55 protein-coding genes and 2 pseudogenes (1 of these 57 cut by a window edge) are annotated in these 54,868 nt (G+C 65.6%); 43 read left to right on the top strand and 14 right to left on the bottom strand.

The window, feature by feature from the left end:
• The 20 genes and pseudogenes from B7D75_RS28915 to B7D75_RS28820 form a co-directional block, all read left to right on the top strand.
• Positions 1 to 540, top strand: the 3' portion of a protein-coding gene (locus tag B7D75_RS28915; protein ID WP_012078099.1) for a ParB/RepB/Spo0J family partition protein. It extends 333 nt beyond the left edge of the window; 540 of the gene's 873 nt are visible here — the last part of the coding sequence; the start codon falls outside the window, past its left edge; its stop codon occupies positions 538 to 540.
• 163 nt (positions 541 to 703) lie between these two features.
• On the top strand, positions 704 to 1,084 hold the full coding sequence (locus B7D75_RS28910; RefSeq protein WP_012078098.1) for a F0F1 ATP synthase subunit I: 381 nt from the start codon (positions 704 to 706) through the stop codon (positions 1,082 to 1,084).
• A 16-nt stretch (positions 1,085 to 1,100) separates the two neighbouring features.
• Positions 1,101 to 1,970 (top strand): F0F1 ATP synthase subunit A, encoded by an 870-nt coding sequence (gene atpB / locus B7D75_RS28905; RefSeq protein WP_003100237.1) that lies wholly within the window; start codon positions 1,101 to 1,103, stop codon positions 1,968 to 1,970.
• Positions 1,971 to 2,019: 49 nt separating this feature from the next.
• Complete coding sequence (gene atpE, locus B7D75_RS28900; RefSeq protein ID WP_003097235.1) at positions 2,020 to 2,277, top strand: F0F1 ATP synthase subunit C; 258 nt, start codon at positions 2,020 to 2,022, stop codon at positions 2,275 to 2,277.
• Between the two features lie 57 nt (positions 2,278 to 2,334).
• Positions 2,335 to 2,805, top strand: coding sequence for a F0F1 ATP synthase subunit B (locus B7D75_RS28895; RefSeq protein WP_012078097.1), 471 nt, complete (start codon positions 2,335 to 2,337; stop codon positions 2,803 to 2,805).
• Between the two features lie 12 nt (positions 2,806 to 2,817).
• Entirely contained in the window at positions 2,818 to 3,354 is a 537-nt protein-coding gene (locus tag B7D75_RS28890; protein WP_003097135.1) for a F0F1 ATP synthase subunit delta, read from the top strand.
• A gap of 18 nt (positions 3,355 to 3,372) precedes the next feature.
• Complete coding sequence (atpA, locus tag B7D75_RS28885; RefSeq protein ID WP_003097134.1) at positions 3,373 to 4,917, top strand: F0F1 ATP synthase subunit alpha; 1,545 nt, start codon at positions 3,373 to 3,375, stop codon at positions 4,915 to 4,917.
• Between the two features lie 50 nt (positions 4,918 to 4,967).
• Positions 4,968 to 5,828 (top strand): F0F1 ATP synthase subunit gamma, encoded by an 861-nt coding sequence (atpG, locus tag B7D75_RS28880; protein WP_003097132.1) that lies wholly within the window; start codon positions 4,968 to 4,970, stop codon positions 5,826 to 5,828.
• 30 nt (positions 5,829 to 5,858) lie between these two features.
• A complete protein-coding gene (gene atpD, locus B7D75_RS28875; RefSeq protein ID WP_003097130.1) occupies positions 5,859 to 7,235 on the top strand; it encodes a F0F1 ATP synthase subunit beta in 1,377 nt (458 codons plus the stop codon).
• 41 nt (positions 7,236 to 7,276) lie between these two features.
• The gene (locus tag B7D75_RS28870; protein WP_003097128.1) at positions 7,277 to 7,702 is read left to right on the top strand and encodes a F0F1 ATP synthase subunit epsilon; all 426 of its coding nucleotides are present in this window, start codon (positions 7,277 to 7,279) and stop codon (positions 7,700 to 7,702) included.
• Between the two features lie 120 nt (positions 7,703 to 7,822).
• On the top strand, positions 7,823 to 9,187 hold the full coding sequence (gene glmU / locus B7D75_RS28865; protein WP_012078096.1) for a bifunctional UDP-N-acetylglucosamine diphosphorylase/glucosamine-1-phosphate N-acetyltransferase GlmU: 1,365 nt from the start codon (positions 7,823 to 7,825) through the stop codon (positions 9,185 to 9,187).
• A 16-nt stretch (positions 9,188 to 9,203) separates the two neighbouring features.
• Positions 9,204 to 9,638: pseudogene (locus B7D75_RS28860) on the top strand (M23 family metallopeptidase); the annotation flags it as partial.
• 67 nt (positions 9,639 to 9,705) lie between these two features.
• Positions 9,706 to 10,479, top strand: coding sequence for a DeoR/GlpR family DNA-binding transcription regulator (locus B7D75_RS28855; RefSeq protein ID WP_003458389.1), 774 nt, complete (start codon positions 9,706 to 9,708; stop codon positions 10,477 to 10,479).
• Between the two features lie 15 nt (positions 10,480 to 10,494).
• A complete protein-coding gene (glmS, locus tag B7D75_RS28850) occupies positions 10,495 to 12,330 on the top strand; it encodes a glutamine--fructose-6-phosphate transaminase (isomerizing) (protein WP_034080758.1) in 1,836 nt (611 codons plus the stop codon).
• 224 nt (positions 12,331 to 12,554) lie between these two features.
• Entirely contained in the window at positions 12,555 to 13,247 is a 693-nt protein-coding gene (locus B7D75_RS28845) for a Crp/Fnr family transcriptional regulator (protein WP_123809521.1), read from the top strand.
• Between the two features lie 81 nt (positions 13,248 to 13,328).
• Complete coding sequence (locus B7D75_RS28840; protein ID WP_034080757.1) at positions 13,329 to 13,958, top strand: response regulator; 630 nt, start codon at positions 13,329 to 13,331, stop codon at positions 13,956 to 13,958.
• A 142-nt stretch (positions 13,959 to 14,100) separates the two neighbouring features.
• The gene (locus B7D75_RS28835; protein WP_034080756.1) at positions 14,101 to 14,769 is read left to right on the top strand and encodes a hypothetical protein; all 669 of its coding nucleotides are present in this window, start codon (positions 14,101 to 14,103) and stop codon (positions 14,767 to 14,769) included.
• A gap of 64 nt (positions 14,770 to 14,833) precedes the next feature.
• The gene (locus B7D75_RS28830) at positions 14,834 to 15,589 is read left to right on the top strand and encodes a hypothetical protein (RefSeq protein WP_107114644.1); all 756 of its coding nucleotides are present in this window, start codon (positions 14,834 to 14,836) and stop codon (positions 15,587 to 15,589) included.
• Between the two features lie 30 nt (positions 15,590 to 15,619).
• On the top strand, positions 15,620 to 16,210 hold the full coding sequence (locus B7D75_RS28825) for a phage tail protein (protein WP_071537057.1): 591 nt from the start codon (positions 15,620 to 15,622) through the stop codon (positions 16,208 to 16,210).
• 31 nt (positions 16,211 to 16,241) lie between these two features.
• Complete coding sequence (locus B7D75_RS28820; RefSeq protein ID WP_107114643.1) at positions 16,242 to 16,817, top strand: NUDIX hydrolase; 576 nt, start codon at positions 16,242 to 16,244, stop codon at positions 16,815 to 16,817.
• A gap of 23 nt (positions 16,818 to 16,840) precedes the next feature.
• On the opposite strand, the gene B7D75_RS28815 is transcribed toward B7D75_RS28820, so the two are convergent.
• On the bottom strand, positions 16,841 to 17,464 hold the full coding sequence (locus B7D75_RS28815; RefSeq protein ID WP_003151596.1) for an HAD-IB family phosphatase: 624 nt from the start codon (positions 17,462 to 17,464) through the stop codon (positions 16,841 to 16,843).
• A gap of 238 nt (positions 17,465 to 17,702) precedes the next feature.
• Here B7D75_RS28815 and cfaB point away from each other — a divergent pair, with 238 nt between their 5' ends.
• The 5 genes from cfaB to B7D75_RS28790 all read left to right on the top strand — a co-directional run bounded on the left by cfaB (position 17,703) and on the right by B7D75_RS28790 (position 23,849).
• Positions 17,703 to 18,887, top strand: a complete 1,185-nt coding sequence (cfaB, locus tag B7D75_RS28810; protein WP_003151594.1) for a C17 cyclopropane fatty acid synthase CfaB — start codon at positions 17,703 to 17,705, stop codon at positions 18,885 to 18,887.
• 162 nt (positions 18,888 to 19,049) lie between these two features.
• Positions 19,050 to 20,009 carry a TAXI family TRAP transporter solute-binding subunit gene (locus B7D75_RS28805; RefSeq protein ID WP_003151593.1) on the top strand — a complete coding sequence of 320 codons (960 nt, stop codon included), beginning with the start codon at positions 19,050 to 19,052 and terminating at the stop codon, positions 20,007 to 20,009.
• Positions 20,010 to 20,084: 75 nt separating this feature from the next.
• On the top strand, positions 20,085 to 22,109 hold the full coding sequence (locus tag B7D75_RS28800; RefSeq protein ID WP_107114642.1) for a TRAP transporter permease: 2,025 nt from the start codon (positions 20,085 to 20,087) through the stop codon (positions 22,107 to 22,109).
• Positions 22,106 to 22,504, top strand: a complete 399-nt coding sequence (locus tag B7D75_RS28795; RefSeq protein ID WP_033997694.1) for a DUF1850 domain-containing protein — start codon at positions 22,106 to 22,108, stop codon at positions 22,502 to 22,504. Before B7D75_RS28800 ends, B7D75_RS28795 begins: the two co-directional genes overlap by 4 nt.
• Before the next feature lie 100 nt (positions 22,505 to 22,604).
• Positions 22,605 to 23,849 carry a serine hydrolase domain-containing protein gene (locus B7D75_RS28790; RefSeq protein ID WP_058130422.1) on the top strand — a complete coding sequence of 415 codons (1,245 nt, stop codon included), beginning with the start codon at positions 22,605 to 22,607 and terminating at the stop codon, positions 23,847 to 23,849.
• A gap of 61 nt (positions 23,850 to 23,910) precedes the next feature.
• Here B7D75_RS28790 and B7D75_RS28785 read toward each other — a convergent pair whose 3' ends face one another.
• Genes B7D75_RS28785 through folE2 form a run of 3 tightly spaced genes read right to left on the bottom strand, consistent with a single transcriptional unit; the run spans position 23,911 to position 26,704 of the window.
• Complete coding sequence (locus B7D75_RS28785) at positions 23,911 to 25,248, bottom strand: dihydroorotase (RefSeq protein WP_107114641.1); 1,338 nt, start codon at positions 25,246 to 25,248, stop codon at positions 23,911 to 23,913.
• A 2-nt stretch (positions 25,249 to 25,250) separates the two neighbouring features.
• Positions 25,251 to 25,811: a gamma carbonic anhydrase family protein gene (locus B7D75_RS28780; RefSeq protein WP_003151585.1), complete on the bottom strand. Its 561-nt coding sequence runs from the start codon at positions 25,809 to 25,811 to the stop codon at positions 25,251 to 25,253.
• Complete coding sequence (gene folE2 / locus B7D75_RS28775) at positions 25,808 to 26,704, bottom strand: GTP cyclohydrolase FolE2 (protein ID WP_034080748.1); 897 nt, start codon at positions 26,702 to 26,704, stop codon at positions 25,808 to 25,810. Before folE2 ends, B7D75_RS28780 begins: the two co-directional genes overlap by 4 nt.
• A gap of 99 nt (positions 26,705 to 26,803) precedes the next feature.
• Between folE2 and B7D75_RS28770 the strand changes: the two genes are divergently transcribed.
• Positions 26,804 to 27,997, top strand: coding sequence for an N-acetylmuramoyl-L-alanine amidase (locus tag B7D75_RS28770; RefSeq protein WP_034080747.1), 1,194 nt, complete (start codon positions 26,804 to 26,806; stop codon positions 27,995 to 27,997).
• On the opposite strand, the gene B7D75_RS28765 is transcribed toward B7D75_RS28770, so the two are convergent.
• Entirely contained in the window at positions 27,975 to 28,397 is a 423-nt protein-coding gene (locus tag B7D75_RS28765) for a hypothetical protein (protein WP_034080746.1), read from the bottom strand. The two genes, B7D75_RS28770 and B7D75_RS28765, sit on opposite strands and share 23 nt — an antisense overlap.
• Before the next feature lie 115 nt (positions 28,398 to 28,512).
• Here B7D75_RS28765 and dksA point away from each other — a divergent pair, with 115 nt between their 5' ends.
• Genes dksA through B7D75_RS28750 form a run of 3 tightly spaced genes read left to right on the top strand, consistent with a single transcriptional unit; the run spans position 28,513 to position 30,772 of the window.
• Positions 28,513 to 28,917, top strand: a complete 405-nt coding sequence (gene dksA / locus B7D75_RS28760; RefSeq protein WP_003151580.1) for an RNA polymerase-binding protein DksA — start codon at positions 28,513 to 28,515, stop codon at positions 28,915 to 28,917.
• A 14-nt stretch (positions 28,918 to 28,931) separates the two neighbouring features.
• A complete protein-coding gene (gene zigA, locus B7D75_RS28755; protein WP_012078088.1) occupies positions 28,932 to 30,134 on the top strand; it encodes a zinc metallochaperone GTPase ZigA in 1,203 nt (400 codons plus the stop codon).
• Complete coding sequence (locus B7D75_RS28750) at positions 30,131 to 30,772, top strand: DUF1826 domain-containing protein (protein WP_053817970.1); 642 nt, start codon at positions 30,131 to 30,133, stop codon at positions 30,770 to 30,772. The genes zigA and B7D75_RS28750 overlap by 4 nt, the downstream gene beginning before the upstream one ends.
• 149 nt (positions 30,773 to 30,921) lie before the next feature.
• Here B7D75_RS28750 and B7D75_RS28745 read toward each other — a convergent pair whose 3' ends face one another.
• A complete protein-coding gene (locus B7D75_RS28745; protein ID WP_107114640.1) occupies positions 30,922 to 31,290 on the bottom strand; it encodes an NADH:ubiquinone oxidoreductase in 369 nt (122 codons plus the stop codon).
• A 104-nt stretch (positions 31,291 to 31,394) separates the two neighbouring features.
• On the opposite strand from B7D75_RS28745, the gene B7D75_RS28740 reads away from it, so the two are divergent.
• Both B7D75_RS28740 and tonB1 read left to right on the top strand, forming a co-directional pair.
• Entirely contained in the window at positions 31,395 to 32,363 is a 969-nt protein-coding gene (locus B7D75_RS28740; RefSeq protein ID WP_033997690.1) for a CobW family GTP-binding protein, read from the top strand.
• Positions 32,364 to 32,455: 92 nt separating this feature from the next.
• A complete protein-coding gene (tonB1, locus tag B7D75_RS28735) occupies positions 32,456 to 33,478 on the top strand; it encodes an energy transducer TonB1 (RefSeq protein WP_107114639.1) in 1,023 nt (340 codons plus the stop codon).
• Positions 33,479 to 33,847: 369 nt separating this feature from the next.
• On the opposite strand, the gene B7D75_RS28730 is transcribed toward tonB1, so the two are convergent.
• Positions 33,848 to 35,155 (bottom strand): MFS transporter, encoded by a 1,308-nt coding sequence (locus B7D75_RS28730; protein ID WP_107114638.1) that lies wholly within the window; start codon positions 35,153 to 35,155, stop codon positions 33,848 to 33,850.
• A gap of 344 nt (positions 35,156 to 35,499) precedes the next feature.
• A complete protein-coding gene (locus B7D75_RS28725; protein WP_034080743.1) occupies positions 35,500 to 37,257 on the bottom strand; it encodes a cation:proton antiporter in 1,758 nt (585 codons plus the stop codon).
• A 349-nt stretch (positions 37,258 to 37,606) separates the two neighbouring features.
• On the opposite strand from B7D75_RS28725, the gene B7D75_RS28720 reads away from it, so the two are divergent.
• The 3 genes from B7D75_RS28720 (at position 37,607) to B7D75_RS28710 (ending at position 39,486) form a co-directional block, all read left to right on the top strand.
• Entirely contained in the window at positions 37,607 to 38,458 is an 852-nt protein-coding gene (locus tag B7D75_RS28720) for a Tim44 domain-containing protein (protein ID WP_034080741.1), read from the top strand.
• Between the two features lie 197 nt (positions 38,459 to 38,655).
• Positions 38,656 to 39,057 carry an SMI1/KNR4 family protein gene (locus B7D75_RS28715; RefSeq protein WP_003153986.1) on the top strand — a complete coding sequence of 134 codons (402 nt, stop codon included), beginning with the start codon at positions 38,656 to 38,658 and terminating at the stop codon, positions 39,055 to 39,057.
• 216 nt (positions 39,058 to 39,273) lie between these two features.
• Positions 39,274 to 39,486 carry a YgdI/YgdR family lipoprotein gene (locus B7D75_RS28710; protein ID WP_003097061.1) on the top strand — a complete coding sequence of 71 codons (213 nt, stop codon included), beginning with the start codon at positions 39,274 to 39,276 and terminating at the stop codon, positions 39,484 to 39,486.
• Positions 39,487 to 39,506: 20 nt separating this feature from the next.
• Here the strand turns inward: B7D75_RS28710 and B7D75_RS28705 are convergent, their stop codons facing one another.
• Together B7D75_RS28705 and B7D75_RS28700 are read right to left on the bottom strand one after the other, a co-directional pair.
• Complete coding sequence (locus B7D75_RS28705; RefSeq protein WP_034080740.1) at positions 39,507 to 40,187, bottom strand: GntR family transcriptional regulator; 681 nt, start codon at positions 40,185 to 40,187, stop codon at positions 39,507 to 39,509.
• 66 nt (positions 40,188 to 40,253) lie between these two features.
• A complete protein-coding gene (locus tag B7D75_RS28700; protein ID WP_034080739.1) occupies positions 40,254 to 41,036 on the bottom strand; it encodes an SDR family NAD(P)-dependent oxidoreductase in 783 nt (260 codons plus the stop codon).
• A 115-nt stretch (positions 41,037 to 41,151) separates the two neighbouring features.
• Between B7D75_RS28700 and B7D75_RS28695 the strand changes: the two genes are divergently transcribed.
• The 3 genes from B7D75_RS28695 (at position 41,152) to B7D75_RS28685 (ending at position 44,765) form a co-directional block, all read left to right on the top strand.
• Entirely contained in the window at positions 41,152 to 42,546 is a 1,395-nt protein-coding gene (locus tag B7D75_RS28695) for an aspartate aminotransferase family protein (RefSeq protein ID WP_107114637.1), read from the top strand.
• A 1-nt stretch (position 42,547) separates the two neighbouring features.
• The gene (locus B7D75_RS28690; protein ID WP_053817968.1) at positions 42,548 to 43,915 is read left to right on the top strand and encodes a glutamine synthetase family protein; all 1,368 of its coding nucleotides are present in this window, start codon (positions 42,548 to 42,550) and stop codon (positions 43,913 to 43,915) included.
• A 91-nt stretch (positions 43,916 to 44,006) separates the two neighbouring features.
• A complete protein-coding gene (locus B7D75_RS28685) occupies positions 44,007 to 44,765 on the top strand; it encodes an SDR family NAD(P)-dependent oxidoreductase (protein ID WP_003097046.1) in 759 nt (252 codons plus the stop codon).
• Between the two features lie 46 nt (positions 44,766 to 44,811).
• Here B7D75_RS28685 and B7D75_RS28680 read toward each other — a convergent pair whose 3' ends face one another.
• The gene (locus B7D75_RS28680) at positions 44,812 to 45,555 is read right to left on the bottom strand and encodes a hypothetical protein (protein WP_058130415.1); all 744 of its coding nucleotides are present in this window, start codon (positions 45,553 to 45,555) and stop codon (positions 44,812 to 44,814) included.
• A 159-nt stretch (positions 45,556 to 45,714) separates the two neighbouring features.
• Between B7D75_RS28680 and B7D75_RS28675 the strand changes: the two genes are divergently transcribed.
• From B7D75_RS28675 to B7D75_RS28665, 3 genes and pseudogenes are all read left to right on the top strand, one after another.
• The gene (locus tag B7D75_RS28675; protein WP_003154541.1) at positions 45,715 to 46,197 is read left to right on the top strand and encodes an acyl-CoA thioesterase; all 483 of its coding nucleotides are present in this window, start codon (positions 45,715 to 45,717) and stop codon (positions 46,195 to 46,197) included.
• 367 nt (positions 46,198 to 46,564) lie between these two features.
• A complete protein-coding gene (gene ybaL / locus B7D75_RS28670; protein WP_043099629.1) occupies positions 46,565 to 48,271 on the top strand; it encodes a YbaL family putative K(+) efflux transporter in 1,707 nt (568 codons plus the stop codon).
• A gap of 23 nt (positions 48,272 to 48,294) precedes the next feature.
• Positions 48,295 to 48,389, top strand: a pseudogene (locus tag B7D75_RS28665) (DedA family protein); the annotation flags it as partial.
• 40 nt (positions 48,390 to 48,429) lie between these two features.
• On the opposite strand, the gene pdxY reads toward B7D75_RS28665, so the two are convergent.
• A complete protein-coding gene (gene pdxY / locus B7D75_RS28660) occupies positions 48,430 to 49,296 on the bottom strand; it encodes a pyridoxal kinase PdxY (protein WP_107114636.1) in 867 nt (288 codons plus the stop codon).
• A gap of 32 nt (positions 49,297 to 49,328) precedes the next feature.
• On the opposite strand from pdxY, the gene B7D75_RS28655 reads away from it, so the two are divergent.
• On the top strand, positions 49,329 to 49,829 hold the full coding sequence (locus B7D75_RS28655) for a DUF3301 domain-containing protein (RefSeq protein ID WP_023443396.1): 501 nt from the start codon (positions 49,329 to 49,331) through the stop codon (positions 49,827 to 49,829).
• A gap of 4 nt (positions 49,830 to 49,833) precedes the next feature.
• Here the strand turns inward: B7D75_RS28655 and B7D75_RS28650 are convergent, their stop codons facing one another.
• Both B7D75_RS28650 and B7D75_RS28645 read right to left on the bottom strand, forming a co-directional pair.
• The gene (locus tag B7D75_RS28650) at positions 49,834 to 50,622 is read right to left on the bottom strand and encodes an OXA-50-var family class D beta-lactamase OXA-1284 (RefSeq protein ID WP_053814856.1); all 789 of its coding nucleotides are present in this window, start codon (positions 50,620 to 50,622) and stop codon (positions 49,834 to 49,836) included.
• Between the two features lie 73 nt (positions 50,623 to 50,695).
• Positions 50,696 to 51,574, bottom strand: a complete 879-nt coding sequence (locus B7D75_RS28645; RefSeq protein ID WP_034080730.1) for an alpha/beta fold hydrolase — start codon at positions 51,572 to 51,574, stop codon at positions 50,696 to 50,698.
• An 81-nt stretch (positions 51,575 to 51,655) separates the two neighbouring features.
• Between B7D75_RS28645 and B7D75_RS28640 the strand changes: the two genes are divergently transcribed.
• Complete coding sequence (locus B7D75_RS28640) at positions 51,656 to 53,422, top strand: sensor histidine kinase (RefSeq protein WP_034080729.1); 1,767 nt, start codon at positions 51,656 to 51,658, stop codon at positions 53,420 to 53,422.
• Entirely contained in the window at positions 53,419 to 54,762 is a 1,344-nt protein-coding gene (locus tag B7D75_RS28635; RefSeq protein ID WP_107114635.1) for a sigma-54-dependent transcriptional regulator, read from the top strand. Before B7D75_RS28640 ends, B7D75_RS28635 begins: the two co-directional genes overlap by 4 nt.
• Positions 54,763 to 54,868 lie beyond the last annotated feature (106 nt).

The following is a 54,868-nucleotide window of genomic DNA, read 5'->3' as shown; positions in this document are numbered from 1 at the left end:
GACGTGCCGGACGAGGCTGCCATCGCCATGGCACTGATCGAGAACATCCAGCGCGAGGACCTCAACCCGATCGAGGAAGCCGCCGCCCTGCAGCGCCTGCAGCAGGAGTTCCAGCTGACCCAGCAGCAGGTCGCGGAAGCGGTCGGCAAGTCACGCGCCACCATCACCAACCTGCTGCGTCTGATCGGCCTGCCGGACGAGATCAAGACCCTGCTTTCCCATGGCGACCTGGAGATGGGCCATGCCCGAGCGCTGCTCGGTCTGCCGGTGGAACGGCAGGTGGAAGGGGCGCGACATGTTGTCGCACATGGGCTGACCGTACGTCAGACCGAGGCCCTGGTTCGACAGTGGTCGCATGCCCCGGGCAAACCTGCCGGGCCGGTCAAGAGCGACCCGGACATCGCCCGCCTGGAACAGCGCCTGGCCGAGCGCCTGGGCGCTTCGGTGCAGATCCGCCATGGTCAGAAGGGCAAGGGTCAGCTGGTCATCCGCTACAGTTCCCTGGATGAATTGCAGGGCGTCCTCGCCCACATCCGCTGACACACTTTGGGTTGTAGCGGGTAGTCGGAAATCACTACCAGCCAGTTGAACAGGGGGGACTCCCCCCCTATACTCTGCGCGCTATTTTGTGGGCACTTTTTATGCCAAGTCGTTGATTTGGCAGTGCCGACGCCAGAAGACTGAGAGCGCGATGGAGTCCCGCATGCCAAGTCGCCTGCCGGCATTCAGATTGCTGCTCGTCCAACTGGTTGTAGTGCTTGTTGCTGCGATCTCCCTGTGGATGTCTTGGGGACCGGTGGCCGGATATTCCGGGTTGCTGGGAGGGATGATCGCCTGGTTGCCGAATTGTTATTTCGCCTACAAGGCGTTCCGTTTCAGCGGAGCGCGGGCTGCCCGGGAAATCGTTCGTTCGTTCTATGCGGGCGAGGCCGGGAAACTGATTCTGACGGCGGTGCTGTTCGCACTGGCGTTCGCAGGCGTGAAGCCACTGATGGCGCCGGCCCTGTTCGGCGTCTATCTGCTGACCCTGATGGTCAGCTGGTGCGCACCCCTGCTGATGGGAAAAACATTTACAAGACCTTAGAGCGATTGAGGCAAACATGGCAGCAGAAACCGCTTCGGGTTACATCCAGCACCACTTGCAGAACCTGACCTTCGGGCGTCTGCCAAATGGTGATTGGGGGTTCGCCCACACCGCCGAGCAAGCCAAGGAAATGGGCTTCTGGGCATTCCACGTAGACACCCTGGGCTGGTCGGTACTGCTCGGCGTGGTGTTCCTGTTCATCTTCCGCCTGGCGGCCAAGAAGGCCACCAGCGGCCAGCCGGGTGGACTGCAGAACTTCGTCGAGGTGATGGTCGAGTTCGTCGACACCAGCGTCAAGGACACCTTCCACGGGCGCAACCCGTTGATCGCGCCCCTGGCCCTGACCGTGTTCGTCTGGATCTTCCTGCTCAACCTGATCGACCTGGTACCGGTGGACTACCTGCCGATGCTGGCCGCGAAGATCACCGGCGACGAGCACCTGTTCTTCCGCGCGGTGGCCACCACCGACCCGAACGCCACCCTGGGCCTGTCGATCTCGGTGTTCGCCCTGATCGTCTTCTACAGCATCAAGGTCAAGGGCATCGGCGGCTTCCTCGGTGAACTGACCCTGCACCCCTTCAGCAGCAAGAACATCGTCGTTCAGATCCTGCTGATCCCGGTGAACTTCCTGCTCGAGTTCGTGACCCTGATCGCCAAGCCGGTTTCGCTGGCGCTGCGTCTGTTCGGCAACATGTATGCCGGCGAACTGATCTTCATTCTGATCGCCGTCATGTTCGGTAGCGGAATGTTCCTGCTGAGTGCCCTGGGCGTAGCCCTGAACTGGGCGTGGGCTGTGTTCCACATCCTGATCATCACCCTGCAGGCCTTCATCTTCATGATGCTGACCATCGTCTACCTGTCGATGGCGCACGAAGACAACCATTAATCGATTCGCTTCAACCTTTAACCAACACGACAAAAAGTCGGGAGGAAAAATGGAAACTGTAGTTGGACTGACTGCTATCGCCGTTGCTCTGCTGATTGGCCTGGGTGCCCTGGGTACCGCCATCGGTTTCGGTCTGCTGGGTGGCAAGTTCCTGGAAGGCGCAGCTCGTCAGCCTGAAATGGTTCCGATGCTGCAGGTGAAAATGTTCATCGTCGCCGGTCTGCTCGACGCCGTGACCATGATCGGTGTGGGTATCGCCCTGTTCTTCACCTTCGCGAATCCCTTCGTTGGTCAAATCGCCGGCTGATCACTCGAATCTTCCGATTTGAGTGTTTGACGGACAACGAACGAGCGAGGTGTTGGCGTGAACATTAATGCAACCCTGATTGGCCAGTCCGTTGCGTTCTTCATCTTTGTGCTGTTCTGCATGAAGTTCGTGTGGCCTCCGGTCATCGCGGCTCTGCAAGAGCGTCAGAAGAAGATCGCTGACGGCCTGGACGCTGCCAACCGCGCGGCTCGTGATCTGGAGCTGGCTCATGAGAAAGCGGGCCAGCAACTGCGCGAAGCCAAGGCTCAGGCAGCCGAAATCGTCGAGCAGGCGAAGAAACGCGCTAACCAGATCGTCGATGAAGCCCGCGACCAGGCCCGTGCCGAAGGCGAACGCCTGAAGGCTCAGGCCCAAGCGGAAATCGAACAGGAACTGAACAGCGTCAAGGACGCCCTGCGTGCCCAAGTGGGTACCCTGGCCGTCACCGGCGCCGAGAAGATCCTGGGTGCTTCGATCGACGCAAACGCGCACGAGCAGCTGGTTTCCAAACTGGCAGCCGAGATCTAAAGCGAGGGCGCTATGGCAGAACTGACCACGTTGGCTCGTCCCTACGCAAAGGCGGCTTTCGAGTACGCCCAGGCTCATCAGCAACTGGCCGATTGGTCGGCTGCGCTGGGTGTGCTGGCCGCAGTGTCGCAGGACGACACCGTGCGCCAGCTGCTCAAAGAGCCTCAGCTGACCTCTTCGGCCAAGGCTCAGAGCCTGATCGATGTGTGCGGCGACAAGCTGAATGCACCAGCCCAGAACTTCGTCCGGACTGTGGCTGAGAACAAGCGGCTCGAACTGCTGCCGACCATCGCTGAGATGTACGAGCAGTTGAAGGCCGAGCAGGAAAAGTCGGTCGAGGTAGAAGTCACCAGTGCCTTCACCTTGAGCAAAGAACAGCAGGACAAACTCGCCAAGGCTCTCAGCGCCCGGCTCAGTCGCGAAGTGCGGCTACATGCGTCGGAAGACGCGAGCCTGATCGGCGGCGTGATCATTCGCGCCGGTGACTTGGTAATCGATGGCTCGGTGCGCGGCAAGCTCGCGAAACTGGCCGAAGCGTTGAAATCTTGAGTTTGAAGGGGCAGCGGCATGCAGCAACTCAATCCTTCCGAAATTAGTGAAATCATCAAGGGGCGCATCGAGAAACTCGACGTCGCCTCCCAAGCACGAAACGAAGGCACCATCGTCAGCGTGTCCGACGGTATCGTGCGCATCTACGGTCTGGCCGACGTCATGTACGGCGAGATGATCGAGTTCCCGGGCGGCGTCTACGGTATGGCGCTGAACCTGGAGCAGGATTCCGTGGGTGCCGTGGTCCTGGGTGAATACCAGGGTCTCGCCGAAGGCATGAACGCCAAGTGCACCGGCCGCATCCTGGAGGTTCCGGTCGGTCCGGAACTGCTGGGTCGCGTGGTCGACGCGCTGGGCAATCCGATCGACGGCAAGGGTCCGATCGACGCCAAGGCCACCGACGCGGTCGAGAAAGTCGCTCCGGGCGTGATCTGGCGTAAGTCGGTAGACCAGCCGGTACAGACCGGCTACAAGTCGGTCGACGCCATGATCCCGGTAGGCCGTGGCCAGCGCGAGCTGATCATCGGCGACCGCCAGATCGGCAAGACCGCCCTCGCGGTCGACGCCATCATCAACCAGAAAGACAGCGGCATTAAGTGCGTCTACGTGGCCATCGGCCAGAAGCAGTCCACTATCGCCAACGTCGTACGCAAGCTGGAAGAGAACGGCGCCCTGGCCAACACCATCGTGGTCGCCGCCAGCGCTTCCGAGTCCGCCGCCCTGCAATACCTGGCGCCGTACTCCGGTTGCACCATGGGCGAATACTTCCGCGATCGCGGTGAAGACGCCCTGATCGTCTACGACGACCTGTCCAAGCAGGCCGTGGCCTATCGCCAGATCTCCCTGCTGCTGCGCCGTCCGCCGGGCCGCGAAGCCTACCCGGGCGACGTGTTCTATCTCCACAGCCGTCTGCTGGAGCGCGCTTCCCGCGTTTCCGAAGAGTATGTCGAGAAGTTCACCAACGGCGCCGTGACCGGCAAGACCGGCTCGCTGACCGCGCTGCCGATCATCGAGACCCAGGCCGGCGACGTTTCCGCGTTCGTTCCGACCAACGTGATCTCGATCACCGACGGCCAGATCTTCCTGGAATCCGCCATGTTCAACTCGGGTATCCGTCCGGCCGTCAACGCCGGTATCTCGGTATCCCGTGTAGGTGGCGCGGCCCAGACCAAGATCATCAAGAAGCTGTCCGGCGGCATCCGTACCGCTCTGGCCCAGTACCGTGAACTGGCGGCCTTCGCCCAGTTCGCCTCGGACCTGGACGAAGCGACCCGCAAGCAGCTGGAGCATGGTCAGCGCGTTACCGAGCTGATGAAGCAGAAGCAGTACGCGCCGATGTCGATCGCCGAGATGTCGCTGTCCCTGTACGCCGCCGAGCGTGGCTTCCTGCAGGACGTCGAAATCGCCAAGGTCGGTAGCTTCGAGCAGGCGTTGATCTCTTACTTCCAGCGCGAGCACGCCGCTCTGCTGGCGAAGATCAACGAGAAAGGTGACTTCAACGACGAAATCGACGCGGGCATCAAGGCCGGCATCGAGAAGTTCAAGGCCACCCAAACCTGGTAAGCCGCAGCGGGAGCCGCGAGGCTCCCGCCTGCTAACCCGATAGGTGTCAAATGGCAGGCGCAAAAGAGATTCGCAGCAAGATTGCGAGCATCAAAAGCACGCAAAAGATCACCAATGCCATGGAAAAAGTGGCGGTGAGCAAGATGCGCAAGGCACAAATGCGCATGGCGGCCGGCCGTCCCTACGCGGAGCGTATTCGCCAGGTGATCGGCCATCTGGCCAACGCCAACCCGGAATACCGCCACCCGTTCATGGTCGAGCGTGAAGTCAAGCGCGTCGGCTACATCGTGGTGAGCAGTGATCGTGGTCTGTGCGGCGGTCTGAACATCAACCTGTTCAAGTCCCTCGTCAAGGACATGAGCGGCTACCGTGAGCAAGGGGCGGAAATCGACCTTTGCGTGATCGGTAGCAAGGGCGCTTCGTTCTTCCGCAGTTTCGGCGGCAACGTGGTGGCGGCTATCAGCCACCTCGGCGAAGAGCCTTCGATCAACGACCTGATCGGCAGTGTCAAGGTGATGCTCGACGCATACCTCGAAGGCCGTATCGATCGCCTGTTCGTGGTCTCCAACAAGTTCGTCAACACCATGACTCAGAAGCCGACCGTGGAACAGCTGATTCCGCTGGTGGCCGATGACGATCAGGAGCTGAAGCACCACTGGGACTATCTCTACGAACCCGACGCCAAGTCGCTCCTCGACGGGCTGCTGGTGCGTTACGTGGAATCCCAGGTGTACCAGGCCGTGGTTGAGAACAACGCCTGTGAGCAGGCGGCCCGGATGATTGCAATGAAGAACGCTACCGACAACGCCGGCGAGCTGATCAGCGATTTGCAGCTGATCTACAACAAGGCGCGTCAGGCGGCGATCACCCAGGAAATCTCGGAAATCGTCGGCGGCGCTGCCGCGGTGTAAGAACAGGTTCAAAATTCAGAGGAACCAGACATGAGTAGCGGACGTATCGTTCAAATCATCGGCGCCGTGATCGACGTGGAATTCCCGCGCGATGCCGTGCCGAGCATCTATGAAGCCCTGAAGGTTCAGGGCGTCGAAACCACCCTGGAAGTCCAGCAGCAGCTGGGCGACGGCGTGGTTCGTTCCATTGCGATGGGTTCCACCGAAGGCCTCAAGCGTGGCCTGAACGTGGACAGCACTGGTGCCGCCATCTCCGTGCCGGTCGGTAAGGCGACCCTGGGCCGGATCATGGACGTACTGGGCAACCCGATCGACGAAGCCGGTCCCATCGGCGAAGAAGAGCGCTGGGGCATCCACCGCGAAGCTCCGTCCTATGCCGACCAGGCTGGCGGCAACGAGCTGCTGGAGACCGGCATCAAGGTGATCGACCTGGTCTGCCCGTTCGCCAAGGGCGGCAAGGTAGGCCTGTTCGGCGGCGCCGGCGTGGGCAAGACCGTCAACATGATGGAACTGATCCGTAACATCGCCATCGAGCACAGCGGTTATTCCGTGTTCGCGGGTGTGGGCGAGCGTACTCGTGAGGGTAACGACTTCTACCACGAGATGAAGGATTCCAACGTACTGGACAAGGTAGCCCTGGTATACGGTCAGATGAACGAGCCGCCGGGCAACCGTCTGCGCGTGGCACTGACCGGCCTGACCATGGCCGAGAAGTTCCGTGACGAAGGCCGTGACGTTCTGTTGTTCATCGACAACATCTACCGTTACACCCTCGCCGGTACCGAAGTGTCCGCACTGCTGGGCCGTATGCCGTCCGCGGTGGGTTACCAGCCGACCCTGGCCGAGGAGATGGGCGTCCTGCAGGAGCGCATCACCTCCACCAAGAAAGGCTCGATCACCTCGATCCAGGCCGTATACGTTCCCGCGGACGACCTGACCGACCCGTCCCCGGCGACCACCTTCGCCCACCTGGATGCGACCGTCGTACTGTCCCGTGACATCGCCTCGCTGGGTATCTACCCCGCGGTCGACCCGCTGGACTCCACCTCCCGCCAGCTCGACCCGCTGGTGATCGGCCAGGATCACTACGACACCGCTCGCGGCGTCCAGTATGTTCTGCAGCGCTACAAGGAGCTGAAGGACATCATCGCGATCCTGGGCATGGACGAACTGTCCGAAGCCGACAAGCTGCTGGTGGCGCGCGCTCGTAAGATCCAGCGCTTCCTGTCCCAGCCGTTCTTCGTAGCGGAAGTCTTCACCGGCTCGCCGGGCAAGTACGTTTCCCTGAAGGACACCATCGCTGGCTTCAAGGGCATTCTCAACGGCGACTACGATCACCTGCCGGAGCAGGCGTTCTACATGGTCGGCGGTATCGAAGAAGCGGTCGAGAAAGCCAAAAAACTGTAATCCTGTGCGCCCGGCGACGGGCGCTCATGTGAGGCAAGCGTATGGCCATAACAGTCCATTGCGACATCGTCAGCGCCGAGGCGGAGATCTTCTCCGGCCTGGTCGAGATGGTTATCGCGCACGGCGCTCTGGGTGACCTGGGTATCGCCCCGGGTCACGCGCCGCTGATCACCGACCTGAAGCCGGGCCCCATCCGCCTGGTCAAGCAGGGCGGCGAGCAGGAGGTGTACTACATCTCCGGCGGTTTCCTCGAAGTCCAGCCGAACATGGTCAAGGTCCTCGCCGACACCGTGGTTCGTGCCGGCGACCTCGACGAAGCGGCCGCCCAGGAAGCCCTGAAGGCCGCCGAAAAGGCACTGCAGGGCAAGGGTGCCGAGTTCGACTACAGCGCCGCTGCCGCGCGTCTGGCCGAAGCCGCAGCCCAGCTGCGCACCGTCCAGCAACTGCGCAAGAAGTTCGGCGGCTGATTTCCAGCCGGTACTTCTAGCGGTGTCAGGGAAAAGGGTAGCCTGTGGGCTACCCTTTTTTCGTTTTGCATCTTCACTCACAGGTTTTGCCTGTGACCACCAGGAACGGTAGTCCAGTCCATGTCCCTTGAAATCGTGATTCTCGCCGCCGGCCAGGGCACCCGCATGCGTTCGGCCCTGCCCAAGGTCCTCCATCCCATCGCCGGCAAGCCGATGCTCGGCCACGTCATCGACTGCGCGCGCCAGTTGCAGCCGGAACGGATCCACGTGGTGATCGGCCACGGCGCGGATCTGGTGCGTGAGCGGATGGCCGCCGACGACCTGAATTTCGTGCTCCAGGCCGAACAGCTCGGCACCGGCCACGCGGTGGCCCAGGCCCTGCCGTTCCTCAGTGCGGAGCAGGTGCTGATCCTCTACGGCGACGTGCCGCTGATCCAGCTGGACACCTTGCAGCGCCTGCTGGCGCAAGTCACCCCGGACCAGCTGTCGCTGCTCACCGTCGACATGCTCGACCCCACCGGCTACGGCCGCATCGTCCGTGACGACCAGGGCGCGGTGCAGGCCATCGTCGAGCACAAGGACGCGACCCCGGCGCAGCGCCAGATCGGCGAAATCAACACCGGCATCCTCGCGGTGCCGGGCAAGCGTCTTGCCGACTGGCTCGGCCGCCTGTCCAACGACAACGCCCAGGGCGAGTACTACCTGACCGACGTGATCGCCATGGCGGTCGGCGACGGCCTGGTGGTGGCCAGCGCCCAGCCGCTGGACGCGATGGAAGTGCAGGGCGTCAATGACCGCATGCAACAGGCCCAGCTGGAGCGTCACTACCAGCGCCTGCGCGCGGAGGAGCTGATGCGCCAGGGCGTCACCCTGCTCGATCCGCAGCGCCTGGACGTGCGTGGCGAGGTCTCGGTGGGCCGCGACGTGCTGATCGACGTCAACGTGGTGCTCGAGGGCCGCGTGGTGATCGAGGACGACGTACGCATCGGGCCGAACTGCGTGATTCGCGACAGCGTCCTGCGGCGTGGCGCGGTGATCAAGGCCAACAGCCACCTGGAAGGCGCGGAGCTGGGCGAGGGCAGCGATGCCGGTCCGTTCGCCCGCCTGCGTCCGGGCAGCGTGCTCGGCGCGCGGGCCCATGTCGGCAACTTCGTCGAACTGAAGAATGCCCGCCTGGGCGAGGGCAGCAAGGCCGGCCACCTGAGCTACCTGGGCGATGCCGAGTTGGGCGCCAACTGCAACATCGGCGCCGGCACCATCACCTGCAACTACGATGGCGCGAACAAGTTCCGCACCGAGCTGGGCGACGATGTGTTCATCGGCTCGAACAACTCGCTGGTGGCGCCGTTGAAGATCGGCGATGGCGCGACCACCGCGGCCGGCTCCACCATCACCCATGAGGTTCCGGCGAAGAACCTGGCCTTCGGCCGCGCCCGGCAGAAGAACCTGGAAAACTGGAAACGCCCGGAAAAGATCAGGAAGTAACGCAACGGCAGGGACGCCGAAGCCTGCGAAACGATCGTGCTGGCACTGCTCATAGCCTGGGCGGTGCTGCCCGAATGGCTGTGGATACCCGTCGGAGGCGCCCGTGCCCGCGACTGGAATCCACGAACCCTCTGGTTCGAGCCCAGAGGCCGCTCCGGAGTGCACAAGGGCATCGACATCTTCGCCCGCAGCGGCACCCAGTACCTTCCGCCAGCTGGCGCCTGCATTACTACGCCTATCTCGATAGCCTCGGCGTCTAACCGGGCCAGCCGGTCCTCGCCGGTTCCCGCCTGGGTACGGTCGGCACTACCGGCAACGCGCGCGGCAAGCCGGCCCACCTGCACTACGCGATCATCACCTTGCTGCCCTATCCCTGCCTGACCGACGCCAGCACCCAGGGTTGGAAGAGGCTGTTCTACCTCGATCCCAAGCGGTGTTGCCGAGCCGATGAAAAGTCATTGACGGGAATCGGCAGATAAGTTTTGATTCGCATACTTTTCTTTCGAAACGAAACTTAAGTGATCTCGAAACGTAATACGCCGCAACGTCGCCATGCCATCCTCGCGCTGCTTTCCGAGCAGGGCGAGGTCAGTGTGGACGCACTCGCCAAGCGCTTTTCCACCTCGGAAGTGACCATCCGCAAGGACCTCGCCGCCATGGAAAGCCACGGCCTGCTGTTGCGTCGCTACGGCGGTGCGGTGCCGATGCCGCAGGAACTGATCGGTGAAGCTGCGCAGCCCGTCTCGCCCTACAAGCAGGCTATCGGTCGCGCCGCCGCGGCGCGCATCCGCGAGCATGCGCGGATCATCATCGACAGTGGCAGCACCACCGCGGCGATGATCCCCGAACTCGGGCACAAGCCGGGCCTGGTGGTGATGACCAACTCGCTGAACGTGGTCAACGCCCTGCGCGAGCTGGAGCACGAGCCGGTGCTGCTGATGACCGGCGGCACCTGGGACCCGCATTCCGAGTCGTTCCAGGGCCAGGTCGCCGAGCAGGTGCTGCGCTCCTATGACTTCGACCAGTTGTTCATCGGCGCCGACGGCATCGATCTCGAACGCGGGACGACCACGTTCAACGAACTGCTGGGCCTGAGCCGGGTGATGGCCGAGGTCGCCCGCGAGGTGATCGTGATGGCAGAGGCCGACAAGGTCGGCCGGCGCATTCCCAACCAGGAACTGCCCTGGAGCAGCATCCATACCCTGATTACCGACGAGCGCCTGGAACCTTCCGCGCGCGAACAGATAACCGCCCGGGGCGTCACGCTGATCTGCGCCCCGGTCGAGGCCTGAAAGGAGAAAGACCCCATGTGTGGAATCGTAGGCGCGATCGCCGAGCGTAACATCACCCCCATCCTCATCGAGGGCCTCAAGCGCCTCGAGTATCGCGGCTACGACAGCGCCGGCGTAGCGGTCTTCGACAACGAAGGCCGGCTGCAGCGCTGCCGCCGGGTCGGCAAGGTCGCCAGCCTGGAGGAAGGCCTGGCCGGTACGCCGCTGCTCGGCCGCCTGGGCATCGCCCATACCCGCTGGGCGACCCATGGCGCGCCAACCGAAGGCAACGCCCACCCGCATTTCTCCAGCGACGAACTGGCGGTGGTGCACAACGGCATCATCGAGAACCACGAACCTCTCCGTGAGCGGCTCAAGGGCCTGGGCTACGTGTTCACCTCGCAGACCGACACCGAGGTCATCGTCCACCTGTTGCACCACAAGCTGCAGTCCATCGGCGACCTGACCCTGGCGCTGAAGGAAGCGGTCAAGGAATTGCACGGGGCCTATGGCCTGGCAGTGATCAGCGCGGCGCAGCCGGACCGCATCGTCGCCGCCCGCAGCGGCAGCCCGCTGGTGATCGGCCTCGGGCTTGGCGAGAACTTCCTCGCTTCCGACCAGTTGGCGCTGCGCCAGGTGACCGACCGCTTCATCTACCTGGAGGAAGGCGATATCGCCGAGATCCGCCGCGACAGCGTGCGCCTGTGGGATGTCCAGGGCAACGACGTGCAGCGCGAGACCGTGCAGTACCACGAAGGCGCCGAAGCCGCCGACAAGGGCGAGTATCGGCACTTCATGCTCAAGGAAATCCACGAGCAGCCCAGCGTCGTGCAGCGCACCCTGGAAGGCCGCCTCGGGCAGAACCAGGTACTGGTGGAAAGCTTCGGCCCGCAGGCGGCGGAGCTGTTCGCCAAGGTCCGCAACGTGCAGATCGTCGCCTGCGGCACCAGCTACCATGCCGGCATGGTCGCCCGTTACTGGCTGGAAAGCCTGACCGGGATTCCCTGCCAGGTGGAAGTCGCCAGCGAGTTCCGCTACCGCAAGGTCGCGGTGCAGCCGGATTGCCTGTTCGTCACCATCTCCCAGTCCGGCGAGACCGCCGACACCCTGGCCGCCCTGCGCAACGCCAAGGAACTGGGCTTCCTCTCCAGCGTGGCGATCTGCAACGTCGCCACCAGTTCGCTGGTGCGCGAATCCGACCTGACCCTGCTGACCCAGGCCGGCCCGGAAATCGGCGTGGCCTCGACCAAGGCCTTCACCACCCAGTTGGTCGCCCTGCTGCTGCTAACCCTGGGCATCGGCCAGGTGCAGAAGCGCCTGGCCGAGGGCGTCGAAGCCGAGCTGGTGGACGAGCTGCGTCGCCTGCCGACCCGGCTGGGCGAGGCGCTGGCGATGAACCGTACGGTGGAGAAGGTTTCCGAGCTGTTCGCCGAGAAGCACCATACCCTGTTCCTCGGCCGTGGGGCGCAGTTCCCGGTGGCCCTGGAAGGCGCGCTGAAGCTCAAGGAAATTTCCTATATCCATGCCGAAGCCTACCCGGCCGGCGAGCTCAAGCATGGCCCGCTGGCGCTGGTGGACAGCGACATGCCGGTGGTCACCGTGGCGCCGAACAACGAGTTGGTGGAGAAGCTCAAGTCGAACCTCCAGGAAGTCCGCGCCCGCGGCGGCGAACTGGTGGTCTTCGCCGACGAAGGCGCGGGCATCGAGGCCGGCGAGGGCACCCACGTGGTGGGCATGCCGCACATCGGCGACGTGCTCTCGCCGATCCTCTACACCATTCCGCTGCAACTGCTGTCGTATCACGTCGCCGTGCTCAAGGGCACCGACGTCGACCAGCCGCGCAACCTGGCCAAGTCGGTCACCGTCGAGTAAGCGCCTCCCGGCGCAGCCGGCCGAGTGCGCCGGAGAGCCCTGCCTGGCTGCCTCGCAGGGCCAGGCCGGCGCTTGTCCCGGCGTTTTCCTCTCTGCTGTATAACGTGACCTTTTTCTCGTCCTTCGGGCTTCGGAAAGCCAATGCTTTCCGTCGTCGGCTGCGGGGCCGAACCAAGGGCAGGGAGGGATATGTTGGGAGAGCCGCCAGATTTCGACGGATCGGCGTGAACACCGGGATGCTGCCGGAGGAGCGCTTGCAGGCGATCGTCGATTGTTCCTTGTTCCATAAGCTCGATAGCCAGGCACAGCTGGCACTGGCCCGCATGGCGAGCGTGCGGGTCTATCGGACCGGCGAAGCCCTGTTCCGGCGAGGCGACAGGAGCGGAACTCTTTTTCTCGTCTGCGATGGCTGGGTGCGCCTGGCGCTGGACCGTGGGGCCAAGGAGTTTTCCCTCTCCCTGCATTCGCGGGGCGATGTCCTGGCTGAACATGTCCTGCTCGGCGTCGGGTATCACGAGAGCGATTGCCTGGCCATTACCCATGTCCGCGTGTTGAGGTTCGTCTCCGTTGCAATTTCCGAGGCGATTCTCAACGACTTGTGGGGCTCGCTGAACGCTCGTATGGCACAGCGGGTACAGTTGCTGCTGGAGCGCGTGGAGGATCTTTCCCTGCACACCCTCGATACCAGGCTGGCTCGCCTGCTCTGCCGCTTGAGTGCGCAGAGGGTTCCCTTGCCGTATCTGTCGCAGGGTGTCCTGGCGAGCATGGCCAACGCCAGTCGAACCAAGATGAACCAGATGCTTCGCCGGTTCCAGAGGTTGGGCGTAATCGAAATGCGAGGCGGTCGGATCATCGCCGTGGATGGCGAGCGCCTGCTGATGCTCTGCGACGACACCGGCCGACGCCCTGTTACCTAGGTAACAACACACGGTGTCCGGGGCTTCTAAGCTTTTCCATGGAATGGAAAACGAGTTTTCCTGTCAACGGACGATGCGGCCATGCCAATCAGAACGATCATTGCCGACAAGCACCAGATGTTTCGTCAGGGGCTGGCTGCCTTGTTGAATACGGACAAGGAAATAATGACGCTGGCGCAGGCCGATGATGGCGAGCAAGCGTTGTTTCTGATCGAGACCCTCAAGCCGGATATCGCGATATTGGAAGTTGCGCTGCCGCGCCTGAGTGGTATCGAAATAGCGCAGCGTATCTCGCGTATGGAAATAGAAACCTGCATCGTCATCCTGACTTCCTGCGAGGACCCGTTGGTGGCGGTGAGTACGGTCGAGGCCGGTGCGTCCGCCTATGTCTTGAAAAAGGCTCCCTTCGACGCCCTTGTCGCGGCGCTCCATACCGTGGTGACCGGAGGAACCTTCATTTCGCCTGAATTGCGTGGACAGTTCCGCGAGTTGGGACGAAAGGGCGTCAGGAATATCACGCTTTCTTCCAGGGAACGCGAAGTCATACGGCTTATCGCCTGTGGAAAAAGCGCCAAGGAAGTCGCCAAGGCATTGGATATAAGCCCGAGGACGGTGGATACCTACAAGGAAAGAATGATGAAGAAGATCCAGGCCCACGGCGTGGCCGATATCGTCCGTTATGCCATTCGGATAGGCGTGATCGATCGCTGACGTAGGTCGATTTTCGGACATCCCCGTGGGGCGTTCTACCGTTCTTCCGATAGCGAGTCTTTCTCTAGCCTCTTCCATGCGCCAAACGAAAGGCGCCAAGGAACCAGCCTACGGCTTACTTTGATTGGATGAGGAAAACGCCATGACTATGGAGATCAGTTACGTAGAAAAAACCAGAGGCAAGTTGTCCGCGAATGCCGCCGCCGGGACCAACTACTCGCTTACGGTCGTCAACAACAGCGCCCAACCATGGGTCTTCTACGTGTACCAGAAGATGCCGAACCAGGACCGAAGCATCTTTTCCGTCGCCTGGTTCGCCAGTCCCTACCAGATTCGGGTGGGCGACCGGATTCGTTTCAGCTGGCAGATAGACTACAACTTCGTCTGGAGCGATACCGGTACCTTGGTTCCCGGGGTGAATTTCTATGCCTCGGGCTCCATGGATGCCGATCCGGCGGGTGCCAACACCACGCTGTTCAACCTCGACCCGGGCCCTGGTCTGTCCGTCCCTACCCAGGCGCCGCCGGCGGGCACCCTGGTGATCAATGATGGCAGCGATGTGCCCAACAATCGCTATTCCGTCGGGATCGGCATGTCCGGTAGCGGGACCTTCGTGGTGCAGGCCGGGACCAATCTCAGGCACCAGTTCACGCCGACGCCCAGCTATTGGGTGGCTGCCGGCATCGGCCAGCAGGTGGGTACCGTCCTGGATATCCAGACCGTCACGCAAACCAGCGAGGTGCGATACGACCCTGCGGTTTACGACCGTACGGCAACCCTGCAACCCGATAACACCTGGTCGCTCAGCTGAGCATGGTCCGCGAGGCGTGGGGCGCCTGCTCGTTCCCACGCCTCGGGCAGATGGGAGAATGGCAATGAAAGGACATGGAATCGCCGCTCTATTCCTGAGTGGCCTGCTGTTGCTCGCGCCCGCTGTATCCCACGGGCTGATCATCGTGATGCCGAACTCCGACTGGGTCACCCAGTATGCCGTCGGGCTTTGCAACGCGAAGTACCAGACCGACAACTACCTGGACTGGCATCAACTGGTCGCCGCTCCCAACGGCTCGGTGAAGGTCGCCGAGGGCGAAGTGGTCTGCATCCTTGGCCACGGGGCGCCGGGCAAGATCGGCGATGTCGCTGGTGACACCATAGCCGCCACGGTGGCGGAGAAGCTCGACCATACGGCGGAAGCTTCCAATCCGGTCCTGCTCATGGCGTGCATGTCGGCCGTGGCCCCGCTATCGGGGCGCTCGGTACTACAGTCCTTCGAGAGTGTGCGGGGCGCCTGGAGCGGCAATGCGGTGACGGCCAGCCTGGGGATCTGCGTGGCGAACCGGAACGGCAGCTCGCCGCTTTACCGGACCGTGCTGAAGAACCCCCTGCCCGGGTCGGGAGACTGTTCGATGAAAGCCCTCACCGATGAGCAGGCCCGCCTGAAGCTGCAGATCCAGGCGAACATCGCCAGTTGCCAGACGCGCTCCGGCACCCTTGCGATAGGGCAGTGCATGTACGACCTGGACAACGACGACGGCAAGGCGATCAACGACAAGTTCTACGTTCCGTTCCTGGCCTACATCACCGACAAATCCTGCAATCAGACCCCCGGTACGGCGAGCGGGACGATGTGAGTTCCGCCAGTCCTGCCCAAGGAGGCAGACATGTCTTCTTTCATTCCGATCGGCGCGGTATGCCCGTTCGCCGGGCAAGTGAACCCGGTATCGGGAGCGGCCAACGGCACCTGGGCGAACAGCAGTTGCGCGGGGAGCTCGGCGAAGCCCGCGCAACTGTCGGCCGACGCACCGCTGCTCTATCTCGAAAGCCAGGGTTGGATGCTGTGTGACGGGCGCTGGCTGGCAAGCAGCGGTTTTCCCGAGTTGTTCGCGGTGATCGGCTACCTGTACGGCAAGAAGAGCGAAGGGGGCGTCGACAGCTACCGCCTCCCGGACTATCGAGGTCTATTCCTGCGTGGCTTCGACGCGGGTGCCGGACTGGATCCCGATGCGGCCAGCAGGCTCTCGCCCACCGGCGGCAATACCGCGAATGTCGTCGGTTCCCTGCAATGCGATGCGTTGCAGAGCCATGCCCACCAGTATCAGGTCGTTCAGCCCGCGGGGATTTCCCAGCAGGGACAAGCGGCGGGAGCCAGCTTCACTTCGCAGGCCACCTCCGTTCCGGATGCTCCCGCACGCTCGTCCGTGGAGACCCGGCCCAGGAACATCGCGGTGAACTACATCATCAGGTTCAGGTGAGCCAGTGGCTCCCTGGACAAGGAGAATGGACATGCAAGTCTATGCGGTCGTCTACACCAGCAGCGGACGCTTCCTTCTGTTCTGGAAGCTGGCCAAGGGATATTTCTTCTTCGACGCGAAGACGGGCAAGGGCAAGATCGTCAAGGGCGGCGCGAACCTGAACGGAGGAAACGACTATGCGCTCCCGGGTGGCCGCCGGGAGGAGAGTGAGACCGTGGCGGCAGGGGCGGCGCGGGAGTTTCTAGAGGAAACGGCCGCGGACGTAAGGGGACTTCCCGTTCAGGAGAAAACCTTCGGGAGGGACTTCTGTGCAGGTTATTTCAGGATCGAAGAGAAGGAGATCGAGGGATTGCTCGCGCGCATCCAGGACCCCAATCTCGTTTCGGCCATGAATGCCTCGATTGATATCGAGCATGGCTCGATCACCCGCTATGCGCAGATCCATATGCGTTACCCGAGTGCTCCGCGGGACAATGAACTGGAGACGGGGTATCTCTGGAGCGTCCATGACGAAGCGAACTGGAAGGTCGTCCTGTCGTGGAAGAACAGCCCCGCCCTGGGCTGGTATTTCGATATCCTCGATTATCTTAAAACCTCGATCCTGTAGCGCTCACGGCATCGCGGCGCAACTCAGCGAAACGGTTTCCAGAAGCGTTCCAGCGCCGCCGCCAGCAATTCCGTGTCGCCGCGCGAATCGCCCCAGGCGCGCAGGGAGTATTGGGTCAGCGGACCGTAGTGCCGTTCCAGTCGGCAGACTTTCTCGTCGCGCCGGCAGTTGCGGCCGACGATCCTGCCGGTCAGTACGCCGTCCACCACCTCCAGCTCGGTGGCTATCAGGTGCACGCCGAGCTTTTCGGCGAAAGGCCTGAGCACCAGCGAAGGCGAGGCGGAACAGATGGTCACGGTGCTGCCGCTGCTGACCTGGTCGGCCACCGCGGTCAATGCGTGGGGACGCATCAGTGTTTCCCAGAAGCGGTTCTGGTAGGCCAGCGCCCGTTCTTCCAGCACCTGCACCGGCACGTCGGTGAGGAAGGTGGCGATCAGGCGCGCCTTCAGGTCGTCGCGGCCGATCCGCCGACAGAGATAGGCCAGGCTGGGCGCGGCCATGCGCAGCATGCGGCGGACGAACACCCGGTTGCCGAAGGCGAAGCGCAGGAATGGAACGAAGCTGTCGCGGTAGGTCAGCGTCCCGTCGAAGTCGAATACGGAGAGGAAGCGTACCTCGCGGGTTTCCAGCGGGCCGGTGTCATTCATCAGGCGTTTCCTTATGTCGCTTTCTTGCCAAGGCATCCTGGCCTGCGTCTTTCCGTTATTACAGCGAGGGAAAGTTTGTATATCAAAACTGTCAATTATTCACAGGCACCCTGGCTGCTAACCTGAAATGAGTGCCCGGCTGTTTTGCATCGATAGATAGGAGGCTAAGTAGTCGATAGCAAAACTCTATCAAGGTACTGGACTATAGTGTTCCCGTCTTGTGACCAGGAGGTTTGGCATGATTGCACAGCTCCCCTCTGAGTTGCTGTCCCTGCAACTGCCGTTGCGGATCCGCATCGGCGATGCTCAGGCGTTCGATCTGGGGCCGGATCCACAGGTAACCATGGTCATCCGCGACCCCACGCTGCTCACCGAGATCACCCACCCCAGCCTCGACGCGCTGGGCAAGGCCTACGTCGAGAAGCGCCTCGACATCGAGGGGCCGATCAGCCAGGTGATCGGCATCGGCGACGCCCTCAGCGAGGCGCTCGGCGACCCCGACGGCGAGGCCTCGCCGGTCAGGGAGAGTCATGACAAGGCCACCGACGCCGAGGCCATCCATTACCACTACGACCTGTCCAACGACTTCTACCGGCTCTGGCTGGATCCGGAAATGGTCTATTCCTGCGCCTATTTCGAAACCGGCCGGGAAGACCTCGCCACCGCGCAACTGGCCAAGCTTCGCCACTTGTGTCGCAAGCTGCGCCTGCAACCGGGCGAGAAGCTGCTGGATGTCGGCTGTGGCTGGGGCGGCCTGGCGCGCCTGGCCGCTCGCGAGTTCGGCGTCGAGGTCACCGGCATCACCCTGAGCAAGGAACAGCTGGCGCTGGGCCAGGAACGGGTCCGGGCCGAGGGCCTGGAAGACCGGGTCACCCTGAAGCTGCTCGACTACCGCGACCTGCCGCGCGATGGCCGCTTCGACAAGGTGGTCAGTGTCGGCATGTTCGAGCACGTCGGCCACGCCAACCTCGGCCTGTACTTCCAGCAACTGTACGACGCGGTGCGCCCCGGTGGCCTGGTGATGAACCATGGCATCACCTCGCTCTATACCGATGGGCGTCCGGTGGGCAAGGGCGCCGGCGATTTCATCGACCGCTATGTCTTCCCCCACGGCGAGCTGCCACACCTGTCGCTGGCGGTGGCGCGGATGAGCGAAGCCGGCCTGGAAGTGGTCGACGTGGAGAGCCTGCGCCTGCATTACGCGCGGACTCTGGACTTCTGGAGCGCCAACCTGGAAGCGAAGCTGAAGGAGGCGGCCCGCCTGGTGCCGGAAGAGACCTTGCGGATCTGGCGGTTGTACCTCGCCGGGTGCGCCTATGGTTTCAAGCGCGGCTGGATCAACCTGCACCAGATCCTCGCCAACCGCCCCCACGAGGACGGCTCCCACGAGTTGCCCTGGTCGCGGCGCGACCTCTATGCCTGATGGCGACGACCGGCTCCCTTGAGGAGCCGGTCGCGCATTCGGTGCATGCGGATTGTCCTGCGCGGCGGCGCGGTCTAGTCTGCACGGAGTCCTGCGCGGTCGAGGGAAGCCGGGACGCTTCCGCGGCGGCGCGACAACAACGATAAGAACAGGAGACTTCCCATGTCGCTGAGCAGACGCCTCGGTCTTTTCACGCTCGCCGCAACGGTAACCTTCAGCACTGCGGTCTTCGCCGCGCCGACCTTCATCAATATCCTCACCGGCGGCACCAGCGGGGTCTACTACCCCATCGGGGTCGGCCTCTCGCAGATCTACGGGCACGACATCCCGGGCGCCAAGACTTCGGTGCAGGCCACCAAGGCCTCGGTCGAGAACCTCAACCTGTTGCAGGCAGGTCGCGGCGAGCTGGCGCTGGCGCTGGGCGATTCGGTCGCCGACGCCTGGAACGGGGTGGCCGACGCCGGCTTCAAGGCGCCGCTGAAGAAGCTGCGGGCGATCGGCAATACCTACCCTAACTATATCCAGGTGGTCGCCAGCCAGGCCTCGGGGATCAAGACCCTGGCCGACCTGAAAGGCAAGCGCATCTCGGTGGGCGCACCCAAGAGCGGCACCGAGCTGAACGCCCGGGCGATCTTCAAGGCCGCCGGTCTGAGCTACGAGGACATGGGCAAGGTGGAATACCTCCCGTACGCCGAATCGGTGGAGCTGATCAAGAACCGCCAGCTCGACGCCACCCTGCAATCCTCCGGCCTGGGCATGGCCGCCATCCGCGACCTTGCCTCGACCATGCCGATCACCTTCGTCGCGATTCCGGCGGAGGTGGTGGCGAAGATCGACAGTCCGGCCTATCACGCCGCGAGCATTCCCGCCGGCACCTACGACGGCCAGGAGCAGGACGTGCCGACGGTGGCCATCGACAACATCCTGGTCAGCCACGCCGGGGTCAGCGACGAGCTGGCCTACCAGATGACCAGGCTGATGTTCGACAACCTGCCGCGGCTGGTCACCGCCCATGCCGCGGCCAAGGACATCGCCCTGGACAAGGCGGCGAAGAACCTGCCGATACCGCTGCACCCCGGCGCCGAGCGCTTCTACAAGGAAAAGGGCGTCCTGCCGCAGTGACGCCCGGCCCATCGTAGTCCCCGGTCCGCAGGGCGGGCCGGGGTTCCCGCGTTTCCGGCTGTTGGGAGTCGAAGCATGAGCGATCATCAGAACGGGCTGCACAACGAGGCGGAAAGCTGGCCGCGCACGCTGTTCGCCGTGGCCCTGGCCTTTTCCGTGTTCCAGGTCGTCACCGCGGCCTTTCCCCTGATTTCGACCCAGGTCCTGCGGGCGATGCACGTCGGCCTGCTGTTGCTGGTGGTCTACCTGAGCTATCCGCTTGCCGGCGTACGGCGCCCCTGGCAGCCGCTGGCCTGGCTGCTGGGCTTGGCCGGACTGGGTACGGCGATCTACCAGTGGGTATTCGAGGCCGACCTGATCCAGCGCTCCGGAGAGCTGACCCAGGCCGACATGGTCGTCGGCGTGGTGCTGATCGTGCTGGTCTTCGAGGCGGCGCGACGGGTGATGGGCATCGCCTTGCCGATCATCTGCGCGCTGTTCCTGGCCTACGGTCTGTTCGGCGAACACCTGCCGGGCGACCTGGCCCATCGCGGCTACGGTTTCGACCAGATCGTCAACCAGCTGTCTTTCGGCACCGAGGGGCTCTACGGCACGCCAACCTACGTGTCGGCCACCTATATCTACCTGTTCATCCTGTTCGGCGCCTTTCTCGAACAGGCGGGGATGATTCGCCTGTTCACCGATTTCGCCATGGGCCTGTTCGGCCATCGGGTCGGCGGGCCGGCCAAGGTCTCGGTGTTTTCCTCGGCGCTGATGGGCACCATCACCGGCTCCGGGGTGGCCAACGTGGTCACCACCGGACAGTTCACCATCCCGTTGATGAAACGCTTCGGCTACAAGCCGGCGTTCGCCGGCGGCGTCGAGGCGACCGCGAGCATGGGCAGCCAGCTGATGCCGCCGGTGATGGGGGCGGTGGCGTTCATCATGGCCGAGACCATCAACGTGCCCTACGTGGAGATCGCCAAGGCGGCGCTGATCCCTGCGCTCCTGTATTTCGGCTCGGTGTACTGGATGGTCCACCTGGAGGCCCGCCGGGCCGACCTCAAGGGCCTGCCGCGCGAGCAGTGCCCGAGCGCCTGGGGCGCCGTGCGCGAACGCTGGTTCCTGCTGATTCCGTTGCTGGTACTGATCGCGTTGCTGTTCTCCGGACGCACGCCGCTGTTCTCCGGAACCATCGGCCTGGCGCTGACCGCCATCGTCATCCTCGGTTCGGCGATCATCCTGCGGGTGTCCTCGCTCGGCCTGCGCATCGCCTTCTGGGTCGCGCTGGGGTTGCTCTGCGCCGGCTTCTTCCGCCTCGGCATCGGGGTGATCTTCGTCATGATAGCGGCCCTGGCCCTGGCCTGCTGGTTCGTCCGCGGGGGCCGGGAAACCCTGCGCATCTGCGTCCGCGCCCTCGCCGAGGGCGCGCGGCATGCGATCCCGGTGGGCATCGCCTGCACCCTGGTGGGAGTCATCATCGGGGTGATCTCGCTGACCGGCATCGCCACCACCTTCGCCAGCTACGTGCTCGACCTGGGGCGGGAAAACCTGCTGCTGTCGCTGGTCCTGACCATGGTCACCTGCCTGGTCCTGGGAATGGGCATCCCGACCATCCCCAACTACATCATCACCAGCTCCATTGCCGCGCCGGCGCTGCTGGAACTGGGGGTGCCGCTGATCGTCTCGCACATGTTCGTCTTCTACTTCGGCATCCTCGCCGACCTCACCCCGCCGGTGGCGCTGGCCTGTTTCGCGGCGGCGCCGATCGCCAAGGAGAGGGGATTGAAGATCAGCTTCTGGGCGGTGCGCATCGCCCTGGCGGGGTTCGTGGTGCCGTTCATGGCGGTCTATTCCCCGGCGTTGATGCTGCAGGAAGGCGGTTGGGGGGCGACGCTCTACGTCGCCTGCAAGGCGGTGCTGGCCATCGGTCTGTGGGGGATGGCTTCCATTGGCTACCTGCAGGGTCCGCTGGCCTGGTGGGAACGCCTGCTGGCGTTCGCCGCGGGGGCGAGCCTGGTCCTGGCCTTGCCGATCAGCGACGAACTGGGCTTCGTCCTCGGCGGGCTGGTGATCGGCTGGCATCTCTGGCGCCAGCGCGCGGGCGAGGCGGTGGCGTGATCGCACTGTGCCTGGGCATGGCCGGCAGTGTCTGGGCGACGCTGCCGCTGCAGTCGTTCACCCTGGCCTGGCAGCACACGGTGGAGAAGGTGCTCTGGGAAGAGGACTATCGCCTGAGCGCGGACGGCCTGCTCCTCGAGGAGGCCCGGGTGCGGGGCAGCGGGGCGGGGATGGAGATTCCCGAGGGCGCCGTGCTGCGTGACGGCGCCTGGCACTACCGGCGCGAGCTGCCGCCTTTGCAGCCGCTGCGCCTGGGTCGCGCGCCGGAAGCCGGTGACTACCGGATCTGCCGGCAGGGTCGTTGCGATGCGCTGGCGCGCTGGATCGGGCCGCCGGTTCCGGAGCGCCCGGCGGTCGAACTCTGGGCATGCCCGGCGAAGCGAGCGCCTGGCTGAACCCTTTGTGCACAACCTGCCGGTTGCTGCCCCGCAGAATCTAACTTATCCACAAGACCATCGAAGCCGGAGGCGCTTCCGGCCACAAGGACATCCGCCCATGCGAAACCCTGTATCCGTCCTGCGTCCCGCCCTGCTGGCGGTGCTTGTCTCCACAAGCGTATCGGCCAGTGCCGAACCGGCTGTGGAAAACCCGCGCATCGGCCGCGCCGCCGATCTCTACGAGCTGACCCCGGAGTACCAGCCGGGTACCTACCGGAACATGGACAAGGTCTATCCGACCCGGGTTATCCACAAGGGTTCGAAGGTTCGCCCGCTGCCGCCGGGGGCGACCATAGCGCCGCGCTACCGGATCGGCGGGGAGGAATACGGGGTCGACGAATTCATGCGGCGCAACCGTGTCGGTGGCCTGCTGGTGCTCAAGGATGGCAAGGTCGTCCTGGAGCGCTATGGCCTGGGCAACGACGAGCGCACGCGCTGGACCTCGTTCTCGGTGGTCAAGTCGATCTCCTCGACCCTGGTCGGCGCCGCCGTGCAGCAGGGCCTGCTGGCCCTCGACCAGCCTGTGGACAAGTACCTGCCGGCGCTGGCCGGGTCCGCCTACCAGGGGGTGACGGTCGAGCAGGTCCTGCAGATGAGTTCCGGAGTGCGCTGGAACGAGACCTACCGCGACCCGAAGTCCGATCGCCGGCAGATGTTCGACGCCCAGCTGGCCCAGCGTCCCGGCGGCATCCTGCGCCTGCTGGCGAGCCTGCCGCGGCAGTACCCGGCGGGAACCCACTTCACCTACAGTACCGGCGAATCGCACCTGCAGAGCGAACTGGTGCATGCGGTGACGCGCATCCCGGTCAGCGACTACCTGTCCGAGCGCATCTGGGCGCGGCTGGGCATGGAGAGCGACGGCTTCTGGCAACTGGAATCGCCGGCTGGGCAAGAGATCGGCAGCAGCGGCCTGAGCGCGACCCTGCGCGACTACGGGCGTTTCGGCCAGTTCATCCTCGAGGATGGGGTGATCGATGACGAGCGCATCCTTCCCGAGGGCTGGGTGGAACGTGCCAGCCGAGTCGAGCCGGCCTCGCACCTGGCGCCGGGCAAGCTCTACGACGGCGAATACGCACTCGGCTACGGCTACCAGTGGTGGACCTTCCCGGTGGGCGCCGGGGCCTTGCCCGGGCATGACGGCGGGGTCTTCGAGGCCCAGGGGATCTTCGGCCAGTATCTCTATGTCAATCGCCGGGAGCAGGTCGTGGCGGTGGTCTGGAGCGCCTGGCCGAAGCCGGAGATGGACGAGCGCGAGGCGGAAACCTACGCCTTCCTCGGCGCGGCGGTGAAGGCCCTGCGCTAGCCCTGTGGACAACTATCGGAAGTGCGTACGTCTGCGATTCTCGCCCTGTGGATGAATCTCTTCAGCGGGAAAACCGCAGGGGCAACCCCTGGCAGTCCTCGCACAGTCGCCCCGCGTGCCAGGCGAGCTGCCCCGAGACCACGGTGGTGTCGACCCGGTGATGGAAGGCCCGATGGCGGAATGGCGTCCAGTTGCAGCGCGACAGCAGCGGCATGGCGCTGGCCGCCTCCGGCCGTTCGAGTTCGCTGACCAGCACCAGGTCGGCCCAGTAGCCTTCGCGAAGGAAACCGCGATCGGCGATGGCGAACAGCTCGGCGACGCGATGGCTGGTCTTCGCCACCAGCGTCGGCAGGCTCAGCCAGCCTTCGCGGACCAGTTCGAGCAGGGCCGGCAACGCATGTTGTACCAGCGGCAGGCCGGCGGGAGCCTGTGGATAAGCCTGCTGCTTCTCGGCCCAGGTGTGTGGCGCGTGATCGGTGCCGATCACGTCCAGGCGGTTACCCGCCAGCGCCCGGCGCAACGCGTCGCGGTCCTCGCGGCTCTTCACCGCCGGGTTGCACTTGAGCAGGTGGCCGAGGCGGGCGTAGTCGCCGTCGTCGAACAGCAGGTGGTGGACGCAGACTTCCGCGGTGATGCGCTTCTGGCACAGTGGCTTGTCTTCGAACAGGGCCAGTTCCCGGGCTGTGGACAAGTGCAGCACGTGCAACAGCGTGCCGTGCCGCTGCGCCAGCTCCACCGCCAGGGCGGTGGAACGGTAGCAGGCCTCGGCGTCGCGGATGCGCGGGTGGGCGGCGGCCGGAATGCGGTCGCCGAAGCGCTGTCGCCAGCGTGCCAGGTTGGTTTCGATCCGCGGCGTGTCTTCGCAATGGCTGAGCAGCAGAGTGGGAACGCTGGCGAACAGCCGTTCCAGGGTCGGCAGGTCGTCCACCAGCATGTCGCCGGTGGAGGCGCCCATGAATACCTTCACCGCGGCGACTTCGCGTGGATCGAGGGCGGCCACGGTGTCCAGGTTGTCGCGGCTGACGCCGAAGTGGAAAGCGTAGTTGGCCATGCTGTGTGCGGCGGCGCGGCGCTTCTTCTCGGCCAGTGCCTCGAGGGTGAGGGTCGCCGGGCGGGTGTTGGGCATGTCCATGAAACTGGTGATGCCCCCGGCCACCGCAGCGCGTGACTCGCTGGCGATCGTGCCCTTCTGTGGATAACCGGGCTCGCGGAAGTGTACCTGGTCGTCGATCATGCCCGGCAGCAGGTAGCGGCCCGCGGCATCGATCTCCCGGCTGGCGCCGCAGTCCTCGAGGCTGCCGGCGATGCGTTCTATGCGGCCTTGGCGCACCAGCAGGTCGCCTTCGCGCACCTGTCCCTCATTGATCATCCGGGCGTTGCGGATCAGCAGGCTGTCCATGCTCAGAACTCGTTCTGCAGCGACTTGTAACCGCGTACCAGATCGACGTTGGTGCGTGCCACGTCTTCCGAGAATTCGCTGGCCGAGACGCTGACCCGCGGCATGCTCGCCAGGTCGGTGCGCGGGCCGATACGTTCGGTGGACGGCACGTAGAAGCCCGGCGGCAGGTCGCAGCCATCGACCACCGCGTTGTGGCGGACCACGCAGCCATCGCCGATACGGCAATTGAACAGCACGCTGTTGAAGCCGATGAAGACCCGGTCGCCGACCTCGCAGGGACCATGGACGATGGAGCGATGGGCGATCGAAGTGTGCTCGCCGATGGTCACCGCGGCACCGGACTTGGAATGGATCACCACGCCGTCCTGGATGTTCGAGTTGGCGCCGATCAGGATCGGCTGCATGCCGCCCTCGGCGTCGACCTCGTCGGCGCGGATCACGGCGTAGGGGCCGACGAACACATTGGCCTGGATGACCACCTTGCCGCAGATGATCGCGGTCTTGTCGACATACGCCGACTCATCGATCACCGGCAGGTCGCCGGAGGGATTCCTGCGGATCATGCGGCACCTCGCTGCCAGTGGCTCTCGGCGACGGCGTCGTGGGCATGCAGGCTTTCCGCGTGGACCACCCTGACGGAAAACTCCCGTGCCTGTGGATAACCGCGCAGGGCGCGGTGCAGGCGACGCACCGCGTCCTCGCAGAACATCAGGTTCTGGCCGTTGGCGAGGGCGAAGGCCTGTTCGTCGGCGCGCTTCACCGCGGTCTGCACCGCTGTGCCCAGGGCGCACTCGCCGAGGTCCGCCAGTTCTTCCAGCGGCAGGCCCGCGCAGTCTTCCGCCAGGCCGATCCGCAGTTGTGCGCTGCTGCGCTGGCTGTGCGGGGTGGCGACGATGCCGTCGCTGCTGCCGAGCCAGGCGAGGATGGCGGCGTGGTCCGGCTGCTGGCCGGCAAAGTCCTGGGCGAAGCGCTCCTGGATCAGCTGCCGCGCCAGCGCCGCCGAGCAGGGACAGGTGGAGGAGTAGGTCAGTTCGAGATGCAGGTCGGCCTGGAAGGTACCGTTCTCCAGGCGGGTGTCCAGCACCAGTGGATAACGTTTCCAGCCGCTCAGCGGGCTGACCAGCGCCGGACGGCGCAGCAGCGGAGCCAGGCGCAGGCGCAGGTAGGCGCGGCGCGACAGGTCGGCATGGCTGTCGAGGAAGCGCTGCAGGACGCCGCGCAGGCGCGGCAGGTCGAGCTCGCCGTCTTCCAGCCCGGCCAGGGCCAGGTACAGGCGCGACATATGGATGCCGCGCGCCTGCGGGTCGTCCAGGCTGACGCCGGCATCGGCCTCGGCGGCGACGGTCTGGCCGGCGACCTGGACGGGCAGGACGATGCCCTGCATGCCGACCCAGTCCAGGGGCAGGTTGGAAAGTGTGGTCTGGCGGGCAATATCGGGAAGCGTCAGGGCGTTCATGGAAAGCTCGAAGAAGGGCAGGCAAGGCCTGGAAATGGCTTAAATGTTATAATATAACGTATTAGTTAATGCCGACCCTTGCAATCGGGTATTTCATCGATGAAGCGCCGCCGCCTGCTGCAAACCCTGCTCGCCAGCCTGGCCATCCAGCCCTTCCTGGGTGCCGGGGCCACTCTGCGCATCGGTCAGGCCCGGGCCTGGAACTCCGCCGAAAGCTGGCGCCTGGTGCTCGACCTGGACGGCCCGCCGCGCTACCGGACCTTTTCCCTGCAGGCTCCGGAACGCCTGATCCTCGACCTGCCCGACACGCAATTGCAGGCGGCGCTTTCCGCGCTGCCCCTCGACGGCCCCGTGCGCGGCATCCGCAGCGGCCAACTGGCCGGTGGCGGGACCCGCATCGTCCTCGACCTGCGCCAGGCGGTACGGCCGCACAGCTTCGCCCTGGCGCCGCAGGCGGGCAAGGGGCATCGCCTGGTCCTGGATCTTTATCCACAGGCGCTGGCCACGCCGCCCGAGCACCTGCTGGCGCTGGCCAGCCCGGCACCGCCGAAGGGCCGCGACATCCTCGTGGTGGTCGACGCCGGCCATGGAGGCAAGGACCCCGGCGCGCTCGGCAGCCAGGGCGAGCGGGAGAAGGACGTGGCCCTGGCCATCGCCCGCCTGCTGGCACGGCGGATCGACCGGGAGAAAGGTTTCAAGGCGCGCCTGGTGCGCAACGACGATGTGTTCATCCCGCTGCGCAAGCGACCGGAAGTGGCGCGGCGCTACAACGCCGACATGTTCGTCTCGGTGCACGCCGACGCGGCGCCGCGCCTGACCGCATCCGGGGCCTCGGTGTTCGCCCTTTCCGAGCATGGCGCCAGTTCGACCATGGCGCGCTGGATGGCCGACCGCGAGAACGGCGCGGATCTGATCGGCAGCAGCGGCAACCTGCCGTTGCAGGGTCGGGACAAGGTACTCGCCGGAGTGATCCTCGACATGGCCCTGAGTTCGACCATCGCCAGCAGCCTGGACCTCGGCCATAGCGTGCTCGGCCAGTTGTCGGACGTCACCGCGTTGCACCAGAAGCGCGTCGAGCAGGCCGGTTTCGCCGTGCTCAAGTCGCCGGACATCCCCTCGATCCTGGTCGAGACCGGATTCATCTCGAACCGCGGCGACTGCCGCCGGCTGATGGACGCGCGCCACCGCCAGCGTCTGGCCGAGGCGATCTTCGCCGGCGTCCAGGGCTACTTCCGCCAGCGACCGCCCGCTGGCAGCTACCTGGCGACGATCACGGCGCGGGAGACCGGCTAGGCCCCGGCCCCTCGCTGCAGCCGCTGACCCGGCCGCAGGTCAGGCGCTGTCGGGCGCCGGAGGAACTGCTGACCCGGCTGATGCTGGTCCAGCCGATATTACGGCTCAGGCCGACCCAGATCTCGCCGTCGCTGGCGACGCCGCTGAAGAAGGTCAGGCGCCCATAGCGGGTATTGGTCTGCGCCCAGCGCCGTCCGCTCGCCGCGTCGTAGCCGCGCAGCCAGGTGTGGTTGCCGGCGGTGGCGACGCTGTAGTGGTTGCCCAGGCGATCCATGCAGGCGAGCACGTTGCGCAGGTAGGCGCAGTCCGCCGGCCGGGTGCCGGGCAGGTAGCCCTGCGCCGGCGCCGAGGCGGCGAACGACAGGCAGGCGAGGCAGAGAAGCCGGGTAAGACTGGGCATCCGTGATCTTCCGCAGGAAATCGAGGCGCCAGGTTAGCCGCAAAGGCGACTGGTGGACCATCGATTGAGAAGGATATTGTTATAGTATAACATTTTAAATCTACAGGTTCAGCCCATGACCGAACAGGAACTGCTTGCCCAACCCGACGCCGCGTACATGGACGAGGCCCAGCAGGCCTTCTTCCGCGAGCTGCTGCTGCGCCAGCGCCAGGATCTGCAGGCGCGCATCGACGGCGAGTTCGGCGAACTGCGCGATCTCGAACGACCCAGCGACGAAGCCGACCTGGCTTCCCGCGAGGAGCAGCGGCAATGGCAACTGCGCCTGCTGGAACGGGAGAAGAAGCTGCTCGACAAGATCGACGAAGCGCTCGAGCGCCTGGCCCGCGGCGACTACGGCTGGTGCGAGGAAACCGGCGAGCCGATCGGCCTGCGCCGCCTGCTGCTGCGTCCCACCGCCACCCTCTGCATCGAGGCGAAAGAGCGCCAGGAGAAGCGCGAACGCCACGTGCGGCCTAACTGAAGAGGTTTCCAACCGTGAACCAACGCCTACCCGTCACCGTGCTGTCCGGCTTCCTCGGCGCCGGCAAGAGCACGCTGCTCAACCACGTGCTGAAGAACCGTGAGAACCGCCGGGTCGCGGTGATCGTCAACGATATGAGCGAGATCAACATCGATGGCAGCGAAGTCCAGCGTGATGTCAGCCTGAATCGCGCCGAAGAGCGCCTGGTGGAGATGAGCAACGGCTGTATCTGCTGCACCCTGCGCGAGGATCTGCTGGAAGAGGTCGGCCGGCTCGCCCGGGAAGGCCGCTTCGACTACCTGCTGATCGAGTCCACCGGCATCTCCGAACCGATGCCGGTGGCGGAAACCTTCACCTTCCGCGACGAGCTGGGCCGCAGCCTGTCCGACGTGGCGCGGCTGGACACCATGGTCACGGTGGTCGACGGGATGAACTTCCTGCGCGACTATCAGGAAGCCGCCAGCCTGGCCAGTCGCGGCGAAACCCTCGGCGACGAGGACGAGCGCTCGATCACCGACCTGCTGATCGACCAGGTCGAGTTCGCCGACGTGATCCTGGTCAGCAAGATCGACCTGATCTCCAGCGCCGAGCGCGAGGAACTGCTGGCGATCCTCCGCCAGCTCAACGCCGAGGCGGAGATCCTGCCGATGGCGATGGGGCGGGTGCCGCTGGAGAAGATCCTCGACACCGGCCGCTTCGACTTCGACCGCGCCGCGTCCGCGCCCGGCTGGCTGAAGGAACTGCGCGGCGAGCACCTGCCGGAAACCGAGGAATACGGCATCGCCTCCATGGCCTATCGGGCACGCCGGCCGTTCCACCCGGCGCGTTTCCATGCGTTCCTGCACAGCCCGCTGAAGCGGGGCCGGCTGTTGCGTTCCAAGGGCTTCTTCTGGCTCGCCAGCCGGCCACGCGAGGCCGGCAGCTGGTCGCAGGCCGGCGGCCTGATGCGCTACGGCCTGGCGGGCCGCTGGTGGCGCTTCGTGCCGACCGGTCAGTGGCCACAGGACGAAGAGGACCTGCGGGCGATCATGCGTCACTGGGAGGAGGGCGTCGGCGATTGCCGCCAGGAACTGGTATTCATCGGCCAGAACCTGGACTTCGCGGCGTTGCGCGAGGCGCTCGACGCCTGCCTGCTCGACGATGCCGAGATGAATCTCGGCGTACCGGGCTGGCAGGCGCTGGACGACCCCTTCGAGGACTGGGGGCATGCCGCATGAGCGCGTTGCCGCAGCACAGGCCGATGCCGCGCCAGGTGTTCGACGACGATCCCCAGGTGCTCTCCGAGGTGCTTCGCGAGGGGGTCAACCTGGCGGTCTGGACGCGGCGGCTGAGCCCGGCGCTGCGCGACTTCGCCGCCGTCCTGGTACGCAGCCAGCCGACCCTGGCGCTGAGCCTGACGCTGGAAATGCGCGAGGATCGCCTGCCGACCTGGGAGGCGCTGCGGGGGATACGGGATCTGCCTGGCCAGGCAGACTTCCTCGACGACCTCGGCTGGCTGGTGGAGGCCTTCGCCTGCCTGACCGGCGCCCAGCGCATCGGCCTGCGCCTGCGGGCGCTGGACACGCCGATGTGTCCGCGCTTCCATGTCGATCATGTACCGTTGCGGCTGGTCACCACCTACCAGGGCGCGGCCAGCGAGTGGCTGGACGAGTCCGGCCTGGATCGCCGGCTGCTAGGAGGGGCGCAGGCGGAAGAGGTCGAACCACAGCATATAAACAGCTTGTCCACAGGTGATGTCGCGTTGCTCAAGGGCGAGCGCTGGGAGGGCAACGAAGGCGCGGGTCTGGTGCACCGCTCGCCACGGCATGCGCCTGGGGCGCCGCGCCTGCTGCTGACCCTGGACTGGCTGGGCTGAGCCTGTGGATAAATTTTCCCGGGATAAAAAAAGGCCATCCGCAGATGGCCTATCACCAAAAAGTCGTCCTACCTTGGGGATGGGGACGAAGGGTGCTGAGGTACCCGACTCCCATTTAGCCCATCGGCTGTGACAGGCTGATGACGCGTTCAGGGCTGTTTCGCCGGATCGGCGGCTTCCCAGCGTCCCTGGCTCTGGCTGGCGCAGAACAGTTCCAGGTAGCGCGCGTCGCTGGCCACGCCGTAGTAGAAGATGTCCTGCCGGTACGGCGTGTTGGCTACCCTGGCGTCGCGACAGACACCGAAGGCACCGGCGGGGCAGGCCTCGGCGAAGGAGACGTCGACCTTCTGGTCCGGCAGCTGCGGCTGGCAGAAACCCTCGCGGAACAGCTTGGCCGGGATATTGCGGTTCTGCTGGCAGACCTTCACATCGAGGTTCTTCGCCTGGCTGTGGACGATGCAGGCTTCGGCCAGGGCCAGGCCCGGCAGGCAGGAGAGGAAAAGCAGGAACGGACGCATGCGCGGACTCCAGGACGGACGGACGCGACTCTAGCACGTGGCTTCCGCCCTCGCAGGCGTGGCTCACCATCAATCCACAGGCTTTCTCATTCCCGGTTGCGCAGATGCTTCGAGAGATACCCACCCACCTGATCGGCGGCCCCTTGGGCGCCGGCAAGACCAGCCTGATCCGCGCCTTGCTGGCCCAGAAACCCGGCGGCGAGCGCTGGGCGGTGCTGGTCAACGAATTCGGCGAGATCGGCCTGGACGCCGCGCTGCTGGCCACGCAAGCCGATGGCGTGGCGATCGGCGAGGTGGCGGGTGGTTGCCTCTGCTGCGTCAACGGCGTGCCGTTCCAGGTCGGCCTCGGCCGGCTGTTGCGCCGCGCGCGGCCGGACCGGCTGTTCATCGAGCCTTCCGGGCTGGGCCATCCGCTGGCGCTGTGGAAACAGTTGCAGGCCGCGCCCTGGGCCGGGGTGCTGGCGCTGCAGCCGCCGGTGCTGGTGCTGGATGCCGCCGCTCTGGCTGCCGGCGAGCCGCTGCCGGAGGCCCAGGAACAGGCGCTGGCGGTGGCCGGCCTGGTGCTGTTGAACAAATCCGAAGCGCTCGACGCGGCGCAACGCGCGACCGCGACCGCGCGTCTGCCTGCCGTGCCGGTGCGCTGGGGCGTGGGCGGACGGCTGGCGTTGGCGGATCTCCCGGGCGGCGCGCCGCAGCCGCGCAGCGAAGCACGCTGGGCGGCGTTGCCGGACGCGCCGGCGGAGTTGCCCCTGTTGCTGTGCGCCGACCGACCGTTGCGTGCCGTGCGCGAACAGGACGGTCAGCTCGCCATCGGCTGGCGGCTGGCTCCGTCGGTACGCTTCGAACGCGCCGGGGTGGAGGCCTGGTTGCGCCGTTTGTCCGGACTGCGGCGGGCCAAGGCGGTGCTGCGCTGCGCGGACGGCTGGTACGCGGTGAATGCCGCGCCGCTTGTGGATAACTGGGTCAAGTCCTCGTGGCGGCGAGATAATCGTCTGGAGCTGATCCTCGAACCCGGGCACGACGAAGAGGCGCTCGAACGCGCGTTCCTGGCATGTCGGATGGTGGCGCAATGAGCTGCCGTGGTTGCCCTGTGGACGCTACTGAATGATAATAATTATCAGAAGACTCAACTTCCTTACCTTTCACTTCTCCGCAGGTCGCCCTCATGTCGCCACAGCCTTCACGGTCGCCTGACCGTTTTTCGCTGGCCGCGCTCGCCGAAGACCATCCCACCGCGCCCGCCCAGGGAGACGACAGCGCGTCTCTGCCATGCGTGAACGCCCAGCGCGGCGAACCCAATCTGCGGGTGGTGGACTGCTCCGGGGCGCGCCGCGACGAGGAAGTGGCGGTCGAGGAAGTGCTGATTCCCTACGCCCACGGCAGCGATCCGGAAGACGTTCCCGGCGAACCGCCGAAATCGCGCTGGTGGCTGTCCTCCGGCGCGGCGGTGGCGATGCACGTGGCGATCATCGGTGCCCTGGTCTGGGTGATGCCGACGCCGGCCGAACTCAACCTCGGCCACGGCGAACTGCCGAAGACCATGCAGGTGAATTTCGTCCAGCTGGAGAAGAAGGCCGAGCCGACCCCGCAGCCTCCGGCCGCCGCGCCGGAACCGACGCCGCCGAAGGTCGAGGAACCCAAGCCGGAGCCGCCCAAGCCCAAGCCGGTGGAAAAACCCAAGCCCAAGCCGAAACCCAAGCCCAAGCCGGTGGAAAACGCCATTCCCAAGGCCAAGCCGAAGCCGGAACCCAAGCCGGAACCGGAACCGAGCACCGAGGCGTCCAGCCAGCCGAGCCCGTCCAGCGCCGCGCCGCCGCCCGCACCTACGGTCGGGCAGAGCACGCCAGGCGCGCAGACCGCTCCCAGCGGCTCCCAGGGCCCGGCCGGACTGCCTAGCGGCAGCCTCACCGACAGCGACATCAAGCCGCTGCGCATGGATCCGCCGGTCTATCCGCGCATGGCCCAGGCGCGCGGCATCGAGGGGCGGGTGAAGGTGCTGTTCACCATCACCAGCGATGGGCGCATCGACGACATCCAGGTACTGGAATCGGTGCCCTCGCGCATGTTCGACCGCGAAGTTCGCCAGGCCATGGCCAAGTGGCGCTTCGAGCCACGCGTCAGCGGCGGCAAGATCGTCGCCCGCCAGGCGACCAAGATGTTCTTCTTCAAGATCGAGAAGCGCCGCTGAGGCGGTTCGCCGACAACGAAAAGAGCCGCGCCTTCGAGCGCGGTTTTTTTTGCCCGTGGTTCCCGGTAGCTCACGCAGGGGGCTTCGCTGACTTGGGACGGCAGGCCCCTTGCGCTGTTCCGCCGTGGGAACGCGAGGAGATCGGCGTTTACGTGCCAGTCCCGCCGGAATGACGAGCCGTAGGGCGAATAACCGCTCGCGGTTATCCGCCGTGGAACGCAGGGGCACCGGCGGATTACGCCGTCGGCGTCGCGTGCCCTACGGTTCCGGCCAGGATGCCGCGCCAGAAAAGCAGGACGGCGACCCGAAGGTCGCCGTCCTGTGGATAAAAAGGCCCGGAGTGTGTCGGGCCATGAGCACGAGGCTCGATCAATCGGTGGTGATCCTCGAGTGCTTCCGGGTGTCCTTCATGAACACGTAGACCAGCAGCGAGCAGGCGATGCAGGCGGTGACGTACCAGTAGAAGCCGCTCTCCAGGCCGATGCTCTTGAACCACAGGGCGACGTATTCGGCGGTGCCGCCGAAGATCGACACGGTCAGGGCGTACGGCAGGCCGACGCCCAGGGCGCGTATCTCGGTGGGGAACAGCTCGGCCTTCACCACCGCGTTGATCGAGGTGTAGCCGCTGACGATCACCAGCGCCGCCATGATCAGGAAGAACGCGCCCCACCAGCTGTCGACGCTGTGCAGGGTGCTGAGGATCGGGTAGGTGAAGACGGTGCCGAGTACGCCGAAGGCGATCAGGATCGGCCGCCGGCCGATCTTGTCCGAGAGGGCGCCGACGATGGGTTGCAACAGCATGAAGAGGAACAGGGTGGCCGCCGAGATCATGGTCGAGTCGGTCTTGCTCATGCCCACCGTGTTCACCAGGTACTTCTGCATGTAGGTGGTGTAGGTGTAGAAGGCCAGGGTACCGCCCATGGTCAGGCCGACCACGGTCAGCACTTCCTTGGGATGGCGCAGCAGGGTGCGCAGCAGGCTTTCCTTCGGCTCTTCCTTCTTCTTCGAGAAGGACTCGGTCTCTTCCATGCCGCGACGCAGGAACATCGCCACCACCGCGCACAGCGCGCCGATGAAGAAGGGTACGCGCCAGCCCCAGCTTTCCAGCTGTTCGACGCTCAGGGTCTGTTGCAGGACGATCAGCACCGCCAGGGCGATGAGCTGGCCGGAGATCAGGGTCACGTACTGGAAGCTGGAGAAGAACCCGCGCTGCTCCTTGTTCGCCATCTCGCTCAGGTAGGTGGCGGAGGTGCCGTATTCACCGCCGACCGACAGGCCCTGCAGCAGGCGCGCGACCACCAGCAGGATCGGCGCCGCGACGCCGATGGTTTCGTAGCTGGGGGTCAGGGCGATGATCAGCGAGCCGAAGCACATCAGCAGCACCGAGGCCAGCAACGCCGCCTTGCGGCCCTTGCGGTCGGCGTAGATGCCCATCAGCCAGCCGCCGATCGGGCGCATCAGGAAGCCCACGGCGAAGATCGCGGCGGTGTTCAGCAGTTGGGCGGTCATGTCGCCCTGGGGGAAGAAGGCCTTGGCGAAGTACAGCGAGAAGGCGGCGTAGACGTACCAGTCGTACCACTCGACCAGGTTGCCGACGGAGCCGCTGAAGATCGACTTGATGCGTTGCGAGGTGGTGCGTGGCTGGGCAGACGCGGAAATGGCGTTGGCGCTTTCCATCGTGTTTCCTCTTTTCGTTGTTGTCTTGGATGTGCTGATCAGGGCGCAGCACACCGGCACATCGCGAGGGCGACGTATTGGAGGGCTTGATAGCAGGTGCCGTGCCAACGGCGGAAAGCCCCGTGGTAACTGGGCTGGAGGAAAGAAAGCAGGGAGCGGCCAAGCGGGAGTCCGCCGAACGGAAGGGTGAATGAGCGGAATTCCGCCTATCAGTCAGGAGAAAATGGCCGTCTCGACCCTGCTCCGCAGGTCGAACGACCGCCCCGCGGTTATCCGCCGTCGCAGCGGGGTCTCGGCGGATAACGATTCGCCTTGCGAACGGGACCGGGACATTCCTGTCGGGCTCAGTGGCTGCCCTTTTCCTGGTCGAGGGTTTCCATCAGGGCGATCTGCATCCGCGAATGCACGCGGATCAGCCAGCGCCAGAGCACCGCGATCACCAGGCCGGCGACCAGCACCACCACGACCAGCAACTCGCCCGGCGGCAGGATGCTTGAGCTGAGCGCAGCCAGCAGCACCATCATGCCGGCCAGCGACAGCAGCGGGATTACCTCGGAGATCACCCGGCGTACCCGCGCCGTATGGCGTCCGGCCTTCTCCGGCTTGACCCCGAGCTCGGCCAGCAGCATCGACAGCGCCTTGAGCTTGCGGTAGGCGGCGATCAGGAAGGCCAGCGAGACCAGCAGTGCGCCACCCCAGATCAATGCCTTGTGCAGCCCGTCATAGGCGATCCACCGGCCCATCCAGGCGGAAAGCGTATCGGCGAAGTAGCCGCCGGCGAGGAAGATCGCGATCACCAGTGCCAGGTTCACCCCGACCTGCAGCAGGATCCGCCGGATCATCGCCGCCAGCACCGCCCGGTCGCCCTGCGGCTGGATACTGCGCAGCCAGTCGCCATAGTGGCCGAAGATCCGTGCCAGGCCTTGCGGCATCGCGTTGGCCAGGTGTTGCGAGAGCGGGTCGGCGGCGCGGATCAGGTAGGGAGTGAGCAGGGTGGTGATGGCCGAGACCGCCACCGCCACCGGATAGAGAAAGTCGCTGGTGACCTTCAGGGTCATGCCCAGCGCCGCGATGATGAAGGAGAACTCGCCGATCTGCGACAGGCCCATGCCGACTCGCAGCGAGGTGCGCCCGTCGTTGCCAGCGATGAATGCGCCCATGCCGCAGGAAAACATCTTGCCGAGCACCACCGCGACGGTGATCAGGGCGATCGGCCAGGCGTACTCGACGAGGATCCTCGGGTCGATCAGCAGGCCGATGGCGACGAAGAAGATGGCGCTGAACATGTCGCGAACCGGCTCGATCAAGCGCTCGATCTGCACCAGCTGGCGTGATTCGGCCATGATCGCACCGATCAGGAAGGCGCCCAGCACCATGCTGTACTCGAGCTTCACCACCAGCAGGCAGAAGCCGAAGCACAGGCCGAGTACGGTGACCAGCAGCATCTCGTTGCTTTCGAACTTCGCCACGTAGGCCAGCAGGCGCGGCACCAGCAGGATGCCGACGACCAGTGCGACGATCATGAACAGGCTGAGCTTGCCGACCGTGGAGAACACCTCGCCGGTTTCCACCGAGCCGCTCACGGCGATCCCCGAGAGCAGGGCGATGATGCCGATGCCGAGGATGTCCTCGACGATCAGCACGCCGAAGATCAGCTGGGCGAAGCGCTCGTTCTTCATCTTCAGGTCGCCGAGCGCCTTGACGATGATGGTGGTCGAGGAAATCGCCAGGATCGCGCCGAGGAACAGCGAGTCCATGGTGTTCCACTCGAAGAAGCGGCCGATCTCGAAACCGATCCAGATCATCAGGACGATTTCCAGGAACGCCGCGATGAACGCCGTGGCGCCGACCTGGAAGAGCTTGCGCAGGCTGAACTCCAGGCCCAGGCAGAACATCAGGAAGATCACCCCGAGCTCGGCCAGGGTCTTGATCGTGTCTTCGTCGTGGATCAGCCCGAAGGGCGGAGTGTGCGGGCCGATGATGAAGCCGGCGACGATGTAGCCTAGGACCACCGGTTGGCGCAGGCGGTGGAAGAGAATGGTGACCACGCCGGCCACCAGCATGATCACGGCGAGGTCCTGGATGAAATCGACGGCATGCATGGCGGCGGTCCTCGCTCGATGGGAAGGGTTCGGCAGACGCGTGACCGGACGGCCTCGCAGACCCGCAGACTAGCATTGGCGAGTGCCTGGGCGACGGGCCGAAAAAAGCTGTAACAGAGGTGTCCGCGTCGCTTCGCACGGTATTTTCCGGCGGCTGGCCAGACGAGCCGGACCTGCGCCTGTCGTCCCCGGGAGCTAAGGTGTACCCTTGCGCCGAACCGCGAGCCAGAGATGGCCGGCAAAAACCGGTGGCTGGGGAGCAATAGCCCGAAACAAAATCCGGCTGGTCCTGCCGCCCGTACCGCCGCAACATGGCGCGCGTCGATTCCCCCAAGAGAGAAAGACTAAAATGCAGCGTGTTCTCAGCATCGCCCTCGCCTTCTGCCTGGCGCTGACCGTCAGCCTGGACGCCAATGCCAAGCGCTTCGGCGGTGGCAAGAGCCTCGGCTCGGCGCCCAGCCACCAGACCCGCCAGGCGCAGCCGGCCACCGCGCCGAACGCCACTGCTGCCGCTCCCAACGCCGCGCGCCCCGCCGCTGCCGCCAGTGGCGCCTCGCGCTGGCTCGGCCCGCTGGCCGGCATCGCCGCCGGTGGCCTGCTCGCCTCGATGTTCATGGGTGACGGTTTCGAAGGCATCCAGATGCTCGACATCCTGTTGATCGCCCTGGTGGCCTTCATCGCCTTCCGCTTCATCGCCGCGCGCCGGCGCCAGCAGGCCCAGGCCCAGGGCCAGCCGGCGATGGCCGGACACGCGCCGATGCAGCGCGAGATGCCGGCCCAGGCGCCGATCTTCGGTGGCGCCGCTGCCGCGCCGAGCCCGGTGATCAACGCGCCGAGCTGGTTCAACGAAGAACGTTTCGTCGGCGCCGCCCGCGAGCATTTCATGTCCCTGCAGCAGCACTGGGATGCCAACGAGATGGACAAGATCGCCGAGTTCGTCACCCCGCAGATGCTGCAGTGGCTGAAGCAGGAACGCGCCGAGATCGGCGATGCCTACCAGTCCACCTACATCGACAACCTGGCCGTGCAACTGGACGGCGTCGACGACCAGGCCGACAAGACCATCGCCACCCTGACCTTCAGCGGCGTATCGAAGACCTCGCGCTTCGACCAGGGCGAGGCCTTCAGCGAAAGCTGGCGGATGGAACGTGCCCAGGGCGAGAACCAGCCGTGGCTGGTGGCCGGTATCCGGCAGAACTGATCGGACGCGCCTGCGGCCCCTTCGGGGCCGCGCAAACCCCCGCTCCCGCCAGGGACCGGGGGTTTTTCATGTCCGCTGGCGGGCATGGCCGACCATTCGTCCGGCGCCATGGCCAACGGCCAGTCGCATGAGCTGTTCTTGCGTCGGGCGCGGCTACTGTATAAAAAAACGCGCCCCCCGTTGCGAGAGAGCCTGTCGTGGAAGACGTCATCGAAAAACTGCGTGAACTCAACGAGCCGGTACCGGTGCCCCTGGAACTGCCGGAAGAAGAACTGCTGGTGGAAATCGAGGAGGAGCTGCTGATCGGCATTCCCGCCGAATTCCGCGAGTTTCTCCTGCTGGTCAGCGACGTCGTCTATGGCCGCCTGGAGCCGGTGACGGTGACCGATCCGCATTCGCACACCTACCTGCCCGAGGTAGCGGCCACCGCCTGGGATCTGGGGGTGCCGCGCGAACTGATCCCGCTCTGCGAGGACGACGGCAGCTACTACTGCGTTGCCGAGGATGGCGAGGTGGTGCTCTGGGCCGACGGCGACCTCACCGACGAAAGCTGGGACTCGGTATGGATCTGGGCCCGCGACGTCTGGCTGGAGAGCTGATCCGGAACGGCTGGAAAGGCTCTGCCTCGCGGGTCTTCCGGCGGTCCGGCGAAGCGCTGCGGGGCTGACTTTGGAACCCGCGGGGCGGCCTGGCCGCTTCGCCTCCGACAAAGCGCCGCTGCGCTAAGGAATTTCCCCCGTTTGCCACGGTCACAAGGGCAATTCCGCACTTGTCGCTCCGGATGAGGCAAGTGCGTTGCCCCGTGTGGAGATTCTATGAAGTTCAAAGCTCTGTTCGCTGCATTGCTGCTGACCAGCCTGGCGGGTTGCGCCAACCAGGCGGTGGTCACCCTGCAAGACGGCAGCGAGGTCCTGGTGAAGGACCAGTCGGATTACGACAAATACAATGACTACTACGAGTTCGAACAGCTGAACGGCGACACCATCCTGATCAAGAAGGACAACGTGCGCACCATTCGTCCGCAGTAGCTGCCCCGTAGCGGAAGTCGTCAGGCGTGCTCGCCGGCGCGCCGCCGCTTGCGTGGACGGGCCTCCAGTTCCAGCAGGTTCAGCAGGTACTGGCCGAAGTAGCTCAGGTCCTGCTCGATCGCCGCGCGCGCGGCCGGGCCGTCGCCGCGGCGCACGGCCTCCAGGGCGTCTTCGTGGAAATCGTTCAGGCGTAGCGACAGGTCGGCCTCGGTGAACAGCCGGTTGAAGAACGGCCCGACCTGCAGCCACAGCGTCTCGATCAGGCGCAGCAGCACCGGATTGCCGCAGGCGCGGTAGAGCGTCAGGTGGAATTCGCTGTTGGCTTCCAGGTAGGCCTGCACCTCGCGCTGGCGCAGCGCCCCTTCCATGCGCCGCAGACATTCCCCGAGCCTTTCCAGCGCCTGCCCGTCCAGCCGGCCGCTGGCGCTTTCGGCCGCCAGTCCTTCGAGAGAAAGGCGCACCTGGAGAATCTGCAGGAACCGCTCGCGGGTCATTGGCGGGACCCGCAGCGAACGTTGTGCCTCGCCTTCCAGGGCGCCTTCGGCCACCAGCCGCTGGAGGGCGGCGCGCACCGGCATCGGGCTGGTTCCCCACTGGTTCGCCAGAGCGCGGATCTTCAACCGCTCTCCAGGCTGGAAACGCCCGGCCAGCAGGGCTTCGCGCAGTCGTTGGTAGAGTCGTTCCTGGAGGTTTTCGACCATCGGTTCAGCTCCCTCTCACGGGCGGTGCCGGAAGCTGGGAAAGGGTCAGGCTGCAATCGCGCATGTTCAGCTCCGTTTGTTCTCGATCAGGCAGTTGCCGCCGTCCACCACCAGCAGTTCGCCGTTGACGAAGCTGGCTTCGGGCGAGGCGAGGAAGGCCACCGCGGCGGCGACTTCCTCGGGCCGGCCGGCACGTCCGCCGGGCCCGGCCAGGGCGGCCAGGCGTTCTTCGGCGGTGCTCGAGCCGGTGGCGATCCAGCCCGGCGCGACACTGTTCACCGTGATGCCGCTCTTCGCCACTTCCAGCGCCAGGCCCATGCTCCAGCCGACCAATCCGGCCTTGGCCGCGCTATATGCGGCTTCGCCCGGGTTGCTGCCGCGGGTCCCGGTGGTGGAGGCGACGTTGACGATCCGCCCGTAGCCGCGCTCGCGCATGCCCGGCAGCAGGCCGCGGGTGAGCAGGAAAGCGCTGGTCAGGTTGCGCGACAGGGACAGTTGCCAGTCCCGCAGCGAGGTCGCTTCCACGGCGCTGAAGGGTTCCGCACTGCCCAACTGGGCCATGCCGGCATTGTTCACCAGGATATCGACCCGCCCCCACTGGGCTTCGGCCCAGTCCAGCAGGCCCCGCACCTGGGCTTCGTCGGTCAGGTCGGCGGCGGCGGCGCGCACCTCGTGCCCGCAGGCGCTCAGTTCCTCCGCGCGTTGCCGAATCCGCTCGCTGCTGGCGGTGATCAGCAGGCGTACGCCTTCGCGGGCCAGTCGCCGGGCGATGGCGAAACCGATGCCGTGTTCGCTGCCGGCGCCGCTGATGAGCGCCACCTGGCCGTTCCACTTCGGAAAGTCGTTCATTTTTGTGATCACAAAATTGCCAAGAAAGACAGATTATCAATGCTTTCAAATTCTGTATTGACTTTTTTGTGATCACAAATGAAAGTTGTGCAAAATAAAAAACGAGGTGTTCGAAATGACCGCCAGTGGCATCGCCGAAGCCGCCGTGGAAACCTTCATGGCCCGCGAGCAGCAACGTTTCCTTGCGCAGAATCCACAGTCCGTCGCGCTCGCCGAGCGAGCCCGGCGCGCCCTGTTCGATGGCGTACCGATGCACTGGATGAGCGATTGGTCGACACCTTGCCCATTGTTCGTGGAGCGTGCCCGCGGCGCGCGTTTCCATGACGTCGATGGCCACGCCTACGTGGACTTCTGCCTGGGCGATACCGGCAGCATGTTCGGCCATTCGCCGGCGCCGATCGCCCGGGCGCTCGCCGGGCAGGGTGCGAACGGCCTGACCACCATGCTCCCGGGGGAGGATGCCATCGTCGCCGGCGAACTGCTGGCGCAACGCTTCGGCCTGCCGTTCTGGCAGGTGGCGACCACCGCCACCGACGCCAACCGTTTCGTCCTGCGCTGGGCGCGGGCGATCACCGGTCGCAAGGTGGTACTGGTATTCGACGGCTGCTATCACGGCACGGTCGACGACACCCTGGTTCGCTGCCGCGACGGCCGCACCGTGCATCGCTCCGGCCTGCTCGGCCAGGCCCATGACCTCACCCAGTTCAGCCGCGCGGTGCCGTTCAACGACCTCGATGCCCTGGAGCGGGCGCTGGCCAGCGAAGACGTGGCCGCCGTGCTCTGCGAGCCGGCGATGACCAACATCGGCATGGTCCTGCCGCAGCCCGGTTTCCACCGGAAGCTGCGCGAACTGACCCGCCGGCATGGCACGCTGCTGATCATCGACGAGACCCATACCATCTCCACCGGACCAGGTGGCTGCACCCGCGCCTGGCAGCTGGAGCCGGACTTCATCACCCTCGGCAAGCCGATCGCCGGCGGCGTGCCCTGCTCGGTTTACGGTTGCAGCGCGGCGATGGCCAGCGCCATGCAACTGGCCCGCGCCAGCGCCAGCGAACAGAGCGAAGGCCATGGCCACAGCGGCATGGGCACCACCCTGTCGGCCAACGCCCTGGCGATGCGCTGCATGCGCGCCAACCTGGAAGAGGTGATGACCGACGCCGCCTATGCCCACATGCTGCCGCTGGCGGCGCGCCTGGCCGAAGGCTTCCGCAGGATTATCCACAAGCACGGCCTGGCCTGGTCGGTGACCGAGCTCGGCGCGCGCAGCGAATTCCAGTTCTGCGCGCAGTCGCCGCGCGATGGCGCGGCCGCCGAGGCGGCTTTCCACGACAGCCTGCAAATGGCCCTGCACCTGTACCTGATCAATCGCGGCATCCTCATCACGCCATTCCACAACATGACCCTGTGCTGCCCGGAGACGCGCGAGGAAGACGTCGACCGGTTGATCGGATGTCTCGACCAGGCGCTCGCTGAACTGCTGGCCATTCCTGGCGCGCGGGAGGCCTGACATGCGCTTCGCCGATCCGCGGGAAGCCCGCGAATTCCTTGCCGCGCACCCCGAGGTGCGCAGCATCGAGCTGTTCCTGATCGACGCCAACGGCGTGCCGCGCGGCAAGCTGCTGCACCGCGACGAGCTGCTGGCGGTCTACGAGAGCGGCCGGCCGCTGCCGAGCACCATCCTCGGCCTGACCATCAATGGCGATGATGTCGAGGAGACCGGGCTGGTCTGGGACGTGGGCGACGCCGATTGCTGGACCTATCCGCTGCCCGGCAGCCTGACCCTGCAACCCTGGCGGCAGTCGCCGACCGGGCAGGTGCAGGTCAGCATGCATCCCGAGCAGGGACTTCCGGCCGCGGTAGGCGATCCGCGGCATGTGCTCCAGCGGGTTATCCACAGCCTGCAGGAAGATGGCTTGCACCCGGTGATGGCGGTGGAACTCGAGTTCTATCTGCTCGATCGCGAGCGCGGCAGCGATGGCCGGCCGCAGCCCGCCCTGCAGATGAACGGCCAGCGACCGCGGGCGACCCAGGTCTACGGTGTCTACGAGCTGGAGCAGTTGCAGCCGTTCCTCGACGACCTGTACGAGGCCTGCGAGGTCCAGGGCCTGCCGGCGCGCACGGCGATTTCGGAGTACGCGCCGGGGCAACTGGAAATCACCCTGCAGCACCGTTTCGACGCACTCCAGGCGATCGACGAGGGGGTGCGCTACAAGCGCCTGGTCAAGGGCGTGGCGAACCGGCATGGCCTGCAGGCCTGCTTCATGGCCAAGCCGTTCGGCGATCTTTCCGGCAGCGGGCTGCACCTGCATCTCAGCCTGGCCGACGGCCAGGGCAACAACCTGTTCGCCAGCGACGATCCGGCCGGCACCCCGCTGCTGCGCCAGGCTATCGGCGGGATGAAGGCCTGCCTGCTGGAGTCGCTGGCGCTGTTCTGTCCCAACGCCAACTCCTTCCGGCGTTTCCAGGCCAACAGCTATGCGCCGCTGGCGCCGACCTGGGGAATCAACAACCGCACCGTGTCATTGCGGGTGCCGGGCGGTCCGGCGCCCAGCCGGCACATCGAGCACCGCATCTGCGGCGCCGACGCCAACCCCTACCTGGCGGCGGCGGCGCTGCTGGCGGCGGTGCGCCGGGGGATCCGCGAAGGCCTCGATCCCGGTGCGCCGGTCAGCGGCAACGGCTACGCTCAAGCGACGCAGGCGCTGCCCAGCGACTGGCTGACCGCGCTGCGTGCCCTGGAGGGCTCGGCCTGGGCGCGGGAGGCGCTCGGCGAGGAGTTCCTGAAGATCTACCTGGCGATCAAGCAGGCCGAATACCGCGCCTTCATGGGCGAGGTCGGCGAACAGGACTGGCGCTGGTATCTCAACCAGGCCTGAACGGCTGCCGGCATCGCCGGTCAGTCATTGAAGCGGGCGACCGGTTGGCCGCCCTGTGTTTCCCATGTGGCACAGGAGTAAGGAAAAGCAGATGAGCACGCCCGTCGTTCTTATCACTGGTGCAGCCGGCGGCTTGGGCCGGGCAATCGCCAAGCGTTTCGCCCAGAGTCATTGGCGCATCGCCGCCACGGATGTGGATAAGGAGGGCCTGCACGCGCTGAACGCGCAGGTACCGTTGGATGCCAGCGGGGTCGCCGACCTGCGCAGCGCGGATAACTGCCATACCCTGATGTCGAAGATCCTCGCCCGCACCGGGCGCCTGGACGCCCTGGTGAACGCCGCGGGCGTCTGGCGCGAGGGACCTGTGGAAAACTTCACCGAGGAAGACTTCGACCTGGTCCTGGGAGTCAACCTCAAGGCCTCGTTCTACATGTGCCAGGCGGCGATTCCCTATCTCAAGGAGAACCAGGGCAGCATCGTCAACATCTCCAGCGATTCCGGACGTCAGGCCTACCGTGGCTCGGCGGCCTACTGCGCGAGCAAGGCGGCGCTGACCATGCTGAGCAAGACCCTGGCCCTGGAGCTGGCCGAGCAGGGCGTCCGGGTCAACGCCGTGTCGCCGGCGGACATCGCCACGCCGATGCTCGACTACCAGGCCGAGCGCTATGGCATGGGCAATCCGGACGGCTACAAGCGCGCGCTGCTGAAGGATTATCCACAGGGGAAGGCAGCGCGCTTCATTCGCCCGGAAGAAGTCGCCGAACTGGTCTGGTATCTCTGCGGCCCGCAGGCCGAAGCGATCACCGGCGCCGACCTGGCGGTGGACTTCGGTCTTTCCGCCGGGCGCTGAGGGCTTTTACCCAGGTCGCCCCGCCGGGGCGGCCTGTGGACAAGTCTCAACCGCCCTTGGCCTGGCTGGCGATCTTCAGCCAGCCACCGGCGGCGGCTATGCCCATGCCGCCGTAGCCCTGGCAAGCGCCGCCGAGGCTCTCGATCACCCGCAGGTCGATGCCCTCCTGCAGCACCTGCAGGCTGCAGCCGGTGCCCAGTCCCTCGCTGCGCAAGCGGTAAAGCGCGCCTTTCCCTTCCAGCCGTCCGGACAACTCGCCGACCGCCGCGGGACCGTACTCCATCAGCTTCTCCGGGTTGCCGATGCGCATCAGGGCGAAGCTGGCCTGGTAGCCGCCCTTCACCGGTTCGATCTCCAGGCTTTCCCATTCGGCCTGCCCGGCGTAGCGCAGGTAATGCCCGGCGAGACCCTGGAGGGCCGGGTAGTCCACCTGGCTGGCCACCTGTTCGAGATTGAAGCGGGTGGCAGGACCGCTGTAGCCGCGCGCCAGCGCCAGAGCGAGCCAGGCGCGGGCGCGGCCGGCATGGCCGGCCTTGAGGTTGGCCAGCATCAGGTTGTTCAGCGCCTGCTCCTGCGCCGCCTCCCCCTGTTGCTGGCGTTCGGCCAGGCGCAGTTGCCATTCGAAGGCTTCCAGCGCCTGTGGATAACGTCCCTGTTGATAAGCCTGGGTGCCGCGCGTGTTGCATTCCGCGGGGCTCGCGCAGGGCGTATCCTCGGCCTGGACGACGGTGGCGGCGAGAGCGGCCAGGACGGCCAGGAGCGGCGAAGGAAGGCGGCGGGCTACGGACATCGGGCGATTCCTCGTGGAAAAAAGCCAGTCTAGAAGAAAAGCCCGTGCGGGCCTGCCGCAGCGGAGCGGATTCGATCATCACGATTGAAAATTTGTAGCCGTTGCCACAGTCGTTAGCGTCTATGGTGTCCACGCCCGTCCTGATGAGAGAAAAACGCTATGCAACCCGGAAACAACCAACTGTCGATGACCGTGCTGATGACCCCGGACATGGCCAACTTTTCCGGCAATGTCCATGGCGGCACCCTGCTCAAGTACCTCGACGAAGTCGCCTACGCCTGCGCCAGCCGCTACGCGGGTCGCTACGTGGTGACCCTGTCGGTGGACCAGGTGATCTTCCGCGAGCCGGTGCACGTCGGCGAACTGGTGACCTTCCTCGCCTCGGTCAACTACACCGGGCGGACCTCCATGGAAATCGGCGTGAAGGTGATCACCGAGAACATCCGCGAACAGTCCGTGCGCCACACCAACAGCTGCTTCTTCACCATGGTGGCGCTGGATGATGAGCGCAAGCCGGTGGCCGTGCGCCCGCTGGAGCTGGAAACCGCCGAGCAGAAGCGCCGCTTCGCCCAGGCCCAGCAGCGTCGCCAGCTGCGTGCCGAGCTGGAGGCGCGTTACCAGGCGATTCGCGAGGAGGGCTGAGGGAGAAGCGATGCCGGAAGGTCCGGCGCGTCGGCGGTATCTTTTTATTTTCGATTCTTTTCGCAGCTTTTCATAAGAAAAGCCTGCATTTTGCGTTCACTGGCGCCAATTCCTGTCATTTCTTGATAAAAAACCGGCGTGCCTGATAAAAGTCCAGCAACGTCAACGGGTTAACCTTTCGGGGCCGCGCCGGATTCTCCAGGAACCAGAGCCTCCCTCGGCTTGCTCGAATGCCGTGGGGGCGGCCCCGTTGGCGGCAAGCCTTACCGCCATGCCGTCGCGGGCGCAGGCCCGCGATCCATTTCGAATGTCGTCGTCCGCCGGGCTGGCTGCGGAAGACATGTTCCCCGCCCTCCCGGGAGTCCCGATGCATCACACGCCGCTACTCACCACACTCGCCGCGGGGTTCGTCCTCGCCTTCCTCTTCGGGGCCCTGGCCAATCGCCTGCGCATTTCGCCGCTGGTCGGCTATCTGCTGGCGGGCGTCCTGGCCGGGCCGTTCACTCCCGGTTACGTGGCCGACCAGGCGCTGTCGCAGGAAATCGCCGAACTCGGGGTGATCCTGCTGATGTTCGGCGTCGGCCTGCATTTCTCCCTCAAGGACCTGCTATCCGTGAAGGCTATCGCCATTCCCGGGGCGCTGGTGCAGATCGGCGTCGCCACCTTGCTCGGCATCGGCCTGGCGAGCCTGCTCGGCTGGAATTTCGGCGGTGGCCTGGTGTTCGGCCTGAGCCTGTCGGTGGCCAGCACCGTGGTCCTGCTGCGGGCCCTGGAGCAGCGTCAGCTGCTGGATACAAAACGTGGACGGATCGCCATCGGCTGGCTGATCGTCGAGGACCTGGCGATGGTCCTCACCCTGGTGCTCCTGCCGGCGCTGGCCGGGACCCTCGGCGGCAAGAGCGACACCGGCGGCGCCGGCCTGCTCTGGCCGCTGCTGCTGACCCTGGGCAAGGTCGCTGCCTTCGTCGCCCTGATGATCCTCGGCGGGCGCCGGGTGGTGCCCTGGGTGCTGGAGAAGATCGCCGCCAGCGGCTCGCGCGAACTCTTCACCCTGGCCGTGCTGGCCATCGCCCTGGGCATCGCCTACGGTTCGGCGGTGCTGTTCGGGGTCTCCTTCGCCCTCGGCGCGTTCTTCGCCGGCATGATCCTCAACGAATCCGAGCTCAGCCACGAGGCGGCGGAGAACTCGCTGCCGTTGCGCGACGCCTTCGCGGTGCTGTTCTTCGTCTCGGTGGGGATGCTGTTCAATCCGATGATCCTGCTGCAGGAGCCGCTTACCGTGCTGGCCACCTTCCTGGTCATCGTCTTCGGCAAGTCCCTGGCCGCCTACCTGATCGTCCGTGCCTTCGGCCACCCGAACAGCACCGCGCTGGTGATCGCCGCCAGCCTGGCGCAGATCGGCGAATTCTCCTTCATCCTCATCGGCCTGGGCATCGGCCTGGAACTGGTCCCGGAGCAGAGCCGCGACCTGGTGCTGGCCGGGGCGATCCTGTCGATCCTGGTCAACCCGCTGCTGTTCATCGCCATCGACCGCCTGCAGCAGCGCAAGGAGCAGCGCCTGGCGGAGGCCGCGGGCGGGGTCCGCGAGATGCCGGCGCAGGACCTGCCGCCGCCGATCCTCGAGCGCGACCACGCCGTGCTGATCGGCCATGGCCGGGTCGGCGGGCTGGTCAGCGCGCGCCTGCGCGCCGCCGGGACGCCATTCGTGGTGGTGGTGGACAAGCGCGACAAGGCCGACGAGCTGCGCGAGCAGGGCTACAGCGTGGTGCTCGGCAATGCCGCCAGCCCCGCCGTGCTGGAACTGGCCAACATCGGCGAGGCGCGCTGGTTGCTGATCGCCATTCCCAACGGCTTCGAGGCCGGGCAGATCGCCAGTCATGCCCGCGCGGTGAATCCGCCTCTGGATATCGTCGCCCGCGCGCACTTCGACGCCGAGGTGGACTACCTGGAGCAGAACGGTGCCAACCTGGTGATCATGGGCGAGCGCGAAATCGCCTGCGGGATGGTCCGTCGCCTGGGCCTCGATCGCGACGACGAGCAGGACAGCGACGCGCCGCTGCCGCAATCCGCCTGACGTGCTGCGGCGGCCCTGCGACCGGGCCGCGGCTGAAGACGCTGATCGAACGGCGCCTGGGCATGGCCTTCGCCCTGGTGGCGGCGCTGGATTGATGCTGGAGAAATACATCCTCTGAGCCGCCTGTGGATAATCTTACCCACAGGCGGCTCAGTGGATCACAGGCGTACCGCGTCAAAGCGTACGCGTGGATGGGCGACCCGATCCTGCGCCCGCACCAGCTCCAGCTCGTAGCTGCCGCAGGCCTGGGTTTCCAGCAGCACTTCATGGACCGCGGCGCCGGTGAATTCGAAGGCGTTGCGCAGGTCGTCGCCGAGCAGCAGGCGCGACAGGAACAGGCCCGAGGTCAGGTCGCCGACCCCTACCGGCTGGCGCGGGAAGGCCAGCAGCGGGCGTTGCAGGTGCCAGACCTGATCGGCGGCCACCAGCAGCATCTCGAAGGTGTCGCCGGCCTTGCCCGGATAGTTCAGGTGCTTTACCAGGATTGCCCTGGGACCGCGTGCCAGCAGGCTCCGTGCCATTTCCACGCAGTCGGCGAGGGAGTCCGGCTGGCGGTCGCAGAAGCTATCCAGCTCCAACTGGTTGGGGCACAGGTAGTCGGCGACCGCGGCGGCTTCTTCCAGCAGGAAGTCGCTGACTTCCGGGGCCACGATGCAGCCTTTCTCCGGGTGGCCCATGACCGGGTCGCAGAGGTACAGCGCTCGCGGATTGGCCTGCTTGATTCGCCCTACCACCTCGAGGATCGCCCGGCCCTGGGCGGCGCTGCCGAGGTAGCCGGACAGCACCGCGTCGCAGTTGCCCAGCTCGCCGATCCCGGCGATGCCTTCCATCAGCACCGGGATCTGCTCCGGCGGCAGTACCTGCCCGGTCCACCGGCCATACTGGGTATGGTTGGAAAACTGCACTGTGTTCAACGGCCAGACGTTGATCCCGATGCGCTGCATCGGAAACACCGCGGCGGCGTTGCCGGCGTGGCCGAAGACGACGTGGGACTGGATGGCGAGCAGGTGGGGCGTGCGTGGCATGAGACGACTTCCTACAGCTGAGTCGGCGCAGTATGGGGGCTAAATCACATGGCGAAAACACCCCCCACTCGCTGCTCGCCGGGAGAACGGGTAAGCTGGCTTTTCCCTTCCACCGGATTCCGCTCGTGACCCTGGGTAACCTTTTCGTCATGCTCCTGTTAGGCGCCGCCGCAGCCTGGTGGTGGCGCGCCCATGGCGTGCGCGAACGGGCGCTGCTGCTGGCCAAGCAGCATTGCGCCAAGCAGGGCGTGGAGCTGCTCGACGAGAATGTCGCGCGCCGACGCCTGCGTCTGGCCCGCGATCATCGCGGGCAATGGCGGCTGAGCCGCGAGTTCGGTTTCGAATTCACCGTCAGTGGCGAGGAACGCTACGCCGGACGCATCGTCATGTACGGCTATCACCTCGGCGCCATCGAACTGGCGCCGCATCGCTTCGAGGCGGCCGCCGAGGCCGACAACCCGCCGGTGCACAGCGCCGAGGTGATCCGCCTCGACGAATGGCGGCAGTCCCGCCAGAAGAAGGTCGGCGACTGATGACCTAGGGCAGCACGCCCAGGGCCTTGAGAGCGGCCTTGCCCAGTTCGACGCGCTTGCCGATGTCGGCCTCGCCGCCGGGCATGTCGATGTTCAGGGCGAAGGTGTAGAGGCGCTCGTCGCGCTTCACCCAGCCGACCCACCAGCCGAGTTCCGGCGTGCAATCGAAACACCAGCCGGTCTTGCCGTGCAGCTCCCAGTCCGGGCCGTGTTCCATCAGGGTCATGTCGCGCACGGTGGCCTGCACCTGCTCGGGAAACGGCAGTTCTCCCTGTGCCAGCCGGGCGAGGAAACGGGTCTGCTCCAGCGCGCTGATCTCCAGTGGCCCCACCAGCCAGAAGTTGTCCACAACCTGCCCGACCTCGCCATTTCCATAGTCCATGCGGGCGAGGTTGGCGCGCATACGCTGCAGGCCGATGCGCCGCGCCAGTTCCTGGTAGACCGGCACGTTGGATGCACGGATCGCCTCGCGCAGGCTCATGTCATGCTCCCAGGCCTTGAAGCGCTGGGGCTTGCCGCCATAGGGCAGGACCTCGTCGGCAGACTTCACCGCGCCTGTGGATAAACCGATCAGGCTGTGCGCCACCTTATAGGTGGAGGCAGGGACGAAGCGGGTCTGCGCGCGTGCTCGGTCGTGGCCGACATAACCCTGCCGCTGCACGTCGTAGAGAACGAAGGTGCCTTTCATCCCGGCGGCTTCGAATAGCTTGTCCACAGCCTGGCTGTCGTTCCATTCGCTGGCCTGGGCCTGTCCGAAGAGCAGGAGAAGGGCGCTGAAGAAGAGAAGGCGCATGGCTTGGTCCTGTTATGGTGGGAACTTCCCTGGGACCGGCGGATGAGCTCAGGATTCCCCACGGAAGAGCCGTTCATGGATTGGGCAGGAGGAAGGCGCGTACGCGGGCGGCGGCATCGGCCGGATCTTCCTGCATGAAGCAGTGGCCGCCGGTCACGGCGCGGGCGCTGACCTGCGGGTTGAGCGAGCACCAGCGCGCCACCGACCTGGCGACGAAGGGATAGGTGCGGTCGCCGTACAGCACCCGGGTCGGCGCGGAGACCTTGCCCAGCGACGGCCACAGGCGCCGGGGGAAGGAGCTGAAGATTTCCGCCTCGCGGCTCGGTCGGCACTTCAGTTCGACGCCGTCGTCGCTTTCCTTCAGCGCATATTCCACATAGGCCCACAGCGCTTCGTCGGTCCAGCCCTTGAAGATGCCGCGGCCGCGCAGGCCGGCGTAGGCCGCGGCGCGGTCCGGCCACTGGCTGCGGCGCAGGCGCGCCTTCTTCGCCAGGCTGCCGCGCAGTTGCAGGCCGAGGGTCTCGGACAGCGCCATCACACCGATCATCGCCGGGGTGAACAGCACCGGATCGAGCAGCACGGCGCGGGTGAACAACCCGGGATGACGGGCCAGGACGAGGCTGCTGAGGACGCCGCCGAAGCTGTGCCCGCAAGCCAGCCGCGGGACATCGCCATACCGGCCGCGCCCGGCCTCGAAGGCTTCCACCGCCATTTCCGCGTTGCGGTTCCAGCCATGGAAGCGCCCGCCGTGGTCGCTTTCGCCGTGGCCCTGGATGTCGCACAGCCAGAGATCGAAATCTTCCGTCAGCAGACGCAGCATTGGCTCGTAGGTGCGGCCACAGAAACCGTTGCCGTGGAGGAAATGCAGCAGCGGCTTGCCGCTCGGTTCGCTGCGCCAGCCGCGCAGGGTGAAGCCGGCCGAACAGGGATGGGACCAGGGGGATAGCGACATGGGCGGACTCCTCGTACGGCGCGCAGTGTAACCGGGCGTCGTGCTATCGTCGCCGCTTGCCGCTGCCGTTTCGATCCGCCGATGTCCGTGTCCCGTCCGTTGCGCCTGTTCCTGCTGTTGCTGCCGCTGCTCGGCGGCCTGCTGCTGTCCATCGAATGGGCCGGCCGGCAGGCCCGCCAGCAGGCGTTGCGCGCCGAGGGCGAGCAGGTGCGCAAGCAACTGGACCTCTACGCCGGTTCGCTGCAGACCCTGATCGAGCGCTTCCGCAGCCTGCCGGCGGTGCTGGCGCTGGATCCCGAACTGCGCACGGCGCTGGCCGGGCCGATCGACGACGAGTTGCAGCAGCGCCTGAACCTCAAGCTGGAAAGCATCAACCGGGCCGCCCGCTCCTCGACCCTGGAACTGCTCGACCGCACCGGACTGGCGGTGGCGGCGAGCAACTGGAACCTGCCGACCAGCTATGTCGGTCACAACTACGGTTTCCGCCCGTATTTCCGCCAGACCATCGCCCAGGGCTCGGGGCGTTTCTACGCGGTCGGCGTGATCAGCGGGATACCTGGCTACTTCCTGTCGCACGCGGTGCGCGCCGGGGACGGTACCTTTCTCGGCGCGATCGTGGTCAAGCTGGAATTCCCCGACCTGGAACGACAGTGGAACCAGACTCCCGATCTGGTTCTGGCCAGCGACGCCAAGGGCATCGTGTTCCTCGCCAACCACCAGGGCTGGCGCTATCGCGAACTGGAGCCGCTGGATACCGTCGACCGCTTCGAACTGGCGGAGACCCGGCAATACGACCGCCAGCCGCTGACCCCCCTGCGCCACCAGACCCTGCGCAGCTATGGCGAAGACAGTCGGTTGGCGCGGGTGGAAAGCGTCGATGGCGAGAAAGACTATCTCTGGCAATCGCTCGATCTGCCCAACGACGGCTGGACCCTGCATCTGCTGCGCGATACCGCGAGCATCCAGGACGATGTCGCCACCGCGCGCCTGGCCGCCGCCGGCACCTGGCTGGCGCTGGTGTTCCTTGGCCTGTTCCTGCAGCAGCGCTGGCGCATCGCCCGGCTGCGCCAGCGCAGCCGGGAGGAGTTGGAGCGCCTGGTCGAGCAGCGTACCGCCGATTTGCGCACCGCCCAGGACGGTCTGGTGCAGGCGGCCAAGCTGGCGGCACTGGGACAGATGTCGGCGGCCCTGGCCCATGAGATCAACCAGCCGCTCACTGCCCAGCGCATGCAACTGGCCAGCCTGCGCCTGCTGCTCGACGCCGGTCGCCACGACGAAGCACGCCAGGCCTTGCTGCGCATCGACGAGATGCTCGAGCGCATGGCCGCGCTCACCGGCCACCTGAAGACCTTCGCCCGCAAGAGTGCCGGCGGCTTGCGCGAGCGTATCGAGCTGGGCCACGTGGTGGAACAGGCGCAACACCTGCTGCTGCCACGGATTCGCGCCGAGCGGGTGGAGATCGAGCAGGCGCTGGTCTGGCCAGCCTGGGTGATGGGCGATGCGATCCGCCTGGAACAGGTATTGGTCAACCTGCTGCGTAACGCCCTGGATGCCGTGGCCGGCCAGGAGCGGCCATGGATCCGCCTGGCCGTGCAGCGGGTCGGCGGCGACTGGGTGCTGAGCGTGGCCGACAACGGTGGCGGGATTCCCGCCGAGGACCTGGGCAGTGTGTTCGATCCGTTCTTCACCACCAAACCGGTGGGAGAAGGACTCGGCCTCGGCCTGGCGGTATCCTATGGGATCGTCCACGAACTCGGCGGCCGCCTGCAGGCCGCCAACGGCGAGGCGGGAGCGGTGTTCAGCCTGATCCTGCCGGCGGCTTCCGATGACACGAGCGTAACGACATGAGCGACCAGGTGATCTTCGTCGACGACGAAGCGACGATCCGCGAGGCGGTGCGGCAATGGCTGGAGCTGTCCGGCTTCGAGGTGCGCCTGTGCCTGCGTGCCGAGGAATGCCTGGCGGGGATGGACCGGTCTTTCGCCGGGGTGGTCGTCAGCGACGTGCGCATGCCCGGCTTGGATGGCCTGCAATTGCTCGCTCGCCTGCAGGCGGTCGATCGCGATCTGCCGGTGATCATGGTCACCGGTCACGGCGACGTGCCGATGGCGGTGGAAGCCATGCGCCAGGGCGCCTATGACTTCATCGAGAAGCCCTTCACCCCGGAGCGCCTGCTCGGCAGCCTGCGACGGGCGCTGGAGAAGCGCCGCCTGGTGCTGGAGAACCGGCGTCTGAAGGAGCAGGCCAGCCTCAAGGACCAGGTCGACGCGCGCCTGCTCGGCGTTTCCAGGCCGATGGAGGCCTTGCGGCGCCAGGTACTGGCCCTGGCGCCGACGCCGGTGAACGTGCTGATCCGTGGCGAGACCGGCAGCGGCAAGGAACTGGTCGCCCGCTGCCTGCACGACTTCGGCCCGCGCGCCGACAAGCCGTTCGTGGCGCTGAACTGCGCGGCTATTCCCGAGCAACTGTTCGAAAGCGAGCTGTTCGGCCATGAAAGCGGCGCCTTCACCGGCGCCCAGGGCAAGCGCATCGGCAAGCTCGAGCACGCCCACGGCGGCACGCTGTTCCTCGACGAGATCGAAAGCATGCCGTTGGCGCAGCAGGTCAAGCTGCTGCGGGTGCTGCAGGAGCAGCAGCTGGAGCGGCTCGGTTCGAACCAGAGCATCCATGTCGACCTGCGGGTGATCGCCGCGACCAAGCCCGACCTGCTGGCCGAGGCTCGCGCCGGGCGCTTCCGCGAAGACCTGGTGTACCGGCTGAACGTCGCCGAGCTGCGCCTGCCGCCGATCCGCGAGCGGCGCGAGGACATCCCGCTGCTCTTCGAACACTTCGCCTGCGTCGCCAGCCAGCGCCTCGGCCGTGAACCGCAGCCCGCCGCGCCGGCTGCGCTGGCGCGGCTGATGGCCCATGACTGGCCGGGCAACGTACGTGAACTGGCCAACGCCGCCGAACGCCATGTGCTCGGCCTGGAGCGCGAGGAGCCGGACGAGGCGGGCAGCCTCTCCAGCGGACTGGCCGAGCGCATGGAGGCCTTCGAGGCCGAATGCCTGCGCCAGGCGCTCGGCCAGTGCCGTGGCGACATCAAGGCGGTGATGGAGCTGTTGCAACTGCCGCGCCGAACCCTCAACGAAAAGATGTCGCGGCATGGCCTCAGTCGTGCTGATTTCGTTGGTGAGGATTCGACCTGACACCGTTTCGGTACATCGCCATATGCAGTGTCCAGAAATTGGTGAAAGTATTTTTCAAAAGACTTTGTTTAAAAATTGATTTTTAAATATAAATAAGAAATTTCCT

The organism is Pseudomonas paraeruginosa, assembly GCF_003025345.2.
GTDB lineage: Bacteria > Pseudomonadota > Gammaproteobacteria > Pseudomonadales > Pseudomonadaceae > Pseudomonas > Pseudomonas paraeruginosa.
The sequence above is the reverse complement of the archived record's forward strand: the minus strand, read 5'-3'. Positions and strand labels throughout refer to the sequence as shown.

What these genes read in the sequence shown, in the direction of transcription:
- B7D75_RS28820 (WP_107114643.1), top strand. Translation starts at nt 16,242, where the DNA reads ATGCAAGTCTATGCGGTCGTCTACACCAGCAGCGGACGCTTCCTTCTG.
- B7D75_RS28770 (WP_034080747.1), top strand. Translation starts at nt 26,804, where the DNA reads ATGAAGCGCCGCCGCCTGCTGCAAACCCTGCTCGCCAGCCTGGCCATC.
- tonB1 (WP_107114639.1), top strand. Translation starts at nt 32,456, where the DNA reads ATGTCGCCACAGCCTTCACGGTCGCCTGACCGTTTTTCGCTGGCCGCG.
- atpA (WP_003097134.1), top strand. Translation starts at nt 3,373, where the DNA reads ATGCAGCAACTCAATCCTTCCGAAATTAGTGAAATCATCAAGGGGCGC.
- atpB (WP_003100237.1), top strand. Translation starts at nt 1,101, where the DNA reads ATGGCAGCAGAAACCGCTTCGGGTTACATCCAGCACCACTTGCAGAAC.
- B7D75_RS28710 (WP_003097061.1), top strand. Translation starts at nt 39,274, where the DNA reads ATGAAGTTCAAAGCTCTGTTCGCTGCATTGCTGCTGACCAGCCTGGCG.
- B7D75_RS28800 (WP_107114642.1), top strand. Translation starts at nt 20,085, where the DNA reads ATGAGCGATCATCAGAACGGGCTGCACAACGAGGCGGAAAGCTGGCCG.
- B7D75_RS28700 (WP_034080739.1), bottom strand. Translation starts at nt 41,036, where the DNA reads ATGAACGACTTTCCGAAGTGGAACGGCCAGGTGGCGCTCATCAGCGGC.
- cfaB (WP_003151594.1), top strand. Translation starts at nt 17,703, where the DNA reads ATGATTGCACAGCTCCCCTCTGAGTTGCTGTCCCTGCAACTGCCGTTG.
- atpD (WP_003097130.1), top strand. Translation starts at nt 5,859, where the DNA reads ATGAGTAGCGGACGTATCGTTCAAATCATCGGCGCCGTGATCGACGTG.
- glmU (WP_012078096.1), top strand. Translation starts at nt 7,823, where the DNA reads ATGTCCCTTGAAATCGTGATTCTCGCCGCCGGCCAGGGCACCCGCATG.
- B7D75_RS28840 (WP_034080757.1), top strand. Translation starts at nt 13,329, where the DNA reads ATGCCAATCAGAACGATCATTGCCGACAAGCACCAGATGTTTCGTCAG.
- atpG (WP_003097132.1), top strand. Translation starts at nt 4,968, where the DNA reads ATGGCAGGCGCAAAAGAGATTCGCAGCAAGATTGCGAGCATCAAAAGC.
- B7D75_RS28780 (WP_003151585.1), bottom strand. Translation starts at nt 25,811, where the DNA reads ATGATCCGCAGGAATCCCTCCGGCGACCTGCCGGTGATCGATGAGTCG.
- B7D75_RS28750 (WP_053817970.1), top strand. Translation starts at nt 30,131, where the DNA reads ATGAGCGCGTTGCCGCAGCACAGGCCGATGCCGCGCCAGGTGTTCGAC.
- B7D75_RS28890 (WP_003097135.1), top strand. Translation starts at nt 2,818, where the DNA reads ATGGCAGAACTGACCACGTTGGCTCGTCCCTACGCAAAGGCGGCTTTC.
- B7D75_RS28740 (WP_033997690.1), top strand. Translation starts at nt 31,395, where the DNA reads ATGCTTCGAGAGATACCCACCCACCTGATCGGCGGCCCCTTGGGCGCC.
- B7D75_RS28640 (WP_034080729.1), top strand. Translation starts at nt 51,656, where the DNA reads ATGTCCGTGTCCCGTCCGTTGCGCCTGTTCCTGCTGTTGCTGCCGCTG.
- pdxY (WP_107114636.1), bottom strand. Translation starts at nt 49,296, where the DNA reads ATGCCACGCACGCCCCACCTGCTCGCCATCCAGTCCCACGTCGTCTTC.
- B7D75_RS28695 (WP_107114637.1), top strand. Translation starts at nt 41,152, where the DNA reads ATGACCGCCAGTGGCATCGCCGAAGCCGCCGTGGAAACCTTCATGGCC.
- B7D75_RS28815 (WP_003151596.1), bottom strand. Translation starts at nt 17,464, where the DNA reads ATGAATGACACCGGCCCGCTGGAAACCCGCGAGGTACGCTTCCTCTCC.
- B7D75_RS28825 (WP_071537057.1), top strand. Translation starts at nt 15,620, where the DNA reads ATGTCTTCTTTCATTCCGATCGGCGCGGTATGCCCGTTCGCCGGGCAA.
- B7D75_RS28645 (WP_034080730.1), bottom strand. Translation starts at nt 51,574, where the DNA reads ATGTCGCTATCCCCCTGGTCCCATCCCTGTTCGGCCGGCTTCACCCTG.
- dksA (WP_003151580.1), top strand. Translation starts at nt 28,513, where the DNA reads ATGACCGAACAGGAACTGCTTGCCCAACCCGACGCCGCGTACATGGAC.
- B7D75_RS28790 (WP_058130422.1), top strand. Translation starts at nt 22,605, where the DNA reads ATGCGAAACCCTGTATCCGTCCTGCGTCCCGCCCTGCTGGCGGTGCTT.
- B7D75_RS28745 (WP_107114640.1), bottom strand. Translation starts at nt 31,290, where the DNA reads ATGCGTCCGTTCCTGCTTTTCCTCTCCTGCCTGCCGGGCCTGGCCCTG.
- B7D75_RS28870 (WP_003097128.1), top strand. Translation starts at nt 7,277, where the DNA reads ATGGCCATAACAGTCCATTGCGACATCGTCAGCGCCGAGGCGGAGATC.
- B7D75_RS28720 (WP_034080741.1), top strand. Translation starts at nt 37,607, where the DNA reads ATGCAGCGTGTTCTCAGCATCGCCCTCGCCTTCTGCCTGGCGCTGACC.
- B7D75_RS28725 (WP_034080743.1), bottom strand. Translation starts at nt 37,257, where the DNA reads ATGCATGCCGTCGATTTCATCCAGGACCTCGCCGTGATCATGCTGGTG.
- B7D75_RS28765 (WP_034080746.1), bottom strand. Translation starts at nt 28,397, where the DNA reads ATGCCCAGTCTTACCCGGCTTCTCTGCCTCGCCTGCCTGTCGTTCGCC.
- B7D75_RS28635 (WP_107114635.1), top strand. Translation starts at nt 53,419, where the DNA reads ATGAGCGACCAGGTGATCTTCGTCGACGACGAAGCGACGATCCGCGAG.
- B7D75_RS28655 (WP_023443396.1), top strand. Translation starts at nt 49,329, where the DNA reads ATGGGGGCTAAATCACATGGCGAAAACACCCCCCACTCGCTGCTCGCC.
- B7D75_RS28835 (WP_034080756.1), top strand. Translation starts at nt 14,101, where the DNA reads ATGACTATGGAGATCAGTTACGTAGAAAAAACCAGAGGCAAGTTGTCC.
- B7D75_RS28785 (WP_107114641.1), bottom strand. Translation starts at nt 25,248, where the DNA reads ATGGACAGCCTGCTGATCCGCAACGCCCGGATGATCAATGAGGGACAG.
- B7D75_RS28650 (WP_053814856.1), bottom strand. Translation starts at nt 50,622, where the DNA reads ATGCGCCTTCTCTTCTTCAGCGCCCTTCTCCTGCTCTTCGGACAGGCC.
- folE2 (WP_034080748.1), bottom strand. Translation starts at nt 26,704, where the DNA reads ATGAACGCCCTGACGCTTCCCGATATTGCCCGCCAGACCACACTTTCC.
- B7D75_RS28830 (WP_107114644.1), top strand. Translation starts at nt 14,834, where the DNA reads ATGAAAGGACATGGAATCGCCGCTCTATTCCTGAGTGGCCTGCTGTTG.
- atpE (WP_003097235.1), top strand. Translation starts at nt 2,020, where the DNA reads ATGGAAACTGTAGTTGGACTGACTGCTATCGCCGTTGCTCTGCTGATT.
- B7D75_RS28685 (WP_003097046.1), top strand. Translation starts at nt 44,007, where the DNA reads ATGAGCACGCCCGTCGTTCTTATCACTGGTGCAGCCGGCGGCTTGGGC.
- glmS (WP_034080758.1), top strand. Translation starts at nt 10,495, where the DNA reads ATGTGTGGAATCGTAGGCGCGATCGCCGAGCGTAACATCACCCCCATC.
- B7D75_RS28675 (WP_003154541.1), top strand. Translation starts at nt 45,715, where the DNA reads ATGCAACCCGGAAACAACCAACTGTCGATGACCGTGCTGATGACCCCG.
- B7D75_RS28705 (WP_034080740.1), bottom strand. Translation starts at nt 40,187, where the DNA reads ATGGTCGAAAACCTCCAGGAACGACTCTACCAACGACTGCGCGAAGCC.
- B7D75_RS28730 (WP_107114638.1), bottom strand. Translation starts at nt 35,155, where the DNA reads ATGGAAAGCGCCAACGCCATTTCCGCGTCTGCCCAGCCACGCACCACC.
- ybaL (WP_043099629.1), top strand. Translation starts at nt 46,565, where the DNA reads ATGCATCACACGCCGCTACTCACCACACTCGCCGCGGGGTTCGTCCTC.
- B7D75_RS28680 (WP_058130415.1), bottom strand. Translation starts at nt 45,555, where the DNA reads ATGTCCGTAGCCCGCCGCCTTCCTTCGCCGCTCCTGGCCGTCCTGGCC.
- B7D75_RS28910 (WP_012078098.1), top strand. Translation starts at nt 704, where the DNA reads ATGCCAAGTCGCCTGCCGGCATTCAGATTGCTGCTCGTCCAACTGGTT.
- B7D75_RS28690 (WP_053817968.1), top strand. Translation starts at nt 42,548, where the DNA reads ATGCGCTTCGCCGATCCGCGGGAAGCCCGCGAATTCCTTGCCGCGCAC.
- B7D75_RS28805 (WP_003151593.1), top strand. Translation starts at nt 19,050, where the DNA reads ATGTCGCTGAGCAGACGCCTCGGTCTTTTCACGCTCGCCGCAACGGTA.